The sequence below is a fragment of the Paenibacillus intestini genome (assembly GCF_030803945.1).
Taxonomy (GTDB): Bacteria; Bacillota; Bacilli; order Paenibacillales; family Paenibacillaceae; genus Paenibacillus; species Paenibacillus polysaccharolyticus.
The window spans coordinates 1,037,875-1,095,545 of sequence record NZ_JAURUN010000001.1; the positions used below are offsets into that span (position 1 = coordinate 1,037,875).

Annotated in this window: 45 protein-coding genes (2 of these 45 only partly in view); 8 read left to right on the forward strand and 37 right to left on the reverse strand. The window is 45.5% G+C overall.

Annotation, left to right across the window (positions count from 1 at the left end):
* From J2T16_RS04465 to J2T16_RS04570, 22 genes are all read right to left on the reverse strand, one after another.
* Positions 1-52 carry the 5' end (the start) of a TetR/AcrR family transcriptional regulator gene (locus J2T16_RS04465; protein WP_090915751.1) on the reverse strand. Its footprint begins 515 nt before the window's first position, so the window shows 52 of its 567 coding nt (coding positions 1-52); the start codon lies at positions 50-52; its stop codon lies beyond the left edge, outside the window.
* Positions 53-172: 120 nt separating this feature from the next.
* A complete protein-coding gene (locus tag J2T16_RS04470; RefSeq protein ID WP_090915749.1) occupies positions 173-778 on the reverse strand; it encodes a pentapeptide repeat-containing protein in 606 nt (201 codons plus the stop codon).
* Between the two features lie 86 nt (positions 779-864).
* The gene (locus tag J2T16_RS04475; RefSeq protein ID WP_154889316.1) at positions 865-1,473 is read right to left on the reverse strand and encodes a GNAT family N-acetyltransferase; all 609 of its coding nucleotides are present in this window, start codon (positions 1,471-1,473) and stop codon (positions 865-867) included.
* A 47-nt stretch (positions 1,474-1,520) separates the two neighbouring features.
* A complete protein-coding gene (locus J2T16_RS04480) occupies positions 1,521-1,883 on the reverse strand; it encodes an Asp23/Gls24 family envelope stress response protein (RefSeq protein ID WP_186809671.1) in 363 nt (120 codons plus the stop codon).
* A gap of 203 nt (positions 1,884-2,086) precedes the next feature.
* Positions 2,087-4,198 carry a S9 family peptidase gene (locus J2T16_RS04485; RefSeq protein WP_336122622.1) on the reverse strand — a complete coding sequence of 704 codons (2,112 nt, stop codon included), beginning with the start codon at positions 4,196-4,198 and terminating at the stop codon, positions 2,087-2,089.
* An 18-nt stretch (positions 4,199-4,216) separates the two neighbouring features.
* Entirely contained in the window at positions 4,217-5,149 is a 933-nt protein-coding gene (locus tag J2T16_RS04490) for an ABC transporter permease (RefSeq protein WP_090915740.1), read from the reverse strand.
* Positions 5,150-5,164: 15 nt separating this feature from the next.
* Entirely contained in the window at positions 5,165-6,082 is a 918-nt protein-coding gene (locus tag J2T16_RS04495; protein WP_145412920.1) for an ABC transporter permease, read from the reverse strand.
* Positions 6,083-6,186: 104 nt separating this feature from the next.
* Positions 6,187-7,758 (reverse strand): ABC transporter substrate-binding protein, encoded by a 1,572-nt coding sequence (locus J2T16_RS04500; protein ID WP_221788642.1) that lies wholly within the window; start codon positions 7,756-7,758, stop codon positions 6,187-6,189.
* On the reverse strand, positions 7,755-8,966 hold the full coding sequence (locus J2T16_RS04505) for a M20 metallopeptidase family protein (protein WP_336122621.1): 1,212 nt from the start codon (positions 8,964-8,966) through the stop codon (positions 7,755-7,757). The genes J2T16_RS04500 and J2T16_RS04505 overlap by 4 nt, the downstream gene beginning before the upstream one ends.
* Positions 8,963-9,715, reverse strand: coding sequence for a FadR/GntR family transcriptional regulator (locus tag J2T16_RS04510; RefSeq protein ID WP_221788638.1), 753 nt, complete (start codon positions 9,713-9,715; stop codon positions 8,963-8,965). Before J2T16_RS04510 ends, J2T16_RS04505 begins: the two co-directional genes overlap by 4 nt.
* Before the next feature lie 267 nt (positions 9,716-9,982).
* Positions 9,983-10,696, reverse strand: coding sequence for a glycosyltransferase family 2 protein (locus J2T16_RS04515; RefSeq protein WP_339838763.1), 714 nt, complete (start codon positions 10,694-10,696; stop codon positions 9,983-9,985).
* A 169-nt stretch (positions 10,697-10,865) separates the two neighbouring features.
* Complete coding sequence (locus J2T16_RS04520) at positions 10,866-11,951, reverse strand: Gfo/Idh/MocA family protein (RefSeq protein WP_336122829.1); 1,086 nt, start codon at positions 11,949-11,951, stop codon at positions 10,866-10,868.
* Positions 11,952-11,963: 12 nt separating this feature from the next.
* A complete protein-coding gene (locus J2T16_RS04525) occupies positions 11,964-12,887 on the reverse strand; it encodes an AraC family transcriptional regulator (RefSeq protein WP_336122620.1) in 924 nt (307 codons plus the stop codon).
* Between the two features lie 135 nt (positions 12,888-13,022).
* Positions 13,023-14,027: a Gfo/Idh/MocA family protein gene (locus J2T16_RS04530; RefSeq protein WP_499017838.1), complete on the reverse strand. Its 1,005-nt coding sequence runs from the start codon at positions 14,025-14,027 to the stop codon at positions 13,023-13,025.
* A 258-nt stretch (positions 14,028-14,285) separates the two neighbouring features.
* A complete protein-coding gene (locus J2T16_RS04535) occupies positions 14,286-17,090 on the reverse strand; it encodes an alpha-mannosidase (protein WP_336122618.1) in 2,805 nt (934 codons plus the stop codon).
* A 12-nt stretch (positions 17,091-17,102) separates the two neighbouring features.
* Positions 17,103-17,927 carry a carbohydrate ABC transporter permease gene (locus J2T16_RS04540; protein ID WP_123063799.1) on the reverse strand — a complete coding sequence of 275 codons (825 nt, stop codon included), beginning with the start codon at positions 17,925-17,927 and terminating at the stop codon, positions 17,103-17,105.
* Between the two features lie 27 nt (positions 17,928-17,954).
* The gene (locus tag J2T16_RS04545; protein WP_090924060.1) at positions 17,955-18,821 is read right to left on the reverse strand and encodes a carbohydrate ABC transporter permease; all 867 of its coding nucleotides are present in this window, start codon (positions 18,819-18,821) and stop codon (positions 17,955-17,957) included.
* Between the two features lie 180 nt (positions 18,822-19,001).
* Positions 19,002-20,381 (reverse strand): extracellular solute-binding protein, encoded by a 1,380-nt coding sequence (locus J2T16_RS04550; RefSeq protein WP_336122617.1) that lies wholly within the window; start codon positions 20,379-20,381, stop codon positions 19,002-19,004.
* A 20-nt stretch (positions 20,382-20,401) separates the two neighbouring features.
* Positions 20,402-21,703, reverse strand: coding sequence for a glycoside hydrolase family 125 protein (locus J2T16_RS04555; protein ID WP_221788632.1), 1,302 nt, complete (start codon positions 21,701-21,703; stop codon positions 20,402-20,404).
* 248 nt (positions 21,704-21,951) lie between these two features.
* A complete protein-coding gene (locus J2T16_RS04560; protein WP_312027616.1) occupies positions 21,952-23,139 on the reverse strand; it encodes a GntR family transcriptional regulator in 1,188 nt (395 codons plus the stop codon).
* 248 nt (positions 23,140-23,387) lie between these two features.
* Positions 23,388-28,667 carry a S8 family serine peptidase gene (locus J2T16_RS04565; RefSeq protein WP_336122616.1) on the reverse strand — a complete coding sequence of 1,760 codons (5,280 nt, stop codon included), beginning with the start codon at positions 28,665-28,667 and terminating at the stop codon, positions 23,388-23,390.
* 650 nt (positions 28,668-29,317) lie between these two features.
* A complete protein-coding gene (locus J2T16_RS04570; RefSeq protein ID WP_221788628.1) occupies positions 29,318-30,778 on the reverse strand; it encodes an alpha-L-fucosidase in 1,461 nt (486 codons plus the stop codon).
* Positions 30,779-30,897: 119 nt separating this feature from the next.
* Between J2T16_RS04570 and J2T16_RS04575 the strand changes: the two genes are divergently transcribed.
* Together J2T16_RS04575 and J2T16_RS04580 are read left to right on the forward strand one after the other, a co-directional pair.
* The gene (locus J2T16_RS04575) at positions 30,898-31,728 is read left to right on the forward strand and encodes an AraC family transcriptional regulator (RefSeq protein ID WP_154889345.1); all 831 of its coding nucleotides are present in this window, start codon (positions 30,898-30,900) and stop codon (positions 31,726-31,728) included.
* Positions 31,729-31,827: 99 nt separating this feature from the next.
* Complete coding sequence (locus tag J2T16_RS04580; RefSeq protein ID WP_167375824.1) at positions 31,828-31,965, forward strand: hypothetical protein; 138 nt, start codon at positions 31,828-31,830, stop codon at positions 31,963-31,965.
* Between the two features lie 168 nt (positions 31,966-32,133).
* On the opposite strand, the gene J2T16_RS04585 is transcribed toward J2T16_RS04580, so the two are convergent.
* Both J2T16_RS04585 and J2T16_RS04590 read right to left on the reverse strand, forming a co-directional pair.
* The gene (locus J2T16_RS04585) at positions 32,134-32,427 is read right to left on the reverse strand and encodes a DUF3817 domain-containing protein (protein WP_154889347.1); all 294 of its coding nucleotides are present in this window, start codon (positions 32,425-32,427) and stop codon (positions 32,134-32,136) included.
* Positions 32,428-32,628: 201 nt separating this feature from the next.
* Positions 32,629-33,597 (reverse strand): LacI family DNA-binding transcriptional regulator, encoded by a 969-nt coding sequence (locus J2T16_RS04590; protein WP_154889350.1) that lies wholly within the window; start codon positions 33,595-33,597, stop codon positions 32,629-32,631.
* A gap of 168 nt (positions 33,598-33,765) precedes the next feature.
* Here J2T16_RS04590 and J2T16_RS04595 point away from each other — a divergent pair, with 168 nt between their 5' ends.
* Positions 33,766-35,199, forward strand: coding sequence for a glycoside hydrolase family 1 protein (locus tag J2T16_RS04595; RefSeq protein WP_336122615.1), 1,434 nt, complete (start codon positions 33,766-33,768; stop codon positions 35,197-35,199).
* Between the two features lie 145 nt (positions 35,200-35,344).
* Here J2T16_RS04595 and J2T16_RS04600 read toward each other — a convergent pair whose 3' ends face one another.
* From J2T16_RS04600 to J2T16_RS04610, 3 genes are all read right to left on the reverse strand, one after another.
* Positions 35,345-35,914 (reverse strand): sugar O-acetyltransferase, encoded by a 570-nt coding sequence (locus J2T16_RS04600; RefSeq protein WP_336122614.1) that lies wholly within the window; start codon positions 35,912-35,914, stop codon positions 35,345-35,347.
* Between the two features lie 349 nt (positions 35,915-36,263).
* Complete coding sequence (locus J2T16_RS04605; protein WP_336122613.1) at positions 36,264-37,427, reverse strand: MFS transporter; 1,164 nt, start codon at positions 37,425-37,427, stop codon at positions 36,264-36,266.
* A gap of 155 nt (positions 37,428-37,582) precedes the next feature.
* The gene (locus J2T16_RS04610) at positions 37,583-38,335 is read right to left on the reverse strand and encodes a TrmB family transcriptional regulator (protein ID WP_336122612.1); all 753 of its coding nucleotides are present in this window, start codon (positions 38,333-38,335) and stop codon (positions 37,583-37,585) included.
* Positions 38,336-38,515: 180 nt separating this feature from the next.
* Here J2T16_RS04610 and J2T16_RS04615 point away from each other — a divergent pair, with 180 nt between their 5' ends.
* Positions 38,516-38,644: a DUF4023 family protein gene (locus tag J2T16_RS04615; RefSeq protein ID WP_090924048.1), complete on the forward strand. Its 129-nt coding sequence runs from the start codon at positions 38,516-38,518 to the stop codon at positions 38,642-38,644.
* A gap of 142 nt (positions 38,645-38,786) precedes the next feature.
* Here J2T16_RS04615 and J2T16_RS04620 read toward each other — a convergent pair whose 3' ends face one another.
* Positions 38,787-39,347: a helix-turn-helix domain-containing protein gene (locus J2T16_RS04620; protein WP_336122611.1), complete on the reverse strand. Its 561-nt coding sequence runs from the start codon at positions 39,345-39,347 to the stop codon at positions 38,787-38,789.
* Between the two features lie 160 nt (positions 39,348-39,507).
* Between J2T16_RS04620 and J2T16_RS04625 the strand changes: the two genes are divergently transcribed.
* A complete protein-coding gene (locus tag J2T16_RS04625) occupies positions 39,508-40,068 on the forward strand; it encodes a LysE family transporter (RefSeq protein ID WP_445667200.1) in 561 nt (186 codons plus the stop codon).
* Between the two features lie 58 nt (positions 40,069-40,126).
* Here J2T16_RS04625 and J2T16_RS04630 read toward each other — a convergent pair whose 3' ends face one another.
* Positions 40,127-41,104, reverse strand: a complete 978-nt coding sequence (locus J2T16_RS04630; RefSeq protein WP_154984134.1) for an MBL fold metallo-hydrolase — start codon at positions 41,102-41,104, stop codon at positions 40,127-40,129.
* 208 nt (positions 41,105-41,312) lie between these two features.
* On the opposite strand from J2T16_RS04630, the gene J2T16_RS04635 reads away from it, so the two are divergent.
* Positions 41,313-42,293: an alpha/beta hydrolase gene (locus J2T16_RS04635; protein WP_499017847.1), complete on the forward strand. Its 981-nt coding sequence runs from the start codon at positions 41,313-41,315 to the stop codon at positions 42,291-42,293.
* A gap of 108 nt (positions 42,294-42,401) precedes the next feature.
* Here J2T16_RS04635 and J2T16_RS04640 read toward each other — a convergent pair whose 3' ends face one another.
* From J2T16_RS04640 to J2T16_RS04650, 3 genes are all read right to left on the reverse strand, one after another.
* The gene (locus J2T16_RS04640; protein ID WP_336122828.1) at positions 42,402-43,883 is read right to left on the reverse strand and encodes a DHA2 family efflux MFS transporter permease subunit; all 1,482 of its coding nucleotides are present in this window, start codon (positions 43,881-43,883) and stop codon (positions 42,402-42,404) included.
* Between the two features lie 70 nt (positions 43,884-43,953).
* The gene (locus J2T16_RS04645) at positions 43,954-44,541 is read right to left on the reverse strand and encodes a TetR/AcrR family transcriptional regulator (RefSeq protein WP_154889367.1); all 588 of its coding nucleotides are present in this window, start codon (positions 44,539-44,541) and stop codon (positions 43,954-43,956) included.
* 199 nt (positions 44,542-44,740) lie between these two features.
* Positions 44,741-45,661, reverse strand: coding sequence for an NAD(P)/FAD-dependent oxidoreductase (locus J2T16_RS04650; protein ID WP_499017849.1), 921 nt, complete (start codon positions 45,659-45,661; stop codon positions 44,741-44,743).
* A 433-nt stretch (positions 45,662-46,094) separates the two neighbouring features.
* Here J2T16_RS04650 and cyoE point away from each other — a divergent pair, with 433 nt between their 5' ends.
* Positions 46,095-47,012 (forward strand): heme o synthase, encoded by a 918-nt coding sequence (gene cyoE, locus J2T16_RS04655; protein ID WP_244159429.1) that lies wholly within the window; start codon positions 46,095-46,097, stop codon positions 47,010-47,012.
* Between the two features lie 163 nt (positions 47,013-47,175).
* Here cyoE and J2T16_RS04660 read toward each other — a convergent pair whose 3' ends face one another.
* The 3 genes from J2T16_RS04660 to J2T16_RS04670 form a co-directional block, all read right to left on the reverse strand.
* Positions 47,176-48,945, reverse strand: coding sequence for an ABC transporter ATP-binding protein (locus J2T16_RS04660; RefSeq protein ID WP_499017851.1), 1,770 nt, complete (start codon positions 48,943-48,945; stop codon positions 47,176-47,178).
* Positions 48,942-50,717 carry an ABC transporter ATP-binding protein gene (locus J2T16_RS04665; RefSeq protein WP_499017853.1) on the reverse strand — a complete coding sequence of 592 codons (1,776 nt, stop codon included), beginning with the start codon at positions 50,715-50,717 and terminating at the stop codon, positions 48,942-48,944. Before J2T16_RS04665 ends, J2T16_RS04660 begins: the two co-directional genes overlap by 4 nt.
* Before the next feature lie 631 nt (positions 50,718-51,348).
* Positions 51,349-52,587, reverse strand: a complete 1,239-nt coding sequence (locus J2T16_RS04670) for an MDR family MFS transporter (protein WP_090924039.1) — start codon at positions 52,585-52,587, stop codon at positions 51,349-51,351.
* A 158-nt stretch (positions 52,588-52,745) separates the two neighbouring features.
* On the opposite strand from J2T16_RS04670, the gene J2T16_RS04675 reads away from it, so the two are divergent.
* Positions 52,746-54,515, forward strand: coding sequence for an ABC transporter substrate-binding protein (locus J2T16_RS04675; protein ID WP_336122603.1), 1,770 nt, complete (start codon positions 52,746-52,748; stop codon positions 54,513-54,515).
* Positions 54,516-54,693: 178 nt separating this feature from the next.
* Here the strand turns inward: J2T16_RS04675 and J2T16_RS04680 are convergent, their stop codons facing one another.
* Together J2T16_RS04680 and J2T16_RS04685 are read right to left on the reverse strand one after the other, a co-directional pair.
* Positions 54,694-57,090 (reverse strand): polyprenyl synthetase family protein, encoded by a 2,397-nt coding sequence (locus tag J2T16_RS04680; protein WP_418792752.1) that lies wholly within the window; start codon positions 57,088-57,090, stop codon positions 54,694-54,696.
* A 120-nt stretch (positions 57,091-57,210) separates the two neighbouring features.
* A protein-coding gene (locus J2T16_RS04685) for a sulfite exporter TauE/SafE family protein (protein WP_154984141.1) crosses the window boundary here: on the reverse strand, positions 57,211-57,671 show its 3' portion. The gene runs 337 nt beyond the window's last position; only the last 461 of its 798 coding nucleotides appear in the window; its start codon lies beyond the right edge, outside the window; it ends in the stop codon at positions 57,211-57,213.

Consider the following 57,671-nt stretch of genomic DNA (forward strand, 5'->3'; position numbering starts at 1 on the left):
CCAGAATGGCAAGCATTCGATTTTGCTTAAATGTTAACTTCTCATTTTTCATCTCTAACGGCACCTCGGAACGAATAGACTATTACTTTTTATTTTGGTCATAGGTACGTGACTTTGGTTCTTTTTCTGATTAGTCAAAAGTGATGATGGCCATTTCAAATCAGAGGTAAAACTAGTCCACTTTCGCTCCATAGGAGCGTGCAATCAGAACCGCCTGTTCGCGATCCATACGTACACCCTTTAAATCTAGTGATTTCAGATCAATGCCATCCAAGATTGCCCCCCGCAAATCCGCACCCTGTAGCTTCACCTTACTCATGGATACTCTCGTGAGGTCACAATCACGCAAATCCGCTTTGCTTAAATCGGATTCAGCCAGATCCGCTTCAAAAAAACGAATCCCTCGCAAATCCTGTCTCCCAAGTCGCGTATATCTCAGATTGGTATAAGACCAATCTCCTTTGACAAGTGTAATGCCGTCCATCTGGGCACCGGAAAAATCCGATCCCGTCATCTTGCAAGCTGTAAATTTGGAAGCAAACAGGTTGGCACCGCCAAACAGGCAATTCTCAAATGCAGACTCCGTATGTATGGAACCATTCATGGATGCCCCTTTGAAATCACATTCAATAAAACGGCAATGGCTTGTTTCGACTTCTTCCATGGAGGCATTCATGAACGTGCAATGCTTGAACACACAGCTAATTAGCTCGCCGTAACGCAAATCCCGTCCCTCAAAGTGAACGCCCTCATATTCCTGATCCTTATATTGATACATGGATTACACCTCATTTGGTATCGTGTTAACATCGTAGTCATTTTAAATGACAACTCATTCTACTATACCATATGAGATCACTTCATTCAGTGAAGTGCTTTCGACATTCGATACATGGATACAGCAGGTTTACTGATCACTCCCACTTTGTTGTACCCCAGACGTTCATAGAGCTTGATGGCACCTGCATTCTCCTGTTTGACGGTTAAGGAAGACTTTGCAAACCCTTGCAGAAGCGCCTGTTTCTCCGCATGACGGATCAATTCTGTCCCGATCCCAAGCCCCCTGCTTTCTGGTAGAGCAGCAATAATTCCGATGTGATATTCATCGTTCTCTGCCTCTTTTAACGTCACCATCGTATAAAACTCCTTCCAGTTACGCAGGTTGTATCCAATCAGCTTCCATTTGTGTATGTCAAACAGCTGTGAGAACGTCGGCCATGCCAGCTTATTCATCAGTGTCGTTGGATAACACATGATCATGCCGAGTGTTTTCCCCTCCCGAACCGCTTCGTAAGCGTACTCGTGACTAAACCGATTATTTCGGGACTTCCAAAGCTTCTGGAAGGTCTTATCTATAACTGCGGGCTCCCTGGAACCCGCCAATGAATATTTCATGTAATCAAGCGCCATCTCCGTTAGTTTTCCTCCGACGGCGGTTTGCGGATTTGCTTTTTGAATAGATATTTGGCTCATGGTGATCACTCCTCATGTATGCTTAGTAAGCTCTCGTCTCTTCGATCTTAAGATTTGGACGGATATGCTTCGGATGTCATGCCATCTACAAAAACGTTCACCGCTTGAATGGATATCCCAGTAAGATGTTCTACCTGGTCAATGACCTTTTGCTGTAACTCTCTGCAAACCTCGTGTACTTTACTACCGTAATGAACGATGATTTTCACGTTAATCTCCACGCTATTGTCTACTCTGCGAATGACAATGCCGTTATGCCCGCTACGACCGCTCCATATTTTGCTAATACTTTCAACCAATCCAGCCGACATGGAAGAAATTTCGCGGGTAGCACCTGTTATTTTACCGACCATTTTGGAGATGACTTCATCGGATATTTGGATCTGACCTAACGTTTGTTGATTCATCATATGAATCGCCTCCATTTTTTTGATAGCAAATACTATCATTTAATTAAAATATATATCATTCAACAACTGAATTCAACTATTTCTCCATAAAGCAAAAAAAACCGCATCAATTGCGGTTTTTTTTGCTTCTCTATATTAGGTGTTCATTCTATAAAAAGATTCGCCGAAAGGCTAACTCCCGAATTCATTCTGCATTTGATGAGCTACAGGTACTCGTTAAACCAGGCATTCACCTGTTCGAAGCTATCGACTCGAAGAGAAGGTTTGCCACTTTTGAGCAGTGAATGGTTGGAACCCGGGTAACGAATGAGCTTGGTTGTTTTTCCATAACGCTTCAATGTCGTGTACAATTCCTCCGCCTGAGCTACCGGTGTTCGGTAATCCTGTTCCCCGTGCATGATAAGCAACGGAGTTTCGATGTTGTGCGCATGGGCAAGCGGCGATCGAGACCAGAGGTATGCAGCATTCTCCGCAGGATTACCCCCAATAACACCCTCCACGTAAGAAATCCCGATGTCGCTAGTGCCGTACATGGATAACCAGTTGGAGATACAGCGTTGTGTCACAGCTGCTTTGAAACGGTTTGAGTGAGCGACAATCCAGTTGGTCATGACCCCGCCATAACTACCGCCAGCAACACCCAAACGAGATACATCCAGCATTGAATTCGTTGCCAGTGCGTCATCCACAGCTTCCATCAGATCCCGATAATCACCGCCGGCGAAGTCCCCACGACAAGCTCTGGCGAACTCCTGTCCATAACCTATGCTGCCTCGAGGATTAACCCATAATACAGCATAACCTTCTGCAAGAAGTGTCTGCATCTCATGACTGAATGCTCCGGTATACATCGCGTGAGGTCCACCATGAATCTGTAAAATCAAAGGTAACTTACGATCAGATTGCAGTTCATCTTCAATCTGAATTCCGGACGATGGAGCCGTTGCACCCGTAGTTTCAGTCCAATCTGCATCTTTCGTTAAATCAGGCATCGCTAGCCAGCCTTGAATCCGCAAACCGTCCGATGAGGTGAATTCCACTCTTGCCGGTACGTTAACCATTCGTTGCCCCATAAATTCATCATTACGATGAGTGAGTCTGACCATTTTACCGCTTTTCATGCCCACGGTGTACAACTCTCCTGGATGCTTATCCGTGAGCGCAGCTACAACCAAAGTCTCTTCATCTGCAGAGATCGTATACTGATAAACATCTTTTTCTCCTGCAGTTGTGATCATTTCGCAGTTGCCATCGGACTGAATTCGGTATACATCGACATTACCGTGATGTGTGCCTAGTACATATACTCCCGGTTGAAAAGATGAACGACTAATGAATGGCGAAGGAGAGGCGCTTGCCGACTTCATATCCCCCAGTGCAGCATTACCGATGTGCATATCTAGCTCAGGTGCGAATAGCCTGGGTATCCCCCGATTCACGGGAAGTGCAAACAGCTGATGATGGCTTCCACTTCCGTATTTACGATCGCTTGCAATCAGAATTAGTTGTTTTCCATCGGCTGTAAAAGAAAATTGGGTGATCTGGAGACTGGAATCCGTAACTTTGAAAGGTTCTTCAACTTTTCCTGAGTTTGCTTCAATGCTGGTCATATACACGTCCGTATGATGAAGCAAATCCGGATCTGATCCTGCTTCTTCTACTTGTTTGGAGATAAAGGCAAGTTTCAGGCTGTCCGGTGACCAGACGGGGGTAGTGATGTTCCATAACCCGGAGGTTATCTGCTTGATAAGTCCACTCTTGATCTCGTAAAGAAACAAATGGCTGTACTGACCATCCCACCAACCAGATCCTTCAGCTTTCGGCGTAGTGCGCTCGTAGACTTTTCCCCGCAATGTCGCTTCTGGTTGCCGGGTTGCTTCATCGTTAGCGTCTTTCGCCGACTCATCGGTTGATAATTGAGCTGAATTCATCTGAGCTTTACTCGTAAACGCAATATACTTCCCATCGGGAGACCAGACGTAACTCATGATTTTACGTTCAGGAGATATGAGCATGGACGGTTCTGTACATTCCGTATGAACAGACCAAAGTCCTTTTCCAGCCTGAGTCGATCGAATAAACGTCAACTTGTTGCCGTCTGGTGACCATGCAGGAGAGGAATCCTTCGTTCCATCCGTCAGCGCTACATCTTCTGTCCCATCCAGCGAAATTCCCCGAATTTGTGTGTTATATTCGTTCTTCGCCCGATCAATCGTTTGTTCAACGTAGGCTACTTGTCCATTTGCACTGATCACCGGCTGACTGATCCAGCGGTAGTGATAGAGATCCTCCGGCGTAATCTGGCTTTTTTTCATATCCATAACTCCCTTCCGTTATGATTTCTGAGCTGACTCTGTTCGAGGATCAAGCACATCCCGCAACCAATCGCCGAGGAAAATAACACCCAGCACAGTAAACGTAATAGCTAGTCCCGGAAATGTAGCAACCCACCAGCTCGTGGCTACATACTGCCGTCCGTCACTTAACATGCCGCCCCACGATACATCCGGTGGTTTTATTCCAAGTCCCAGAAAACTCAGCGAAGCTTCCATGATGATTGTTGTGCCTACATTCATGCCGCAGATGACAATAAACGACGACAATACGTTAGGCAAAATATGCTTGATAATCAGCCGTCCATTTTTGGCACCAATCGATCTGGCGGCAAATACAAAATCCCGCTCTTTCATACTAAGCACTTCACTACGAACTACACGGGTGAATGGCACCCAGTTGGTTACACCGATAACAAAGATCAACGTGGTCATACCTGGACCCACAATAGCCATCACTACTAACATGAACAGAATCGTTGGTATCGCCATGAATGCATCACCCACACGCATAATAATGGCATCCAGCCACTTTCCATAGAATCCGGATATCAGACCCAGAACGGCTCCGATTATTCCGGAGACAATGACGGCGCCCATACCTACAATTAAAGACACGCGTGCGCCATATACAATACGGCTCCACATATCTCTGCCCAGATTGTCGGTTCCCAGCCAGTATTCGGCCTTTCCGCCTTCGAGCCACGCAGGCGGTTTGAGACGGTTCAGCGGGTTGACCGCTGACGGATCATGACTCGTTAGCAGAGGTGCGGCTATTGCAATCAGGACAACAACCAATACAAGCACTGCACCGATGAATCCGGTCTTGCTGATGATTAGCTGTTGCCAGATGGATCGAATTCCGGCAATCGTACGCGAACTTCTGTTGTCCGGTTCGGTAACCAGAACATTTGTTTCATCGTTGTCTCTCATAGATCGCACCCCCTTCTAGTCATATTTGATACGTGGATCCAGCAGTCTGTAGGACACATCCGTGAGAATATTAACAACCACTACAATGAATGCAATCACAAACACGGCTGCTTGCACAATCGCCATATCATGTGTATTTACGGCCACAACTAACAGTTGACCCAAGCCTGGCCAGGAAAATACGGTTTCTGTAATCAAAGTACCTCCGATCAGACTGGTAAACTGCAGACTCATAATGGTCACAACCGGAATTAAACCGTTACGGAACGCATGCTTCGCGATCACTGTCATTCGTCCCAGTCCTTTACTGCGTGCCGTGCGAATGTAATCTTGATTCAGAATCTCCAGCATGCTGGATCGGATTAGCCGTGTCATCTGTGCAGCAAGTCCCACCCCCAGCGTAAAAGCGGGCAGAATCAGATGGGATAAACCTCCGCGACCCGAAACCGGTAAAACGCCCAGCACAACGGAGAATAACAGAATAAGCATAATGCCCATCCAGAAGTTTGGCATCGCTTTGCCAATCACCGAAATACCTGAAATGAGAAGATCGGTAAATGTATTTCTTTTCACTGCCGAGATCACTCCCAGCGGAACAGCCATCAATACTGCAAATAACATGGCAGCCGCGGCAAGTTCAAAGCTTGCAGGCAATCGCTCTAACACAAGCTCAAGTGCAGGCTGACCGTAACGGAAGGATTGACCAAAATCTCCCTGAATGGCATTACCGAGAAATTTCATATACTGCGCGTATAAAGGCTGGTCGAGTCCCAGTGCCTGCGTCAACACAGCCCTGTCCTCTGCTGTAGCGGTCTCAGGCAACATCAGAGCCACAGGATCACCCGTGACCCGAACCAGAATAAAAACAATTAATGAGACAATAAACAGCACCGGAATGACCTGCAGTAAAGATTTGAATACGTATTTTCCCACTCCCGGCTCACCTCCTCTTTCCAAAAAAGAACGGCAGGAACTTGTTCATCCAGTCCCTGCCGTTCACGGCTTACTCATGCAATGACAGGTGGTATTAGCCTCTGTTACTTTGCAACAGGTGTAATCTCATCCGCATAGAACATCTCATCACTGCGTGGTGCAAAGTTCACTTTGTCATTGGTTCCATAGACGCCTTCCATCTGATACAAATATACGGCAGGGCGCTCTTCTGAGAAAATCTGTTGCACTTGCTGATATTCTTTCTCACGAGACTCAGGATTCATGTTTACAAGTGCAGATTGCAGCAACTTCTCCACTTCCGGATTGTTGTAGTCTGATTCCCCTTTGGCTTCTTCCACCATATAGCGGTTATAGTTGTTGGACGCGTCAAACAGGGAGTTACCGATTCCGATCATGAAAATTTCTTTAAATGATTTGGAGCTATAACGCTCGCTGAATGCACTCGGCTCAAGCACGTCCAGATTGATTTTGAATCCGGCCTGATCCAGCATGGCTGCAACAACCTCAGCTTGTTCCTTGTACTGAGAAGATACGGAGATAGTCATCTCGGCCGTGCCTTCAGCGTAGCCTGCCTCTTTCAGCAACTGCTTTGCTTTTTCCAAATCATACAATGATGTCTTATACAGTGACGGGTCAGCTCCGAAGTTCCCAGGTGTTACAGATGTACGTGTAACGATCCCTGCTCCCCCGGCAATGCTGTCTACGATCCCTTGTTTATCAATCGCCAGATCAATGGCTTCACGAACTTTTGGATCAGCTGTAATGCTGCCTTCCGTTTGACGGAAGATCAGTTGCAGAACACGCTGAATAGGTGCTTTCACAATTTTTTTGTCTGCTTCGCCTTCAATACGTGCAATATCTGTTGATGGGATAGATGACGCAACGTCAACTCCGCCAGCAAGTAATTCAGATACACGTGTGGAAGCCTCAGGGATGACACGGAATACCACTTCATTCCACTTCGGCTCACCGCCGAAATAGTTTTCATTTTTCACAAGCTCAATCCGGTCGTCTTTGGTCCATTTGCTGAACTTGTATGCGCCAGTACCCACCGGCTCTTTCAGGAACGTGTCCATGCCCTTGTCTGCAATATATTTGGAAGGCAGGATGCCAGCGCCCATTTTGGACAAGCGATTGAGCAACAATGGGTCTGGACCATCGGTAATGATGTCTACCGTATGCTCATCCACCGCTTTGACTTCAACGATGTTTTTGAAATAACTATTTTGCTTCAGCGTATTATCTTTAGCGACTCTCTCCAGCGTGTACTTCACATCAGCGGAAGTGAACGGGTCGCCATTGTGGAACGTTACCCCTTCACGCAGCTTGAATCTCCACGTTGTATCGTTCACTTGCTCCCATGAAGTAGCGAGCGCAGGAACTTTTTTCTGCTGACTGTCGTTTTTGATCAAATAATCAAATACGTTCACAAGCACAGCTTCACTCGCGGTATTGTTATTGTTGTGTGGATCAAAGCTTTCGATATCCGTTGCCGCCGCAATTGTTAACGTGCTACCGGCAGCCGCACTTTCACTTCCGCTTCCTTCAGAGGTAGCATTGTTCGTCGTACCTTTACTGCCCCCACCACAAGCACTTAACACCATCACGATTGCCAGCAAAGTAATCCACAAGCCTGTCCATTGTCTCTTTTTCATTGTGATTCTTCCCCCTTGGAAGTTGTATTCCTTGCCAAAAATTCAAGTGCAATTGCTGACAACAAGCCTACGCCGTAAGGCATGACCGTTTCGTCAAGATCAAATCTCGGATGATGAAGCGGATACCGTGTACGCTCCTCTTCATTTCCCGATCCTAAGCGGAAAAACACACCAGGCACATGTTCGCAATAAAAAGCAAAGTCTTCCCCGCCTGTCGACGGTTTGATGTAACTCCACCCCTTCTGCGCATTCACCTCTTCACAGACATCTGTGAGCAGATCAACCATGCCAAGGTCATTCACAACAACCGGATAACCGTCACCATAGGTGACTTCACATGCCGCTCCGAATGAACTGCAGACACCGTTCACGACTTGTTTGATCAGAGATGGCATCCGTTCACGCACTGCAGGAGATAATGTGCGGACTGTGCCAATCATCTCGACTTCAGGTGCTATAGCGGTACCCATATAACCTCCGGTGATTTTACCAATCGTGACAACTACAGGTTCAAGCGGGTCCACCATACGGCTGGCGATGTTCTGTAGCGCAGTAATCACCTGAGCGGATACGGCGATCGCATCAATACCTTCATGCGGACGAGCCGCGTGACCTCCCTGACCCACAATCTTGATGACGAGCGGATCAGCCGAAGCAAAAGCAACTCCCTGGCTCACCCCAACTGTTCCCGTATCCTGACCGGGTGTCATATGCAAGCCAGCAATGGCATCCACCTTTGGATTCTCCAGCACTCCGTCCTGAATCATGGCTCTTGCACCGGCTAGTCCCTCTTCCGCAGGTTGAAAGATGAACTTAATGTTACCGGATTTGGGTCTGCCAAGTCCGGTGAGTAGTTCAGCAGCACCCATCAGAATCGATGTGTGTGCGTCATGCCCACAGAGGTGTGCCTTGCCTTTCACCGTTGAGCGATATTCCACCGATTTCTGATCTTCAATCGGCAATGCATCCATATCTGCTCGAAGTGCAAAGGTAGGGCCATCTGTTTCTCCGCGAAGCAGGCCAGTTACACCTGTCTTCCCAACATGACGAGTAACCTCAAGTCCAAGGCCTTCCAGATGTTCGGCCACAATAGCAGAGGTGCGATGCTCCTCATAACCAATCTCCGGATGGCGGTGCAGGTCTCTGCGCCAGGCACTTAACTTCGCTTGTAGCGGCTGAGCCAGTTGTATTAATTCAGCTTGCTTCATTGCATCTCATTCCTTTCCTGTTGCTCGGATTCCGACACCAAGCGCGCATAGATGGCATCAGCCGAGAATTCGATATGCCTTTTCATCGTATCCCGTGACCTTACGCTGTCTCTTGACTTCAGTGCTTCAAGAATCTCCATATGTACTTCGTAGTTTACGGAACGAATTCGATCATCGTAAGGCATCAGATCGAGCGCCGGGTTAATCTTCGTTCGAATTTGTCTGACGGCTGTTTCACAGTATGGATTTCGTGATGCTTTGGCTATGGTTAGATGGAATTTCACATCCAGTGCCCTGAACCATTCCCGTGTGCAATCCGGCTCGATACTTTGCTCCATATAGTTATACAGCTGTTCCAGTTCGCCTGCGGTGATCCGCTCAGCAGCCAGAAAAGCCGCCTCCGGCTCAATAATGGTCCGGTACTCAAACACCTTGAGCATCTGAGCCCAGCCTCGTTTGATCTCTTCTCTTGTCCGTTTATGCGAATTGGTCGTGAGTGGCAGGACAAAAGTTCCACCTTTTGCTCCAACTCTTTTTTCTATCAGTCCTTTATCTTCCAGTGCTGAGAGCGCTTCGCGAACCGTAATACGGCTTACATCAAACATCTCGGCTAAATCCCGTTCAGCGGGAAGCTGCTCCTCACTCATCAACTCTTTTAGAATAATGGCTTCTTCCAGTTGTTCCCGAATAAATTCACTAACCTTTTTAGTCGATACTTTTTCGAAATGAAAGGAGAATGGATTAGACATCTGATCACTCCGATCTGTATATGGTCTAGACCTTATACCATTAATATAAATCCGACTAAACTGATATGCAATACTTTTTTTGCTAAAATCCAACATTTATTTTAATCCCCCATATAGATCACTCTCTCCACATCGAAATTAAACTCTATCTATAAAGAAAAAAGACGCTCTGCACCGGTCAGAACCTCTCTGGATCAAATGGATGTTATACTTTTTTCTGAATGACGATATCCGACTCTTCGCTTAAAAATGCAGTGTCTCCCTTTTCTACAACTTTTTGTTTGCAAAAGGTTTAAAAGTCCTGGTTACAGCCAGTCGCTCGCTTCCTTCAAGGTAGAACTGATCCTCTGCTCTCCACGTATGACTTGCTTTGTTCTGCCTGCGCAGATACACATAGTTGTAAGGTGATGTTGCATACGTTTTGTACCCTCTCTTCCTGCATTGCCTTAGAAACGTAACATCTTCCCCCACCGAACGATCCGTAAATCGAACCCTTTTTAACACCTTTTTTCTGAATAACAGCGTGCCTCCCTGGATAAATTCCACAGGTTTATTGCTCTCGCCCGGTGACCTCATCAGCAATGTTCGGGAAGCTTCCAGATAAACCAGACAGGAGTGTTTACCCACAATATCACTGCCGGTTTGCCTGAGCGCACGTACCTGTTCTTCCAGATAATAAGGAGAGTAGTAATCATCATCATCCATTTTCGCAACGAGTGAAAAACGAGCTCTGGTGATGCCTGCATTTAGACACTGTCCTAGTGAGATACGTTCGGGTACTTGGTATACGTGGACATTCGCGTATTTCTGCACCTTTTTCCGAATCAAACGCATGTTCATGCTGTCGAGATTCAGAATGATAATCAATTCCTTGACCTTGTAACGCTGGCGAACATAATTCTGCAGGATGTTATCCAAAAATTGTGGACGGTTGGTGCAAACAACGATGGAAACTCCCATAGGTGTAAGATACCTAGACACAACATCCCCTCTTTCAGCTTATTTCCATTCATCCTATGTGTTTGATCCATATCAGGTATGGACGGCTCCCTCTATTATGGAAAAATAACAAAAAACCTCTGACCGGATAAACGGACAAAGGTTTAGGAATCTAATTATGTTAACAGAACAATCTATTGAAGCTTCTCCGTTAATTATTAAAGTATACTGCCTTGCCCGTGTGTGCCGACTCGTAAATAGCTTCCAAAATCTGTGATACCACCAGCGCCTGTTTTGGTGTAACTACGGGCTCCAAATCTTTATCGATCGCTTCAATCCATTTGCGCATCTCCACATCCGGTGCATTTTCGGACTGTCCTTCATAGAAGTCCACACCACCAGAGCTGAGTTCAATTTCATTGGTATACAGACGGCTGAACTTCTCGCCATTGATACGCAGTCCGTTTTTCATGTCAGCGCCTGCCTCGGTGCCACTCAGACTGCATTTAGCTTCGTCCACATCAAGCGAGTTCAGCGCCCAGCTGGATTCCAGCATGATCGTTGCCCCATTTTCCATGACAACCATACCAAAGGCGGAATCCTCCACCGAAAATTTCTGTGGGTCCCACGGACCCCAAGCATTCGCTGCATTTTCTCTCTGGGAGAGCTCATGATGCGTAGTGCCAAGTACTACTTTCGGCTGATAATTGTCCATCATCCATAAGGTCAGATCCAGTGCATGTGTTCCAATGTCAATCAGCGGTCCACCGCCTTGTTTCTCTTCATCCAGAAACACACCCCAAGTCGGCACGGCTCTTCTTCGAATCGCATGGGCTTTGGCAAAATAGATCGAACCTAGCTCGCCCGCTTCACACAGTTGCTTTAAGTACATGCTGTCCTGACGGAAACGGTTGTTATAACCGATCGTCAATTTTTTACCTGTACGTTCGGCCGCTTCCAACATAAGCTGAGCTTCAGCCGCAGTCTTGGCCATCGGTTTCTCACACATCACATGTTTGCCAGCCTCCAGCGCCGCAATTGAAATCTCTGCGTGGGAGATGTTCGGGGTAAGCACATGCACAATATCGAGTGTCTCATCCTTCAACAGTTCCTGGTAATCCGTGTATATCTCGGCATCGGCAGAACCGTACTGTTTCTTCGCCTCTGCGGCACGCTCTTCCACAATATCACAGAAAGCAACCAGTTCAACGTTCTCCAGCTTGCTCAGACTTGGCAGATGTTTGCCGTTTGCGATCCCGCCACAGCCAATAATTCCAATGCGATATAATTTACTCATCATAAGTCACCCTCACTTTAGTATTGGTTGTTTCATTTTGCGAAAAGCCGACGGGGTCATCCCAAGGCGTTTTCGAAACACAGCATGTAAATAGTTGGCGTTGTTAAAGCCTGAGCCAACCGCAATCTGTTCAATAGACACGTTGCTTTCCTGTAAATTACGGCACACCGCTCGCAGGCGAATGTCCTCCAGCACTCGGCTGAACGGCATATCAGGCTGTACCTGATAAAAAATGCGTTGCAACTGGCGGCTGCTGATGTGCAGCTTCTCGGCGACATGCTCCAGCGTCACTACAGAAGCGTGATTAGCTTCCATGTACTGTACAGCATAATCGTATCGATACACTGTCATATCCCTTACAGGAGCTTCAGCTCGAATTCCGCCCGTATCGTAAGCGCGAACTGTTTTTAACAAAATGCTAACAACCAGCTGCTTAATCGAAGTATAATATCCGACCATCTTGTGGTCACATGCTTCATACGCTTCGAGAAAACAGAGCATTGCACGGTGATAATCCTGAACCGGTTTATGCGGAAGTGTCTTTAGTTTTTCAATGGTCTCTTCTGATTCCGCAACTTCCCATGGATCGACATGCTCTCGTGGTTTATGCACGATATCTACATGAAGACACAACTCATCCATATCCTGCTCGGCATCGGCTTCCTGATAATGAACAACCCCAGGTCCGGTCAGATACAATAACCCTTCCGATAATGCATGGGACTGATCATCAATAATAACTCTGCCTTTCCCTCTAGGAATGAAATGGAACTCATACTCCGCATGGTTATGAAAATCGACAATCCGCCCCGCTGGAAATGTCGTCAGATGAAATCGCAGCACACGAATCTCGTAATGCCCCCATACCACGGTAATATCAAGCCGCTCCAGGAGATCCTGCCGATCCAGCATTTTCTCATACGGATACAGACTCAAGATGCCTTCCTCCTTAACGCCTTACAGGACGAATTTATATTGAGTAGAACTGAAGATTTTACACAGTCCACTCCGTTAAAGTGTAAGTAATTCATTCAACTTATATAATCCAATCTATCCTGTCTAGCTTGATATCTAACTTTGCAACTCAGTCAGTGCAATTCGTTTACCTTCCTTCGCTGAGCGATTCGCCGCTTCTATCAACCGGGTCAATTCCATCGCCATGTTGATGTTTGCGCTGTCCTCGGTATCATTTTGAATGTGTCCTACCCATTGATTGAATGCGCTTTCTACATTTTCAGCAACAGGAAGTTCGGTCCAATCCGTATACTGACCTTCCGCTACTTTCGTGCGAATCAACAATGTGGAATCCGGCGTTCCATATAACATTGTACCCTCTGTGCCATGTACTTCAATAGTAAAAGGCGAGTGACTGTTCACAAATCCCGCTTCCACTACCCCAATAGCTCCTGTTGATGTAGAGAGTGTTGCCACTGCATTATCCTCAACTTCTTTGCCTGTAATATAACCAAAGTGTGCGCTCACATCGGTAATTGGCTGATTTAGAAACAATCTCGTTAAATACATCGGGTGACAGCCCAGATCAATCAGAGCTCCGCCTTGACAGTCATGCAGATCATAGAAGTGCTGAGGCAGCCAATCTGTGATCGCTCCATCATGGGATAATCGTGCCCTCACGTATGTAACTTGACCGAGTAATCCGCGCTCAAGCACGTCTTGAATGGTCAGCGTATATCCAGCATATAGACGAGGAAGAGAAACGGTCATTTTGACTCCGTTTGCCTGAATCTCTCTCAGAATAACACTAGACTCCACTTGCGTAGCGGCAATGACTTTTTCGGTAAAAATATGTTTACCCGCCTTGGCTGCAGCCGTAATCACCTCTTCATGGAGACGTGTAGGCGCATCTACAATTACCGCATCAATGTCATCTTGTGCCAGCATATCCGCAAGCGATGCATAAAAGGGCACGTTCAAGCGGTCAGCGGCTTCCTGCCCACGCTTCGGGTCTTCGTCCCACACGGCGGCGATTACTGTATCCTCGTGTTCCTGGGCTTGCTTGATGTAATCCCATGCATGTACATGCCACAAACTGATTTTTCCAATTCGAATGGTCACGGATGTCTTCCCTCCATAGTATATAATATTCTGACAACGTATCTATAAGGTATCACATGATTTATTTATTTTTAATCGAAACTCACGACAATTCATATATAAAATTACGACATTTAATATTATTAAACTATCACAGTTGCACTTTCCCTCATTCTCCTAAAATATGAAAAAGCCGCTCACAGGCGGCTTCTCATCCAACAGTTAACGCTTTAAGCTCTAAAGCCTAAACTTCAGCTGACTCTGTTGATTCGTTCGGTATCACAATAGCTCGTAACCATGCGTAACAATTTTATATCCCGCTACCGTCCGATGATTATTTTCAAGCGCACCCTTCACCCGCTCCAGCACATCACTCTCATATGTGGAGACACACTCGAAGCCAGTCTGTACATGCAAATCAGCCGGATCAGCACTCAAATTGAACCAACGTGCAATCACATCTCCTGTTTCTTCTGCAATCTTCAAAGCGGAAAATGCCAGCGTCGAATTCTCGGCTTGCCAGTCCAGCCACTGTTTGCTCAGTGGTAATTTCCGTTGGCCATCTTTCATTCCATGTACAGGCTGCGCTTCTTTTTCATACGTATGAGCCAGTTCCCCAAGCTGCACCGTCGTCCACGGGATAGGATACGTGTATGCACTTGCACAAGCACCTGATTTCGCCGCATCGCCTGCAAATGGAATAATAGCATACTCCACCGCCTGAGGTCCCAGACATTGAGCCTCCGGTGTGTCGAATACACCCCAATCTCCCAATTCGGATGAAGCGCGGAGCAGCGTAACCGCAATCGTACTTCCTGCATTCTCCTGTAAAATCTCATATTCATTGAGCCCTTTGTTCGCAACCATCAGCCCGGTGCTCCCATCCGTCACATGAACAAATGCTTGCTGATGCTGTGCATTGCTCGGATTCACCCACTCCTTCGCCGGAATGTTTGGCCGTTTGGCGACTTCAAAGATGGAATCAGCATAATGATGGTCCGTGACCAGACCGGACGGGAAAAGCGCGCGTAGACGATGATCTTTGGCCTGATTGTTAAATTCGGTCTTTACCTTGACCATATTACTGCCTGCTTCCAGTGTATATGTTGTTGTGATGTTAAGAGGAACGGTATCCTGAACACGCTGAGCCTTACGCTCCGTGAACGGAACCATGTAACGTTTCTCCTGCTCAAACAGCTCATCTGCCCCAGCCGGAATGTTCCAACGCAGCACACTTTCCATTACGGCATGATAAGGGGAATGCTCCACAAGACGTAGCTCCGCCTTGAGTTGTTTAGTGGATAACGCTTGTTCACCTTCAGGCTGACGGTACACATATTCGTTGCCGATATCCCCGGTATTTTCGTAGACGTTCAGTCCGTGATATTCTGTTCCAGAGCGTTTATCGAGCAAAGTGATCGCGCCATTCTGCTCCACACGCACTCGCAGATATTCGTTTTCCATCATGTTCGCTTCAATCTCAACTTTAAATTCAACGCCAGCCGCCTGTCTTTCTTCCTTTTCCCCGACTGGAACCAGACCATACGTCTGATAACCCAGTGCAGGAACATTGTTCGCCTGGAAAATCACCTTAACCTTACGTGCCATATATGGCTGACGGAAGCGATCTTTCGGAAGCTCGTAACCGAAATGAACACCTAGATCAAGAATTTCGGCTACGTATATATTGCCTTCAGCATCGATCACTTGATATGTTGGTAGTACGACTTCTTCCAATTTGCGCGCAAGAGCCTGTGGATTCGGACCTTCCGGGAAAAAGGATTTATCTACGATCAGTTCTTTCTCTATGATACCGCTTCGCATCCACCCAGCCGTATTAAACACGGTGAACAACACGGCATCCTCGGCCCAAGCTTCGATATTCTGTACGTCAATGCATTCCGCAATGGCTTGCGACGTCTGGGATACCAGCTTCTCGGCGAGTTGCCGACTCTTGGCAAACCGGGTCACCATCTCCCGATGCACCTCATCTACACTACAGCCACAGATGCTGTCATGTGGATGATTCTGCATAAGCATCTTCCAGGCATGGGTAAGCAGATGATGCGGGTATTCCTTAACCCCGGCTACATGGGCCATGGTTGCCAGGGGTTCTGCTACTTTTTCCAATAACGTCTGACCTTGCTGGTTTAACTGTTTCAGATAGACACGTGCAGAGGCTGTATTCACCAGCGTTCCCCATCCATCCGTATGCTGACTGCGAAGCTCCCCTTCAATCGTTGCCAGATGATCAGGAACCTGCTGCGAGACTGCTGCGATATAGTCATCAAAATTGGAGTGTACAAATTTCACTTCAGGGTACAACTCGGAAGCGGTACGAAGTGCCTCAGGTAGATCCGTCTGAATAGGCTGATGATCACAACCGTTCATGAAGAGTAGATGTGATGTTGATGCAAATTTCTCGGCTTCCTGCAGATTTTTGTCCCAGTACACTCGTGCTTTCTCCGGGTCTACAGGTACTTCCATCCCGTTACAATACCAATTGGCAAACAGAATACCGAGCACTTCCGAACCGTCCGGGGAACGCCAGATCATCTCTGAATAGGGAGATTCATACGCTTCTGCATCCACAACAGCGTTGTTGAATCCGGTAGGTTTTACCCCGCGCCCAAAAATCGCATTCTGGATATCCGCCTGCTCTAAAATCTGCGGGGCTTGTCCCATATTGCCGAACGAATCCGGGAAATACCCGGTTTTAGAGATGATTCCAAAAGGTTTGGCGTCCCGATGCCCTATGAGCAGATTGCGCAGGTTAGCCTCGCTACTCGTCAGAAACTCGTCCTGAAGCACATACCACGGACCAAATTGAATGCGTCCCTCACGAATGTACCGATCCAACCGCTCTTGCTGGTCTGGACGAACTTGTAAATAATCTTCCCGAATGATGGTCTGTCCGTCGAGATGAAAGTACCGATATTCCGGGTCCCGGTCGAGTGTGTCCAGCAACTTGTCCATCAGTTCAACCAGTAACACATGATGATGCTCGTATGGCATATACCATTCCCGATCCCAATGCGTGTGTGAGATCAGATGCGCTGTTTTTTGATTCGTCGTATTCGTCATATGTGTCTCCTCCTATCCCTTTGTCGCTCCACCCATACTAAATCCTTTGGACATATAACGTTGGGAGAAAATATAGAGTACTACCGAAGGCATCGTGTATAACATCGAAAATGCGGCCAATCTGCCGTATTCCACCATGCCATGACTGCCGAAGAATTGATAAATCGTGACCGATGCCGGCAGTTTTTCCGGGGTTTGAAGCAAAATGTAAGGTACAAAAAAGTTGCCCCAGCTGCCTGAAAAAGTAAAGATCGCAATGGTTGCAATGCCTGGCAGCATCAGCGGAGCAACAATGCTTCGCAAGCCTCTCCAGACCGACGCACCATCAATCCAGGCCGATTCTTCCAGATCAATTGGAACAGAATCCATGAAGTTCTTCATCATCCAGATGCCGTATGGAAGAGATGAAGCCGTCAGGAACAGCATCGTAGCAATGATGGAGTTCTGCATTTTGAAGAACAGAAACATCTGGAACACTGGCACCATCACAGCCGTAATCGGCAAAGCCGTCATAAACAGAATGGATAATAAAAAGCTTTTCTTAAACCGCATCTCGTAGCGTGACAACGGATAGGCCGCCAGCACAGATACTGCGACAACAAGTGCCGCCTGTCCTCCTGACAGAATCAGACCTACCCCGAACGAGCGCAGGTTACTTTCATCCCCAAGTACATCCTTGAAATTTTGCAGTGTCCACGTTGCAGGCATCTTGATGCCTTGCTGCGCGTTCGGATCAAAGGATGCCAGAATAATCCAAAGTAGCGGCAATAAGAAACATAGACCGAGGAAAACCAGAATACCGTACTGGATTTTGCGTTGAATACCGTGTTTGACCATCATAAGAACATGACACCTCCTTAATCCTTACACTTTTACTTTCATCGAACGGATGTAGAACAGGCTGGCGATAATACCAATGAACAGTAACACAAGAGAAATGGCTGTTCCGTATCCGAACTGGTAATTCACAAAAGCCTGGTTATACATAAATATAGGCAAGGTTTGCGTAGAGGTACCCGGGCCACCGCCCGTCATCGTATAAATCAGGGTAAACACACCCAGTGTCTGCAAAGTAACCAGCATCATATTGGTAACGATTGAGCCTTTCACCATCGGAATCGTAATATGGCGAATGATCTGGAATCCGGTGGAGCCGTCAATAATAGCGGCCTCTTCTACTTCCTTCGGAATATCATCCAGTGCAGACTGATAAACCATCATGGAAAAAGCCGTTCCATGCCAGATGTTAGCGATAATGACACTCACCATGGGAAAACTGAACAGCCATGAGATCGGACTTACGCCAAACCAGCCCAGAATCTGATTCAATGAACCATTGTCACTGAAAAAGGCTACCATACAGAATGCCACGACAATTTCGGGCGTGACCCAGCCAGCAATTACGATTATGCCGATGATCCGGCGGAACGTTACATTTTTTTCTTTCATGAGTAAGGCAAGAATAAATCCGAGCACGACCTGACCGATCACTGCTGAGAAAATCAGAAATACAAGTGTACGCCATACACTGATCCGAAAGTCAGGGTCCTGGAACATGTTAATAAAGTTTTGGAACCCTACAAATTCCAGGCTTTTGGCTGCGGCACCGGTTAATGCCATATTCGTGAACGCAAAGCAGATTGTGAGCACAATCGGCACGATAAAAAACACGAGTAACAGCGTTACGGAAGGCATCAGAAACAGAAATGAGCCCGGGGCTTTTCTTTTCATACGTCACTCTCCATTCGAACCGGAAAAAGGGGAGTTTTTCGCTCCCCCTCCGAATATATCGATGTTGTTATCCTCCCTATATAAGTTGAACCAAAGATATATTTACACGTTCACTTCGTTTTTGTGTAAATGACAAGTTCAACTTCTATAGATATCTAATTCACATCTCTTGCAAGTAAACTATTTTTCTTCGATATGCTCCGCTCCAACTGCTCGGGAGACATTATCCTTGAACTGTTTGATGGCATCTTCCGGCGTAAGTTTTCCGGAGGCAATGCTCTCCACGATGCTTTGCAATTGTGCGGATACCGATGCATATTGATCATTGGCCGGACGGAAGTGAGCCACATTCAACAGCTCTTGTGCTTCCTTCGTATAAGGGCGATTCGTGTACCCTTCAACTTCTGTCGAATCGTTGCGTGGACTGAGACTGCCCTCGGCAACGACACGTGCTGTTGCGTTTTCTTTGTTCATCAGAAACTCAATAAACGTCCAGGCTGCTTCTTTGTTTTTCGCCTGAGCAGGAACGGACCACGCCCAGCCTCCAGACATTGTGGTCGCACCTGGCTCCTGTCCATTCTGTGTCGGGAACGGTGCGAAACCGATTTTTTCTTCTACATTCGGAATCGGAGCAGCTCCATTTTCCGCCCATGTAGAACCTGCCCAGCTTCCATCGACCGCCATTGCCAGCTTGCCTTGCGGAAATTGCTGCTGGAACGCAATGCTTCCTGCCTGTCCGTTAAGCGCTACTTGCATGGTTGGTCCGGTTTTGTCCTTGTTGAAGACCTGATCAATAAACTTGAAGGAATCCAGCAATCCCGGACTGTCCACAACCCATTTCTTCGTTGCATCGTCGTAGAGCGTATCCGTTGTACCATATAACAGCATCTCCAGCGTCTGCATCGTTACGCCTTCACCGTTCGCTTTACCGACAATGAGATTCAGCGGCGTTACGCCAGGCAGCTTCTGCTTGATCGTGCGGGCCGCTTCCAGAACTTCATCCCAGCTTGCCGGTTTGAACGGTACAGGTAGTCCAGCTTGCTGGAATAGCTGTTTGTTATACCAGATGCCGCGTGTATCCGAAGTCGCTGGTATACCATAGATTTTGCCGTCCTCTCCAGTTACTCCGGCTTTCAGGTTCTCGATAATTTTGCCGTTCCAATCTGCCCAGCCTTTCACTTGCTCGTCCAGAGGCTCCAAGTAACCTGCAGCTGCGTCCGATTTAATAATAGAGGTATCCTCGGCAATGACGTCAGGTGCAGTATCCGGTGATTTCATCTGTAACACCATTTTGGAAGTGTAATCGCCTTCACTAGCAAGCACAGGTGCTATATTAATCTTGATATCGGGATGATCTTTCTCAAACTGCTCGACCAGTCCGGATTTGAAAAACTTCGTAAGGGTGTCCTCCGAACCAGAGGAACGGAACGATACGGTTACTTCTTTTTTCCCATCACTAGTCGTGCCTGTGGAAGAACTTCCACTTGAGCAGGCAGTCGTCAGAATAAGCAAAGAAGTCATCGCAGCTGCCACCGGCAGTTTCATCGAAAATTTTCTCATGTCTCGATCTCCTTTTTGTCCTATTTCTGTATGCGGAATCCGCAATAATCCATGACTAACTCGCTATATAACATGTTGGACCAGGAAAACCATGGACGGGTATACTCATGTGGATCATTCGCCGAGAAACCTTCATGCGTCAGACCTGTATCCGCATCCGTCCGCTGGATCAACTGAAGCATGTTCATTTTTTCATTCCGATCTACAGAAGTTAGTCCCTGCATAGATAAGGCGATGTGCCATATATATCCTTCGGGTGTGTGCGGACTACCAATTCCGGAAGCCGAAGAACCTTCATAAAAATAAGGGTTCTGTGCGGATAATATGAACCGGCGTGTGTTCTGATAGATCTCGTCATCTTCCGTAACATATCCGAGATAGGGTAAAGATAAGAGACTTGGTACGTTGGCATCATCCATCAGGTTGTGGTTGCCTTTCCCGTCCGTTTCATACGCGTAGATCGTCCCGTATTCAGGATGCTCCACCATTCCATATTTCCGAATTCCTTCGTCAATCTGTTCCGCCAGCTTTCGAGCTGTCTCGGCCAGCACAGGTTCATCCAGTAACGCAAGTGCAATCTCCTCTACATATCGGAGAGCTACTACCGCGAACATGTTGGATGGAATCAGATATCCATATTCACATCTGTCATCACTTGGGCGGAAACCCGACCAGGTCATACCCGTATAAACGGTCTCTGTGCCTCGCCCTTCTCTTCCGAGCGTATCCGTCTCGGGGGCGTCCAGTCGCTGGAATGTATATGGAGAACGGGTCTCATGATGTTGCTCTACTTGCCATAAAGAGATGATCTCGTTGACGGCGTTACGAAACGTGGCATTAAACTGATCCGTTCTGCCTGTATTTTTCCATAGCAGATAACTGAGCTGAATTGGATACGCCAGTGAATCAATCTCGTATTTCCGCTCCCAGATCCAGTCATTCATTTCTGTAAGATCCGATTGATGTCCATTGCCACTCTCTGTTTCGTTAAAAGCGTTTGCATAAGGGTCTAACAGAATGTATCTAAGTTGCCTTTCAACCAGCCCGGCGATCATATCCGACAGTTCCTGATCTTCTGAAGCAAGCATCAGATACGGTCTGACCTGAGCCGCAGAATCCCTGAGCCACATGGCGGGAATATCCCCGGTGATGACGAATGTTGTCCCGTCTTCCTTACGCTGAATCGTCGTTGTTAATGTATTGGTAAAGCAGTTTTCAAACATCTCCACAAGCTTGGGATGGTCTGGCAAACTAGCCTTCACTTTGCCGATCATCTCCTGAATGGAAGGAGAAATGTTCTGATCTTTTCTCGTTATGTGCATGAGTCCTCCTTAAACATCAAAAGTTTAACCGCTTTCATCATCCTAAAACGAATTAAATGTTATGTCAATATATTTAATTATATAACATCATGTTATTTACATAAAATAAATCAAATGGTATGTTAACTTTTGTCATTAAAGCCAATAAGAACATATGCACAACAAAAAGAGACTTCGTCACCAAAGCCTCCGTTATATTCATCTGATCTTATCCATCTGGTGCATCGAATTCCACAAATTCAATACCCTTATTTCGGTTGAAAAACAGCACGCTCTCTTACCTGACTTGTCGAGGTTCCCTTTACGATGGACGCAGGAAGGACAACTCGCTTAACCCCGCCTAGTTCTTGACCTTGCATATGTTGCAAGACCATTTCAAACGCCTTTTCTCCCATATCAAACTGGTTCTGCTTGAGGTGGGTAATTCGCGAATACCTTTCGGTATGCGGACTGTCAAAACACAGGATGGACAGTTCTTCGGGTACACGCATATCCAACTGTTCTGCGGCCTCTAAAGCAAGTAATGCAATGTCATATTCAGCTGCAAAAACCGCTGTAATCTGCGGGTATTTTTTAAAATGCGCAACAAGCTTCTCCACGTCACGATGCTTGGCTTCAGGATCGAATTCATTCGGCAAGGACGAAAGGATAGACTCCACCCACATTTCTCGATTCACAAGTATACCCTGATCGTTGTGCGCCTCAATAAAACCTTCAATTCGTTCCTCAATGGTCGTTGTGTTCACTGGAGGCTGCGTAAGAAAAGCAATATGCTGATGCCCCAGATCGAACAAATACTTTGTACCTTCTCTTGCTGCTCTGACATTGTCCGTGCTAACCGAGGAAGCGGGAATCCCTTTAAGATATCGGTCTATCATTACAAACGGGAACTTGCCAACCACCAGTTTTAAAATCTCGTCACTAAAATATTCCCCCTGTGCAGGGAAAATAATTAAACCGTCTACCCCAAGCTCCAGCAACTCACGGATACACTGTTCCTCCTGCTCGGGAATACCGAAAGAACGTCTAAGCACAAGAAAGCTGTCATGTTTTCGTGAAGCTTCCTCCATACCATATAAAAGCTCTGTTCCATACATATCGCTGAAATTGGTAATGACCAGACCGATGAGCAGTTTACGTTCCTGCTTCTGTCCTTTGTTGGCTACAGACGTAACATCTCGTCCTAACTCATCCAAAGCGGTATCGGCCACAAATGAACCACGTCCCGGCTGTCGAACAATCAGCTGTTCATTGGCCAGCATTTCCAGCGCCTTCTTCGTTGTAATCCGGCTCACGCCGAATTCGTCACATAGTTCTTTTTCCGATGGAACACGATCACCAATTTTATATTGATGTTGCTGTATTCGTTCTCTCAACGACTCAAAGATCTGTTCATACATCGGCTTGGAAGCCGAGTCTTTCGCCAATACAAGCACCTCCATAAACACTTTACTTCATAATTCTTATACCCTAATATATCATGTTATATCATTAAAGTGAAGGAGAGATGAAAATTATTGTATGTGTGCATAGTTAAACCCCAAAAAACGGCAAGCCCTGATTCCAGGCTTACCGTTTTTTAGCAGATACTGAATTTAGCTGACAAAGCCTATATATAGCTTACAAAACTTCCATTCAGATGATGTCAAAGCATGGACAGGTTATGCCCCCTGACCGGATCAGACTATGGTTCAAGACTTTCAGCGGGATTAGAGCCTGTATCGGTTGGGACCGATTTCAGGTCACTCCCTGCCTCAGCTTCCTTCTCTGGAGCAGGTTGCCCTTCTGCTTTGTTTTCTCCTTGCTCTGCATGGACAAACAATTTTCCAGCGGCTTGAGCTTCAGCCTTGTTGCCTGCGGCATCCTGTGCCCGGATCACAATGACTCCACCTTCAAGCACAAGATTAGCAGGTGTTGTGTAAGAGCCTGTGTATACACCCGGTTCTGTTTCCACCAGAGGCACCTCTCCCGCACCGTCCGCGTTTAGATTCAAAGGCAACTGAACTCGGAAAGAGGCTTGCAATCCCGGTTTGCTTTTGAACGAAACGTTGAGACTTTCCCCTGATGTAATTCGTACATCTTGGGCTGGCGTGATATCGGTAAGTTCAGGCGCTTCCGTTTCCACATAAACCTTACGTGTTACTGTCGTTTTATTTCCGGCAAGATCGGTTGCCACAATTGTGATGATGTTTTCACCTTTATTCACCAGTACGCGATGACTGAACTTTCTGTCTCTGTCAACCTGCACGGTTTGACCATTCACGGTGACTTTGTCGAGGAATTGTTCCACCACACTGCCTGTCACATGAACGACCTCGGTATTAATCCGGCTTCCTTCCGCCGGACTGACACCATTCACTTGCGGATTGGTCTGGTCAAGAATGATAATGACTGGAAGTGAACGATCTGTCGTTTTACCATTAATGACAGCTTCTGCGGTAATCACATTAACGCCCGCCCGCAGCTTTACTCCATAAGAGAATTTTCCGTTATTTACGGTTGTTGTTCCTGCAGCATCCTTGCCATTGTAAAACTTGATCTGTGCTCCAGAAGCAGGAGATGTTCCAGCGATCGTAAAGGTAGACTGATTGGTATACGTATTCGCTGGTGGTGTAAGCACCGGAGCATTCACCGGATATTGTACCACTGCGCGGATCATGTAGTTCCCCTCTTCAGCAGGGGAAGCACTCCATGCCCCGCTTACACGCTGCCAGCTACGGGTCGCATAAGTTCCATCCTCGTCCGTAGCCAGACCAGGAGCAGCTGTACCCGCTAAACTCTGGATATAAACGATGTAGAAATCACCTGTCACAATAATTGGCTCAGGGAATTCTACGGAAGTCCACTGATCGTTCCGCAGTGCCGTACCATTGAACGGTCCAGCAAGCTTTTTGCCTGGTGCTCCACCAGCACCTGATGCATCATAAACCGCGTATTGGAAAGCAGTCCCACCAGGTACAGGCCACTCCGTATTCCAGAATCGGAACGAAGCTCCCGTGACTTGAGCTGTTTCGAGCTCTGGAGTCATTCGAACGGCCCATGCATTATCAGCAGCATTAAAAGCTCTTGCATTCTCGGCTGTACCGTCGTCATAAGCAATTTCACCTGGGAAACCGATAAATGGTTTCAAAGCGATATTACTATCTACTGTGCCGTTGCCCGGAACAGTCACCGTAACTTTTTTGCTGTAATAGTCCGCCGCGCGAACCGACAATGTGTAACTTCCCTCTAACACTTGAAGCGTAAAACTTCCGTCTGCTCCTGTACGAACTTCTGCTACTTTAGCATCCTCCACAACGAGCACCGAGGCATCCGCTACCGGTTGACCTGAGCGTTCATCCTTAACCACCCCTTTGATCTGTCCATAAGGGATCGTTTCCAGGTTGAAGTTGGCTTTGGCTCCGCCACCATCTGTGATCGTCACCGTTTTCGTTTGCGGATAATAACCGTATGCCTCCGCTTTTAACGTATACTCTCCTGCAACATGTGTGAAGTTGTACTTCCCTGTTGACGAGTCTGTTTTCACAGAACGCCCGGTCTCAAGCACGGTAACCGTTGCACTAGCCGGCAGACTTTGCGGCTGAACTGAACCCGTGCCCGGTTTTTCGATAGCAGGCTCTTGTTGTTTCGTCTTATTGAATTCTGCTTTGTCTGTACGCGTAACTTTGTACCATGGATTATCATAGTCCGGTTTAGGTTTGTCACTCGAAAGCACAACGGCTTCATCCTTTGTTACCGTTGGTGTAGCAACACCCAGTACACGGAAATCATCGATAAACCAACCTGTTCTCACCACACTGTTATCCGAGGTTAATCGGAAACGGAATTGAACTTCATTCCCCGTTAGTGCATCCAGTCCATAGAAGACAGGTGTCCACTGTTTTCCGTTGGTGTTATGCGAGAATTTGCCGAGTTCTGTCCAGGTTGTTCCTCCATCTTTGGTAGCTTCGACATAACCGAAGTCATATCCACCTTCAATCTCATACCAGTGATTAAACGTAAGTGTCGCATCAGAGACATCCGTCAAATCAATCACCGGGGATACCAGCGAGTAGTTGGAACCATTCTCATACGTGTTGTCGAGATCGGTTGCCCACACATTAGGCGGGGATACCGCACTTAAAGGACCCGTTAACGGGATACCTCGCTCCCACTCATCCTTGGTTCCGGCGTGAGTCCAGCCATTATCATCGTTTCCATCAAACGAATCGATATAAATATCTTCCGGCACCTCTACGGTGATGGAAACTTCATTTGATTTCTCACTTTCGTTACCACTATAGTCACGTGCCGCCACGGTGTAATAATACGTAGTATTTGACTCCGTAGCCGTATCTGTAAATGTGGTTTTCTTCACCGTGCCGACAGCCTCATAACCGGCACTAGCCGTTTCGGAACGGTAAACCACATAAGATTCAAGATCCTCATCATTCGAACCCGTCCAGTTCAACGTTACGTTCCCCAGAATATCCGCTGTTGCAGACAAAGCTGAAGGCGTTCCTGGAGCAATATCGTCTAGTTCCTGAACGGCAAAGTCATCGATATACCAACCAGCTTTCTGAACTGAAGCATCACTGGTCAGATTAAACTGGATGAACACCTGCTGTCCGGCATAATCACGCAGATCAATGTACTGTGTTTTCCATCCACCACTCGTTCCTGTGTAACTAAGCAGTTCTTCAAATACATAGTCGTTATCTTCAGAAGCAATGTATACCTTGCCAAAATCGAGATTATTCTCAATATCATACCAATGTTTGAATGTTAACAATGCCCCTTCAGGGCTTTCTGTCAAGTCGATCGGAGGAGCAAGCAAGTACGCATTACTATTAGGCAGATACGTGCCTTGCAGATTGGTAGCAATCACTTTCTCACCTGAGTAAGCAGCCTTCGGCCCGCTTACAGGTGCCCCCCAAACCCACGTACTGCCTGTGCCGCCCGTAGTAAAGCCAAGCTGATCGGCCTCAAAGTCCTGCAAATATCCAGGTTTGACACCATTAGACACCGCAATGTTATATACCTTACTCTCAAATCCATTGTTGCCATAATCATTCACTCGAATGTAATACTCCACACCTTCTGGCTCAATCAGGAAAGCCGGAATCGTCGCAGTATACGTACCTGCTTTACTGTCTCCTTCAATCCGATTCATTGGAAGATAGACGTACTGCTTCGTGCCTTTGGTTCTGGCAAAAGCTTCGACGGAAACTACCGCTACATTATCTGTCACATGTGCCGTTAAAGGAATGTCCAGACCCCTAAACGCCGTATTTACAGGCGTGTGCTCCAGCACCGGCTCTTCCAGATCATCTCCAGCCGTAACCACTCTTCCGGAGACAGTACCGATGCCTTCGAGAACCGAACCAACCGCATCCAGTGCGTTAATGATTCCGTGACCATAGCCGTTATTCGGGGTAACCGGAAATTTGCTATCGGTTCGCGGTGTCGCCGTATCCATGATGATCTGTTCCAGCTGATCCACGTTAAGAGAGTGGTTCGCTTGAAGCAACAATGCTGCGAGCGCCGTCGTATGCGGACCTGCCATGGATGTGCCGTCCCATCCACCTTCATATGTACCTCCAGGCACGGCTGAACGAATGTTCACGCCAGGGGCGGATACTTCTGGTTTGATCTCACCATACGGGGATGGTCCCAGCAATGAGAATGAACCTAAATTGCCGTTAATATCGGTTGCTCCTGTAGCAAAACTCTCAGGATAGTTGGCCGGGTTCGCAACGGAACCAGGACCGCCCGGATTCCCCAATCGTACATTCCCTGCAGAGAATTCAGGGAAAATCTGAGCATCACGCCAAGCCTGAACCATCGGTCTAAACCATTCGTCGAGCCCTGCGCCTCCGCCCCATGAATTATTTACAACGTCCGGTGCGAGTTCAGGATGCAGATTGCCTTCGGCATCCACTGGGGCAATGAGCCATTGTCCGCCATCCAGAATAATGGCATCTGTTGTTTCCGGATTAAAAATACGCACTCCGATCCACTTTGCACCAGGTGCAACGCCGATCTTATTCGTGCCGTTCGCTTCGGAACCAACCATCGTTCCCATGGTGTGGGTACCGTGTCCGTCTGCATCAGCAGGAAGAGTCGCGCCGCTATGCGGATCGTACCAGCTTAGCTCTGGATCAACGACATTGCCTGAAGCGTCCAGACCACGCCATTTACTGCGAAGCGCAGGATGCGTGTAATCCACGCCACTGTCCAGATTGGCAACCACGATGCCTGTTCCATCAATGCCTCTCTCCCAGATCGCAGGTGCATTGATGTAATCTATATTCCATTCGACATTTTCAGTCTGTTTCTTCACCTTGGAATCCGCTTCTTTGGTTGCAGTTCCTTGTGAAGCTGACTCTTTAGCCGGTGATTGGACGGAATCCTTCGCTGGCGACACACTCGCTGGCTGCTTACTTACTTCCGCCTTATCGAGATATCGCGTTTCGTTCGGCAGAATTTTCTCTACCTCTGGCAGCAACGCAATCTGTTCCATGACTTCTTTGGTACTGGTGACCGCGAGTGAATTCACGATAAAGTAACTTTTATATTCTTTGACCTTCCCCAGGTCAATTTCCTTTTCCAGATAATTTTCAATTGAATATTGTGTCCGCGAAGCCGTTTCACGAAGGGAACTCACCACAGAGTTCCGCACAGACAGCTTGGTTGCCGAAGGTGTTTCCTTGGCAATCGTTGCCTTTTCCATCGCTTGTTTGGAGACAGCCTTGGTATCCACCTGTTCCTTCATTTTGACAAGATAGGTGACATATTCGCTACCTTCAAAGGCTTTGGTCAGTTTGGCATTCACTTTAGACGTTGAAACCTCAGCCAAGCTGGACTTCATATCGATTTTAGATGAGGATGAGTTCTGTGCAGAAACCGGAAGTGCCATTGATAATGCAAGGAGAAGCGAGAGCCCCATGGAAACGGGCTTGCGTAACGGTTTTAATTTTATCAAACTTTTCCACTCCCTTTACCCGGCTTTATTATTTGGTCTAGTACAAGTACCCTTCTCTGTGAATGAATGCAATTGTTGATTTCGTAGCGGTGTAGTGACCATCATCGGACATCTTTTACGTCACCTTACTTACTTTCTTTTCACTTCACATACGGCCTCACCTCCTTTACAGGTTTGGTTAGGGGAACATAGGGAACTGAAACATTTGGAAATTGTCCATAGGTTAAATAAATGTGAGAAAATGGCACTTTAGATAAAGGTTTTTATGTTGACTGAGGTCATCAATAATTAGTGTGGGTGTCATAAGAGAGTAACTGGGATGTCGTAAGCATTCGTGTGGAGGATATTCGGAAGTGTTCGTATAACGCTCGCCATGAAGTGGTAAGTGAATCAGTGTGATTCGTACGGGTTGATTAACAGAATACATCTTGAATTACATATAAAAGTTAAATTTAGGCTTAAATTGGATTTTATTGGTATAGTATAGTTTCAAAGTGGGAACTGCACAAGTCCTTATTTGAAAAAAATAGAAAATAAGTCTATATCATGCTTTTTAACTTCTAATGTCTACACCTTTGACCTATACACCTTTCGCATTTGCGCATAATCCACAAAAAGAGAACCAGCTCTTACGCCGGTTCTCTTCACACTTAGTCCAGATCAATTTTAAATACGACAGGTACATTGCTCTGCACACCCATAGTGGTAAGCGTTAAAGCATTTTCATCTCGCTCCCAATTTGGCTGCTCCTCATATCCCAGAATCTGAACCTGCTCAACTATTCCATGAAAATGCGGAGATCCTTCTTTCAACGATTGGATGTGCACGATCCCGTTATCCGGGTACACCATTACCGTCGCATACAGACTACTGCCTTTTACCGTAAATCGTATATCTTCACTTGTAAAAACCTTCGTATCTCCGTCAGTGAACTGACCTTCCTTCACCTCTGTAGGCCCTTCACCATACGTACGCCAGTACGTGGTCTCGTAGATCGCCTCTCCGTTCACTTCCAGCCACTTCCCGATACGTAGCAGAATATTGCGATCCTCGTCTGGAATCGTTCCGTCTGCACGTGGCCCGATGTTGAGCAGTAGACTTCCATTTTTACTGACGATATCCACAAGATCCCGAATAATCTCTTCTGCCGTTTTGTACTGATTATTTTCCGTATAACACCAGGAATTTCTCGCAACTGCGGTATCCGTCTGCCAAAAATAAGGCTTAAGCTCAGCGAATTGTCCACGCTCTACATCAGGAACCGCTGCACCAAACATAAACGCATCATGCTTGTAATTGATGGCAACGGGAATGCCCCATTCCTCGCCTTTGTTATAATAATACGCTGCGAACTTTTTCAGATAGGGCTTGAACGCCACCGTGTGAATCCACCAGTCAAAATAGAACACCCTCGGTTGATACTCATCTACCAGTTCACAGCATCGAATGAGCCAATCTTCCAGAAATTCGTCCGAAGGCGGTGAACCGTACAGGTCTTGAAAATCGGGCGGCTCCGGCATGGCGGGCCAGTAGAAATCCCCGCACTGCAACGGTTCCTTGATATCGGAATCGAATTCTTTGCCATGAGACATGAAGAACCAGTGCTCGGCATGGTGGGACGACACACAGAAGGTTAACCCTTGCTTCTCATAGGCGACTTTCATCTCACCTAACACATCACGTTTAGGGCCCATTTCATATGTGTTATAGTGAGAGATAGAACTTTTATACATCTGAAAACCGTCATGATGCTCGGCAACCGGCATAACATATTTTGCACCTGCTTGTTTAAATAGAGTCGCCCATTCGTCTGCATCAAAGTTCTCTGCCTTAAACATCGGGATGAAATCCTTATATCCAAACTCCTTATGGTCTCCATATACCTTAAGGTGGTGTTCATAAGCCTTGGACCCTTGAATGTACATATTACGGGAGTACCATTCACTATCATAAGCCGGAACCGAATACACGCCCCAATGGATGAAAATGCCGAATTTTGCTTTTGGATACCACTCGGGAACGACGATTTCACGAAGCGAAGTCCAGTTGTCCTTGAATTTTCCGTTAGCAATACTGGTATCGATATGTCGCAAATATTCATGTTTGTTCATGTGTTATCCCCATCCTTTCCTGGTTGACTACATTTGTATTGTAGTGTGGCAGGATTCCGATGCACATGCAGAACATTAACGTTTAGATGGACGATAATAACCTTCAGGGAGATATGCTCATGGATCATCAAACACTGCTGACCAACTATTTGTCGAATCTGGAAGTGGATCTGTTTATGGTGAATTACAACCGTTGCGGCCCGGATTGGAGAGATCTGGACTACACACCGGACTATAGCAAATTGTATTGGATTTGCGAGGGAGAAGGCTGGCTGCGAATCGGGGATCAGGAATATTACCCCAAACCAGGACAGCTTTTTTTGATGCCGGAAGGAATAAAACAATCCTATTCAGTAATCAGTGACAAACCTTTTCTCAAATACTGGTGTCATTTTTCCGCCAAAGTCGGGGGAATCAATCTATTTCAGATTCTCAAATTCCCACACGTTGTTGACGTGAATCAGCCCGAACGATTTCAGGACATCTTTGGCAGTGTGTTAACCTATGCGAATTCCAATGAAATTTACGCCCGCATGATGGCCAAGAGTAAACTGACAGAATTGCTTTCCTATTACATCATGAACTTGGATGTGAACCAGATTACCTACTTGAACGTGCCCGTGGTTGAAAAATTATCCACCTTGCTCACCTATATTGATACTCATATCGAAGAGAACATGTCCGTTCAAGATTTGGCTAAGATGCTGCATATGCATCCGAATTATTTCATTCGTTTTTTCAAACAGCAAGTAGGAATGCCCCCCATTCATTATCTCACCAGCCGAAAAATAGATAAAGCCAAAGAGATGCTTCACTGCACCTCTCTAACGATGACTCAAATCGCGGACAATCTCGGATTCAGCGATTCGTATTACTTTTCCAGACAGTTCAAGAAACACACCGGATTGAATCCCACTGAATATCGCAAGCAAACGACGGTGGTCAACTGAATTGCAAAAGATAGTTCAGCTCCGAAAAAAATTCCCACAAGTTTCATTTTTGGATTAAAATGGATGTGTGGCTCATTCTTGCAGAAGGGAGGTTTGTATATGACGAAGAAAACGCTCCTGCTCCTTGCTGCCCTGTTTGTTGTCTCCTCATTCGCTGCTTTTGCTTCGGCGGCACCGACAGACAACGGATATAGCGTGTTATCTGATCGACAAACGGGAACCGTTAAACCAAGATAACGATTGATCGTTCCATGCTGGACATCTGGACATACATAACTGATGCAATTCCTAATGTGCAAAAGATTATACAAAAACAACCTCCTGATTTCTGTTCAGGAGGTTGTTCGTTCGCGTTACGTTGCAATGTGTACCATACGCTATGTGTTATGAGCTATGCGTTATTCGTTACTGCCAATCTCTTTTTCTGAGATAAGACTCAAATACAAATGTTCCAAAAGGAAGCAGTCCCGCCAATAGCCCCATAATCCACAGTGATATCTTCCACTTTTTGACCAAGCCTACATGTACCAGTGCAATGAGATATAGAGGAAATAAAATACCATGAATCATCCCCAGTATGGCTACAGCTGAAGAGATATCCGCAAAATATTTGAGTGGCATTGCAATAAATACGAGTAGTAGAAGGGATATCCCCTCCCAGATTCCTGCAATTCTGAAGCGACCTGTGACCGTGTTCATTCCGTATGCTCTCACCTTTCCGTTAAATTGTTTGTGAAATATGTAACTTATAACATGATGCTTTACAACGCTGTATTCGATTCTCACACAACGTATGTAAGCTCCTTCCCCGTATTATAAAACATGCATCCGAGTCAGATTTACTTTAAATTTGAATAATTATTGAATTGAATAGAATCAATATCATCCGTCTTGCTTCGCTCAAGTCGTTGCTCGTTCAATCAAACGGTATGCCAGTGATGTCGCCTTATGTTCCTCGTTCCCCAGCACTCTCCACAAATGATAAAAAGCCTGTTTCGCTTGCTCCGCAATTGGATTATGAATGGTTGTCAGCTCAAGCACACGTGACAATTCAATATCATCAAATCCAACAATAGCCAGCTGATCTGGAACCTGTATGTTCTGTCTGCGCGCTTCACTCATGATGCCTATTGCAGCATAGTCGTTGGAACACAGCACCGCTTGCGGTAGCTCTCCTCCGTTGGCCATACGTCGTAAGGCCGTTTCTCCGTCTGATGAAGTAAATACGGAATACTGATATGCTTCACGCCACACGGGAAGTCCTTGGCTCGTCATGAATGTCTCATATGCTTCGCGGCGGCTTTTCGTATTCAGACTATTACTGCGGCCAAACACATTCGCAATACGTGTGTAGCCTTTCGATACCACATGCTCCAGCGCCAGTCTATACCCTTGTGCCTGATCCATTGCAATCGAAGGAATCTCGTCGTTCCCCATGCGTTGCCAGGACACCATCGGTCCATATTGCAGATATGTTTTCAATTCCCCCGGATCATTCACACAAGTCACGATTAACAAACCATCCACACGTTTACTCCGCAAATCCTCGAATGCCTGTAGCTCAATTTGTTTATCACTGCGCGACATATATACAATCGTCTGGAATCCGTAGTCCATCGCGGTATCCATAAATTGGTTAATGAAGGTCAAACTCAGTTCATCAATCATCGCAGTGACAATCCCGATCTGCTTCGTCTGCCCTGTAGACAGAGAAACTGCATTCCGGTTAGGTATGTAGTCCAGCTCATTCATAATTTCTGTAATAATGCGTCTTGCTTCATCACTGACGTGTGGTGAACGGTTAATGACCCGGGATACCGTAGCCCTCGAATAACCGGAACGTTTCATAATTTCATCAAATTTGGACATCCCGATGCTCCTTTCCTGCGAATAAACGCCAAATATAGTATGCCTCATCTGCTCTGTAAAAGTAAAACTTGACGTGTAACCCGTTACAACGTGTAAGCTTTTTTCGAGAGAAAATACTAATGTGAACGCAGCACGTTCACCATGAATTCAATGAATGGAGCGATCTATATGAGTAAATCTTCGAATCATACGTATTCATTTCCTGAAAACTTTCTGTGGGGCGGTGCCATTGCGGCGAACCAGGCTGAAGGTGCATACAATCTAGGCGGCAAAGGTTTGTCCACTCAAGACGTTGCTCCCCGGGGTGTCATGGGTTCGATTACGGAGGAGCCAACGGACGACAATATGAAACTGATCGGTATCGACATGTACCACCGTTATAAGGAAGACGTGAAGCTGTTTGCCGAGATGGGTTTCAAAGTGTTCCGTACTTCTATCGCATGGTCTCGCATTTTCCCTAAAGGGGACGAGCTTGAGCCGAATGAAGAAGGCCTGCAATTTTATGATAATCTGTTTGATGAATGCCGCAAGTACGGTATTGAACCGTTGGTCACGTTATCCCACTATGAGACACCTCTGCACCTTGCCAAAGAATATGATGGCTGGGTTAACCGGAAAATGATCGGCTTCTATGAGCGCTATGCAACAACTGTTTTCAATCGATATAAAAATAAAGTCAAGTACTGGCTTACCTTCAACGAGATCAACTCTATTCTTGAATTCCCGTTCATGAGTGGCGGGATCTACACACCCAAAGAAAAGCTAAGCAAGCAAGATCTGTATCAAGCGATCCACCACGAACTGGTGGCAAGTGCATCTGCTGTGAAGCTGTGCCATGAGATCATCCCTGATGCTCAGATCGGATGTATGATTTTAAGTATGCCGACGTATCCACTAACTCCGAACCCCGATGATGTCATCAAGGTGATGGAGTACGAACATAGCAACTATTTCTTCGGAGATATGCATGTGCGTGGACGTTACCCTGGATACATGAAACGTTACTTCCGTGAAAAGGGCATTGAGATTCATATGGAAGACGGCGATCAGGAGATGTTGCTTAACACCGTTGATTTCATCTCTTTCAGCTATTACATGAGCACATGTCAGACAGCCGATCCTGCCAAACAAGTGGCTGGTGAAGGAAATCTGATCGGAGGAATCCCTAACCCGTATTTGCCTGCAAGTGAGTGGGGCTGGCAGATCGATCCGCAAGGACTGCGCTATGTGCTGAATATGTTCTATGATCGTTACCAGAAACCCCTGTTTATCGTGGAAAATGGTCTTGGCGCGGTAGACGAGTTAATCACGGGTCCGAATGGCGAGAAAACCGTTGAAGATGATTACCGCATCCAGTATTTGAATGACCATCTCGTGCAAGTCGGTGAAGCGCTGGAAGATGGAGTAGACATTATGGGATACACCTCTTGGGGTTGTATTGATGTCGTGAGTGCCTCCACTGCGCAGTTGAAAAAACGTTATGGCTTCATCTATGTAGACCGGCACGATGACGGTTCAGGTACGCTCGAGCGTTACCGCAAGAAATCCTTCCACTGGTACAAAGATGTTATTGCCAGCAACGGAAATAGCCTGAAGCGTTAAGCTTCAAGATTTAAACTTTAGGGCATAAACTTCAAGGCGTAAACTACTTTAACCCCTCTTTCGGCAGCATGATGTCAGGCAAGCCATAGCATCCAAGCTTGGCATTCTGACTGTTCTGCCGAGGAGGGTCTTTTTTCATATCGCGCTACTCCATATTAATCTCCTTGATGACTCTTGCGGGATTCCCACCTACAATCATATTACCCGGCACATCTTTCGTAACTACCGCTCCCGATGCAATAACCACGTTATCTCCGATGGTAACTCCTGGATTGATAATTGCTCTACCGCCAATCCATACGTTGTTACCGATGGTTACAGGTTTACCGTATTCCGCTCCGGTGCTGCGCTCATGTGGGTTAAGCGGATGAGTTGCTGTATAGATATGTACATCTGGTCCCAACAAACAGTTCTCTCCGATTCGGACTTCGCATATATCCAGAATCGTACAGTTAAAATTGGCATAAAAATGATTGCCTACGTGGATGTTATACCCATAATCAACATGGATATTTGGTTCCATGCTTAGATTCTCACCTGTCGATCCGAATAGTTCCTTTAACAGCTTTTGACGTGTATCCTGTTCTGTCTCCGTCGTTTGATTAAATAGGCGTGTCATCTTCCGTGCAATTTCTCTGTCTCGGGATAACTCGGCATCATTAGCCATATACAGTTCTCCGCCCAGCATCTTCTGTTTCTCTGATTTGATCGTCATGTAAATCTCCTTTGTGCAGATCATATATGTGTATTCTTTGTAAGTAAGTAGCGACGCTAATACAAGTTATAAAGCTTAACAACTTATACTTATACTTTTTAAAACTATTTTAATTATAGGGGTCCATGATCAAAAATCAAGCCTCTTTTGTATTTTCGGCCTACGGACTCCGTCCATTAAATGACGAAAAAACCTCTGTACTTCCGCAAAAAAGCAGGAAACACAAAGGTTTTATTTGAATGCAATAAGGAAATATTTTTTTAGTTCAAAACGTACCTTGAATGAATCATCATGTTTGTTTTAAATATCGTTTTAAATCATGTCAATAACAATAAGAATCATTGTATCCTCATGCGATCGCATGAGCATGTTTTTCTTTCATACTAATTGCGAGAACGGCAGTACCAAGTCCAACACATACAAGGATAGAGCCAACCCATCCGGTGTTCATAATGGAAGAGTGATCAATAACCAGACCGCCGATATAAGTTCCTAGTGCGATCCCCGCATGGGCTATACCTGAGTTCGTGCTAATTAGAATTTCAGATGTCTCAGGCGAAGTCTTAATAATCAGACTATTTTGTACGGGTGTAACCGTCCAGCTTAGAGCACCCCAGATACTTAACAGTAGCAGAAAAGCAATCAAAGGCAGTCCCGTGCTGAGAGGGATCATAGCCATACTGATCATGAATGGAACTAACACGATGATAATGGCTTTAGCAGGATGAAGCCGATCGGATAACATCCCCCCCATGCCTCCGCCTGCTACAGCAGCGAGTCCAAACATCATATAGATTAACGTGATTGCCGTTGAACTGGCACCGATGGTTTCCTGTAGAAACGGGGTGAAATAAGCATATAACGTTAAATGCCCAGCCAGTACGAGCAGTGTAGTTGTATGAATTGCCAGCATTTTCGGATTCCATAGTGCTTTTAACTGATTTTTCAAACTCACGGCAGGAGCAGGTTGTACACGATCCATCGCAAGGCCAATCGCCACCATGACTAGCACGGTAAGAACCGCAATCAGCATAAATACTTCACGCCATCCAAGCGCATTACCGATAAAGATGCCAATCGGTACGCCGAGAATCAGAGATGCACTTCCTCCCATCGTTATCGTACCCACCGCACGTCCTCTATACTCCGGTTTTACGATACGTGAGGCTAGTGTCAATGATAATACAAAAATAAGCGAACCTGTTGCGGCTCCAAGCATGCGCCCTGCCATTAACATATAGAAGTTCACACTAAACGCTGAGATCAGATTACTGATGAGAAATACAAATAACGTAACCATATATACCTTTTTACGCTCGAATCGGGCTGTCATATTGAGTAGTATGGGTGCGGATACCGCATAGACCAATGAAAAGATTGAAATTAAATAACCAGCTTTCGCCAGAGACAGATGGAGATCCGTTGCAATCAGATCCAATATGCCTCCCAATATCAGTTCAACCGTTCCGACCACAAAGGCTGCAATGGCTAAAACATATACCTTTTTGTTCATCTTTTAAAATCCCCCTAACAAGTTACAACTACGATAGTAACCTAATAAAATGAAAAGTTCAATGGATATTTTTAATTTGTTTTCAGATTGTTCCTCATCTTATTTACAAAAAGATAAAAAAACAAAAAAAGACTATTCCTCGAAAGAATAGTCTTCTAATAGATCAATCTCGTAAGCAAACGTTCAATTTCTTCGTCCTGCAATAGTTGCTCCCCGTATTTTTTGGTGATCTGTGTCAGAGCCACATCGTGATAGAAATAATCCGTCATCGCTTTAACAATCGGTTTGGACATGGTCTTGATCGCTTTCCACGATTCATTTTCCAGTCCGGCGAACAGCAGATAGGCATGATCTACAATAAGCAATTGTGATGGCTCTGGCGCATCAAGTAGCGGAATAAGTGAATATTTGCGGGTTAGAGTGCTCTCCAGACCACCAACCGCAAGCACTTCTACATACACACCCTGTCTCTCCTTCTGCTCCAGCAAACCACGGTATCTCTCCAACCGCTCATTCCAGGCCAGAAAAAGAATCGATGAATCTGCCTCTTCAATCAGCTGTTCTATGTTTGAAGCAATGGATGACTCATCCTTTAACGTCCAAATATGCTCATCCGTGAACGTACGCTTGATTTTATATTGTTTCAAGGTTTCTATATCTTTGTCGAAATCAAGCTTGATTTTGTGAATCACCGTTTGCAGATCCACCGCCATATATAGTTTTTTCTTGCCATCCATCGTTGTGAGCACAATGCCTTTATCAATCAATCGATTGAGCACTTCATAAATTTTAGCCTTCGGTACATTCGAGGCGCTTACGATCGTTGTCGCATCCAGCGGTTCATCCTGCGCAAGTATAGCTTCATAGACCTGACTTTCATATTGAGTAAAACCGAATTTTTGCAACATGATTTTTTTCAGAACGTCCCTTCGTTCTTAAGTGTGTGTAAAAAAGTTCGCCTTGTATCTAGTTTAGAGACAAGTTCAGCACCTGTCCAGTTTCCCTTTGTGCTAAATAAAAAAATCGGGTGCTGGTTATATTAAGCTTGAATTACCCATTCCCTGTTTTGGAAAGGAGCATGAACCCGAATGGAAAGTACACAAGAATTTGTGAAAAAGGTCAATGAAAATGCTGAGAAAGCACGTCACAACAAAAACAATGGTAAAGGTACGCCCGGTGATAAATTGCCGAACAAACAACACTCCACGAACAAATAAACACAAGCTTTTATGACTTCACCTAACTATGAACTAGCATAATCAGTAGCATCCATGCAAAAAAATATGGTGCCTCACAACAGTGAGTGCATCATATTTCCTGTCACTAATGTCTACTTATTTCTTATTACTTGTTTCTTGTTTACTTCGAATTGGCATAATGTATCACCATGCTCAGCTTGTTACTACTTGCCCCAGGATTATCGTAACCATGCGGCTGATCCGCTTTGAAACGAATCGAATCTCCCTGTCTTAACTTGTATTCTTCCTTGCCTACTCTGATTGTAAGCTCTCCTTCATACAACGTGATGAACTCCTCAGCCCCGTCAATATGCGGTTCGGCAGTCAACGATGCCTGTTCATCCATCTCCAGCATGTACATTTCAAACCGGCGCCCCGCTTCCAAAGAAAAATGAGGATAGATTCGGATTCTTCCCTCATCTTCTCGCATGACTTTGATGTCTTCCCTCATGAGAACGGTTGTATCCGACTTCGCTTCATGAATTAATTCACTGAATGAAATTTTTAACCCGTTTGCAATTTTCCAAACCGTTGCAATCGAAGGATTAGACTCCCCGCGTTCAATCTGACCCAGCATCGTCTTGCTAATGCCCGACAGATCTGCGACCTTGTCCAGACTAAGTTTTCTTTGCTCTCTGATTTGCTTCAAGTTGTGAGCCAAAACCAAATTAATATTTTCCATCCAAAATACACCTCTCTCCTCGCGCCCTCTTGTGCACTATATAGCACATATTGTACAATTAAAACATACATACGTTATAACGACCATATAGTTCATTATAACATACAATATATACCCATAAGGAGAGCATATGGATATTTTATCTTTAGTAACGTACGCAATGATTTCTTCTTTTACACCCGGTCCCAACAATATCATCTCCATGACCCGTGCGAGGGAGCATGGATTCAAGAGCACGTTTCCTTTTATTCGTGGAGTCGCTGCCGGATGCCTTCTAATCATGATGTTATCCAGTTATTTCAACCTTGCTCTATATCAATACATTCCGGCCATCACCCCGGTCCTCAATGTACTCGGCTGTATTTACTTGCTCTATCTGGCTTTCAAAATCATGAGGAGCACATCTTCCAAGAGTGAGTCTGAGCACCATTCGAAAAAGACCCGTTATTCATTTTGGTTCGGATTCAGCCTTCAACTGATTAATCCGAAGGTTATTCTATACGCGCTTACAGCTTTATCCGTGTTTGTCCTGCCCCACGCGCAGTCACATCATCAACTCTTAGGGTATTCGTTACTGCTCACCCTGATTGGAATAATTGCGAATCTGACATGGGCATTGGGTGGACGTTTATTTCAACGGTTCCTGTTAAAATATGAACGCCCTTTTTATATCGTTATGGGTCTTTTATTGATCTGGACCGCGGTTTCGTTGATCACATAAAACTAAAACAAAAGCGTCCACTCATCTAATGAGCGAACGCTAGCTTTGTTTAAAAACGTTACTCCTGATTCCTTCTCCACCATGACCGAGTAGCATGAGCTACATTACTCAACGCAACCGTCTCGCCTATGACCGGTGTAATGACAGATACATTCAAGGCTCGTGCGGCACGAGTTACCCGTTCAGCTGGTTCGTTCCAGGCATGATAGGCGAGGGTGAATGCCCCCCAATGAATCGGAATCAATACATTTCCGCCCACATCCAGATGGGCTTGTACCGTTTCTTCAGGCATCATATGAATGTTGGACCAGCGTTCGTCATATTGGCCGCATTCCATCAAGGTCAGATCAAACGGTCCATACTTGCTTCCAATCTCCTTGAAGTGTGGACCGTAACCGCTGTCTCCACTGAAAAACACTTTCGTTTCCTGCCCAACAATAACCCATGAGCACCATAACGTCGAATCCCGATCAAATAATCCTCTGCCTGAGAAGTGACGAGCAGATGCACAAGCGAATGTTAAACCCTTGAAGGAGAATTCATCACCCCATTGATGCTCCGTAATCTGGCCAGCTGGCACTCCCCATTTGATTAAGCGTTTGCGTACACCAAGAGGAACGATAAAACGATTGGTCTTGCTTTTTAATTTTCGAATAGAAGAAGCATCAAGGTGATCATAATGATCATGAGAGATCACAATCGCATCCAAAGTAGGAAAGTTTTCAGGCTGCATAGGCAGATCCTTGCGGAAACGTTTCGTTCCAACCCACGACACGGGTGACGGCCTGTCACCCAACATGGGGTCAAAGAGTAGTCTGTGACCTTCGATTTCGAGCAGAAAAGCCGAATGTCCAAACCACGTCACCTGTGAATGTTCAGACACCCCCTCTGTTGTAGCAGGTTGATAGTGTTCCATAGGTATATTCCCTGACGGCCTCCGTTCTACATGTCTGCGCATGGAATCTCTCAATATACTTGTGAGTGACTTGATGCTCATTCCGGCGGTCGTTGGAATCTGATTTTCGTATTTCGTCATATTTCACCCTTCTGTTCTCCATACTCCATGGCTAGTCTTGTGGAGAAATGCTAATCTTACTTCATCTTAATTCAACGCTTGCCGATATTCAATTTTGTATGAACCAGAGGAACTACGATGCCGTTAAGCTAGAATTAAGATACTGTTTCCACTCGTATAAGACTGGGCTTATATGATATAGAAAAAACAAGAGAGAGTGTGAGCTATCATGAGCAAAAAATGGCGTAAAAGACTTGTTAAATTTCTGATATTCGACCTGTCACTGATTATTATTCTATTAAGTACCGGATTGATCTATCAGCAGATCAGTTCTTCACAAGATGAAAAAACATTTACACCTCCGGGAAAACTGTATGAAGTACATGGAGATAAAATGCACCTGTATACAGGGGGAAAAGGTGATGTGACCGTCGTTCTTGCCTCAGGTTGGGGAACAGCCGATCCTTATGTAGACTATTATCCTTTGTATGAAAAGCTTGCCCCTAACACGAAATTCGCTGTATACGACCGCTTCGGTTATGGATACAGTGACAGAACCGATAAGAAACGGGATGTAGACACGGTAGCGGACGAATTGCATGAACTGCTACAGGTTTCTGGCCAAAAACCTCCTTACGTGCTCGTTGCTCACTCCCTTGGCTCGTTAGAGACTCTTCGATTCGCGCAAAAGTATCCTGACTTGGTTAAAGGTATTGTGATGATTGACGGCGGAAGTCCTGAATTCTACGAAACGGACCAGGATAACCCGGCTGACACACTTGCTGGTTTTGCGAATCAATTCCGTATCAAATCCGGACTTTTCCGGCTAAGTATGCAAGTCCCGGCAGTCGTTGATGCTTCTAATGCCAATCGCAATGAGCTAAAGCTGGTACCAGAGGATTTGAGAGAAGTAGATAAAACGGCGCTACTTCTAAACTATGGCAATGCTAACACGATTGATGAATTACGTGAAATGCAAGCCAATGCCAAAGTAGTTGTTGAACATAAACAGCCTTTACCATTCCCTCTTACCATTCTGACCGCAGATTACTTTGGTAAACCGGAACCGGATTGGGTGAAAACACAGAGTGAATTCAAATCCTGGTCAACGTTATCCAAACAAGTTACTGTTAAAGATACGGAGCATTACATTCATCAATACCACCCGGACATTGTAGCTGATGAAATCCTTGAAATTGTTAAGAAATAATTAATCCGGCGGAATAACAGTAATCATCCGAAAAGGTAGTTCAGGAAAGTAAACAAAAGAGCGATGTCCCCTTACATTAGGGAACATCGCTCTTTTCAATCATTCATTTTAGTGCATCGGACTCTGTTGCTTGTCAGCCGAGCCAACCTTCACTCTTCTTACAAATAGAGCAATGACAAACCCAACAAGAGCCAAAATCAACGCAAAGACAAATGCATTCTGTACACCTGAGGTGAATCCTGCAAGAATATTTTCCGGACTTTGCGGATTCTCTACACTGCTCAGGAACCGAGTCTGTCCAGCACTCAAAATACTTACGGCAACAGCTGTACCAATCGCACCGGATACCTGTTGAAGTGTGTTCATAATCGCAGTACCGTGAGGGTAAAACTCACGCGGCAACTGATTCAATCCGTTCGTCTGTGCAGGCATCATCACCATTGAAATACCAATCATCATGAACACATGCAGCATAATAATCTGGATCAGAGGTGTTGTTGCTTCGATACCTGTGTACAGGAACAAGACAACCGCAACGACCGCCATCCCGATAATAACGAGCCATCTCGGACCAAACTTATCAAACAACCGTCCCATCACCGGAGACAAAAATCCATTCAGCAAACTACCCGGCAATAAAACCAATCCGGCAGTAAGTGGTGTAACAGCCATTCCCTGCTGTAAATACATCGGCAAGATCAGCATGGATGACAGAATCATCATCATACAGATGAAAACCAGAAGCAGTCCTGTCGTAAACATCGGATATCTGAACGCTCTTAGATTCATTACCGGCTCTTTCATACTCAATTGACGGATACTGAACAAGAGCAATGCGACGATACCAATGGCCAGCGTGGCAACAACAACTGGGCTCGTCCATCCTCCGCCAGATTCACCATGCCCACCTGCGCTACTGAAGCCATAAACGATGCCGCCAAAGCCAAGAGTGGACAGAATAATCGACAACACATCAATCTTAGGCTTGGTCAACTTGGAAATATTCGGCAGGAACAACAATCCACATACCAAGGAGATCAGGAAGAACGGCAAGGAAATCCAGAAAATCCAGTGCCAGCTCAAGTTAGCAAGAATCAGACCTGAAATACTCGGGCCGCTTGCTGGTGCAAACATAATAACGAGACCAATCAAGCCCATCGCTGCTCCCCGTTTTTCGATAGGGAAGATTACCAGTATGGTATTAAACATTAACGGTAGCAACAGTGCCGTTCCCACCGCTTGTAACACACGGGCTACGAGCAAAATTTCAAAGCTAGGTGCTAACGCAGCAACCAACGTTCCTGCAATAGAAAAAATAAGCGACGTTGTGAACAGCTGTCTAGTCGTAAACCATTGCAATAACAATCCAGAAACAGGTACCAGAACACCCAGGACGAGCAGATATCCTGTAGTTAACCATTGAATAGTAGTTGGTCCAACCTCAAGCAGACCCATTAGTGGTGTCAAAGCGACATTCAAAGCCGTTTCACCAAACAAACCGATAAACCCGCTCAGTAGCATGGCAAACAAAATCGGAAATACCTTATATTGCTGTGTTTCTTGCTGGTCTTTTGCTGTACCAGCCTTCATGGAAGCCTCCACGATCCCATCCTCCTCAAACATATCCTGCGATTTCTTTTTTCTCTTTCTCTTGGTACAACTATTGATGCTGCTGGACATTCTTCGCTACAACTGACAAATAATCGGCAGCCGTCAGCATCGGCTGTTTATCCTGATTGGTCAGCGTAATGATCAAAGCGCCTTCCATCAGAGAAATGACGAGCATTGCCGTCTCACGAGCCTTCTCTTCACTAATACCATCCAACATGAGATGCCTTGCGATAATATCCTGCCACCCCGCAAATACGTTCTGTGAAGCCGTACGCAGCTGTTGACTGATACAGGAAGTCTCTACAGCAGCCCAGAAGCTGAATGGCAGAAAACCCGTATAACCACAGGCTTCGGCTTCATTCGCTGTTTCATAAATGAATTGCCGAATACCTTCCGCAGTTGTCTCATGAGCTGCAAAAATTTCCTCAAACCTTTGCAAGATATGGGCATTGGCTGATTGAATGCATTCGAGAGCCAGCTCTTCTTTCCCCTTAGGAAAATAATGATATAACGAACCTTTCGGTGTGTTACTCTCCTTAATGATCTGATTCAGACCGGTCGCATGATACCCTTGTGAAAAAAAAAGTCTCGCTGCTGTGCCAACAATAAGATCTCTGGCATTCGACTTTTCACTCAAAGAAAGCCACTTCCTTCAATAAATTATAACAATCGGTCTATATAATTAAAGTCGCTCACAGGCGACATGTCAATGCTTTTATTTTAAATTTTACGAAAAAATAACACTTCCCTACTATATATAGACATAAGTAAAACCGTCAGCTTTATCGATATGTGATCGAGAATCAGCTGGCGGTTTCACTTCGTATTGTTACGCTTTATTTACACTCCCAAGCTTCAACATTTAACTCATTGTTAATGCTAACTGCGGTTAACGCTCCTAACGATGCTGCCGTGATCGCCTGATACAGTTCAGATGCGGCATCTCCGGCACTAAACACACCAGAGACAGATGTTCTTCCTTGTGCATCAACGACGATGGTTCCTGTCTCCGTCAGCTCACAACCTATGACTTTGGGCAAATCGGAACCCGTCTGAAGCTTGGGCTGGAAGAAGATGCCCGTACAAGGAAGCCATGTTCCATCACTCAGTTCAACTGCGCTTACCATTCCATCCTCCGATCTGATCGATTGAATGGGAGTTTCATAAACCTTCACGCCATGACGTGAAAGTTCTTGCTTCTGTTCTGCTTCCAAAGGATTGGCATCCTGGATGCACAGCGTAAATTGACTTGTCCAGCCAGAGATTAATTTAGCCATATGTAACGCGTGGTTGGCGCTGGTAATGATGACAAGCTCCCGATTCCTAAGTTCCCATCCATCACAGTACGGGCAGACAAATGCGCTTTTTCCGTAGACTTCAGATAAACCTGTAATCTCCAAAGGTAAATCTCTTTTACCAACAGCAAATAAAACCTTTTTCGCATTATACTGCTTTCCTTCGGCTGTTTTCACAACAAACTCACTATTATGTCCGGTAATCTCCATCACAGTATCGGAGGCAAATTGCACTGAAGGATACGCAGCGATCTCTTCTTTTGCAATTCTACGGAATTCCTGCGGACTTACGCCATCTCTGGTTAAAAAGCCGTGTGTCTCTCGGGTAACCCAATTACGAGGTTTTTGATCATCAATCACAAGTACCTGTTTCCGGGCTCTCCCAAGTACCAGCGAAGCGTTAAGTCCAGCAGGCCCTCCCCCCACGATCACGACATCAAATGCATTACGATCTTCATTCATATATAACACCCTTTCCAGACATTTAATATCTCTAATAGTAACAAAAAAAATATTCTCTCTCTTCTGCACACTTGGTACTTAAGAAGCAAAGACATGTGAGATATATAATAGCGTCCCTTCTAACAGATAGTGGAATCCAGACTTTATGTCTCTTGAACAAGACCATTAGAGATATCTTATATCTACAATACAGTTATTATTTCGTATTTGCAATATCTTTGTTTCATTTCTACAATTAAACGATGACAATCTTTTGAAAATACGCGCGTAGCACAGAACGGTTGTTTTAACAATTAAAAAAGTTCTTGTTTTTAAATTGTTCACAATCAAATGACATTATTATAAATACTAGAATGTAATTTAAATCACAACGCGAATTGAATGATATAATGGACACATATTATATTAAGTACAAACAATAGGAAGTGAGTATTTGAAAACATTAAATAATGAATCACAAGCCAATATCAGCCTGGAGTACAGCTCGATTCCAAAAGTATTTTTAGATACGATCAAAATTGGAATCATCAAGTCCAACTTGATCGCCATGTTTGCAGGTTTAAGTTTAGCTTTATATGTATTTGATGCATCTATCGTTGCTAATATTGTTCCGATTTTACTATCATTTCTCGGTTCTTCATTAATCATCGGAGCAGCTGGAGTGTTCAACAATCTGTATGACCGGGACATTGATGCGATTATGGAGCGTACGAAGAAACGTCCTACCGTTACAGGGCGGGTCGATACCAAGTCTGGTCTGATTCTAGGGTTTTCGATTACGTTGATTGGTGCGATTATGCTGTACATCGCATCTCCATCGGCTGCTTTTTTTGGCCTTCTTGGTTTGTTCCTTTACGTCATTCCATATACGATGTGGACCAAACGTACAACGATTTACAACACTGAGGTAGGTAGTCTGTCAGGTGCTGTTCCTCCGCTGATTGGATGGGCAGCCATCTCTCCGGAACTTGGACACTTTGAAATCTGGGCACTGGTCGTAACGATGTTACTATGGCAAATGCCCCACTTCTACGGTATCGCTATACGTCGCTTCGATGAATACAAGGCGGCAGGCGTTCCGATGTTACCTGTGGTAAAAGGGATTGGACGTACTTATGTACAAACAAACGTTTATCTGGTATTGTTGTTGCTTTCCAGCTTCCTGTTCTGGCCAATGAGCCCGTTTGTTGCCATTGTTGCTTTTCTGGTAAGTCTGGCTTGGCTTATTCTTAGTGTGGCTACGTTTGACAAGAAAGAAACCAAAAAATGGTCACAGCGTATGTTTATTTTCTCCATTAACCATATCACAATCATTTTCTTGGTTATCATTGCGTATTCCTTGATTGCTTAAAGAAATTAAGATAATAGCCATTTTTACCAGGCTTTATTAAAAGTGAAGAAACCGTACAGATCTTACGCCTGCATTCAGGCATGATCTGTACGGTTTTTTGTCATTATTTTATAACATCTGAATTATCATAGTGTTGCTCTATCCGTTTCCGTTAAAACCTATACTACCCTGCCTTCACTGGCACCTGCTCTCCCTGCCATAGCAACTGCATCTCTTCATTGCTTTCAAGTAAATCGGCCAGGTTTCCTTCGGCTTCAATACGACCATCTTTCATAACGATAATGTGATCTGCCTTGGTAAGAGCGGCCTTGCGGTGAGATACGGCAATACATGTGACCTCTCTCTCTTTGAAGAGTCCGTCCCATACCAGCTGCTCTGTTTCCACGTCAAGCGCACTGGACAGATCATCAAAGATAAACAGATCTGCCTCGGTCATCAGCATTCGCGCTGTTGCTGATCGCTGAATCTGACCTCCGGATAACATGACACCTCTTGGTCCTACAGGTGTTTCCAATCCTTGATCCAATTGTCTGATGTCTTTATCCAAAACAGCCAGTCGAATGGCTTTTTCCAGCGCTTGATCTACATTCCCCTGTTTACCTTGAACGATATTTTCTCTGAGCGTGTCACTGAACAGCCTTGGAACTTGAGGCGTATATGCAGCTCTAGGTGGCATAAGAAATGTTGCCGGATCTACGTGCTCTCCATTCCAGAGAATTTCACCCTGTTGCTTGGGCAGAAGTCCAAGCAGTGTACGAACCAGTGTTGATTTACCAGAACCGATGCGTCCAGTAATGACAAGAAATTGTCCCTGTTTCAGCTTGAAGTTGATGTCTTGTATACCGTTTGAGGATTGCTCATAGCGATAACTAAGACCATTCACTTCAAGTTCACGCAATTTCTCCTTCGGATTTCTTGCTTCGTTTACTGGCTCTGGCGGCTCTTCATTAAGATAGATTTCCCGTTTCTCCATAATCCGATCCTCTTCACCTGGACGAAAAAGTGTTCGCATCCGATCATAAGATACTTTGAGTCTTTTATGCTGGAATACCATGTATCCGAAAAGTGAAATGCTGAACCCGATATTAACGAGATAACTCGTAAATAAGGCAAAATCACCTACCGTAAAGTTACCTGCCTTCATTTCCGCAGCACACATCAACAAAATAAGCCCGGTACATATACTTAGTACATGCTGATTAAGTGACTTCATCCATTGCTTGAACAGATTGTCTCTTAAGGCAGCCTGACGTCGTTCTTCATTCAGCCGATTGAACCGTGTGGAGACATGCTCTTCTGCCTGACCCAGCTTCAGTGCCTGCACAGCCCCAAACGTCTCGGCAATAAAACTGGTAATACGACCTGTGGCTTCACGATTAACCTGTGCATACTTTCTTGCACGATTACCTGAGAGGTTATTCAGAAGCGTTACCACCAAAAGCGGTAAAACAGCAACAAGTGTAATCTTCCAGTTAATGTTGGCCATGATCGCAATGGATACCACTGCAAAAACCAATCGACCCCAAAAATCCACCCAGGATTCGATATATTCAACCACTTCATCGACATCATCCCGGAAACGACTCATCGCTTCACCCGGAGATGCAGGAAGATTCCGTCCCGGCCAGCGCATAATGCCAGCCAGCATATTCGTCCGCAAAATGGCCTGAATATGATACATATAGGTCACCCAAGCATGGAATGCGACAAAGAACGTGCCTACACGGGTCAAGCGGAACAACGCGATAACAATGAGCGGTACAGCAAGCCACATATAGTCCGCCCTTCCTGTTGATGTCCGGTCAAAGAACCACTGCATCCCAAGCCCCATTGCTAGGGGAAGCGAATGAAAGATACACCATAACAAACCGTTAATAAGAAACAAATAAGGCTTAAAGCGAAACAAGCGCCCTATAAATCCTGTTACATTCATGCCAGTTCCTCCTCTTGGCCCGTGACCAGAAGTCGTGCATAATGGGAGGACGGATTATTCGCAAGCTCCACTCTTGATCCGAATTCCAGCAGCTTGCCTCCACCAAGAACCATAATCTTATCCACCTTCTCCAGCGTGGCTAATCTATGCGCAATAATGATACCTGTTGATCGTTTCATTAATTCATCAATAGCAGATTGAAGTAAATTCTCGGTCGCTGCATCAAGGCGTGAAGAAGGCTCATCCAGTATGACCAGACTCGGCTCCGTTAGAAATACACGGGTCAAAGCAAAGAGCTGCGCTTCCCCTGCGGATAATGAAGCACCTCCTGCAGTTAGATGTGTATCCAAGCCTTCCGGCTGTGTATCAATCCAGTGATGTAACCCCAGTCGCTCTGTTGTTTGCTTAATCATGGCATCCGATACTTCTGAATTAAACAAAGTCAGATTGTCACGTAGCGTACCATCAAACAACTGCACATCCTGTGTCACCATCCCCACTCTGCGATACAGAGCCTGCATGGATAACTTCGTAATATCAGTTCCACCGATACGAATCGTGCCCTGATCCAGATTGTACAGACGTAGAAGAACACGGCTCAGACTTGATTTTCCACTTCCCGTTCGACCGATGATGCCTAGCCGTTCTCCCGGTTTCACCGCAAAGGTGATATCCTGAAGCACAGGTTTTTCCTCATTGTAACTGAAATACACCTGATTAAACTCCAGTCCAAGCGGGCCATCAGGTAACCTCTCTTCGCTTCCGTCCTCAATCTCGCTTCGTAAAGACAATAATTCGCGTGAACGAAGCATACCTGATTTTGCCTTTTGAAACTCCTGTACCTGATCGCCAAGCAACTCGATAGGTTCATTCAACATCTGGCTGTATTGATAGATCAAAAACAAGGTTCCAATGCTGATTGCACCTTCGATATAGTAGTGCACACCCAGAAGCAAAACGACCGTAACGGATACAATAAACATGACCACCGTGGTGTTCCAAGGGATAACCCTAAGCATCCATGCCTTCCGGCCTTTGAGGAAAACGGTGCGCATCGTACGAAAGAATCGGTTCATCACATATGGTACGTGTCCATTCGCCTGCACGTCCTCAATACCGGCAATTCGTTCCTCAATCAAGCTGAACAAGGAAGCACTGGCGGCGCGCTCATTTTTGGAAGACTCCACTCCAAGATTGCGAATAATGACCATGAACAGAATAGATAATAACGTAAATACGGTCATAACCAGTGCGATTGGCACATTAATCGTAAACATGAATCCCAGAATACCTGCGAGCAGAACAAAACTGCCGATGACCTGTACGATAAACATAGCGAAGAAGTTCGAAATGCTCGTTACATCGCCATCCACGCGTTCAATCATCTCTCCAGGTGTTTTGACGTTATGAAAACGCATATCCAGCCTCAGGCAATGTTTCAGTAAATCTCCACGCATCCGGTTGGTTGCCCGCCAGGCTACATCGTTTCCTAAATAACTGACCGCGATCGTGATCAATTGATTGCTCACGGCAATGAGCAGAAAAAGCCCAGCAAGCTGTACCAGATCACCCAGAATCCCGCCGCTTGCAGCCGTATCAATGAAACGTTGAATAATCTGTGGATTGAGAAGCTGCAGCCCTGTTGACGTTAACAACATGATCAGCAACACGGCCAGCTTGCCTTTCACCGGCTTTAAATATCGTAGCAGCCATGACATGGAGCGTTTTTCTGTTTTGGGCACCAGCCCCACCCCTTTAATTAAAAATTTCACTCGGATTTATACTTTGTCGCGCGCATAATTATCATTTGAATGTTGAATCTTCCAACTACACTTTTGATTACCTTCGCTATGACGAATCATGTATGAGCGTATTGTAATCTGCAAGGCCTCCCGAAGAAACACATTGTTTGCATGCATTAACCATAGTTTATTCTTCCTTTCTTATGGATATAGATCGAACTTAAGTAACAACTTGGAATCGATTTCAATTCTTGCTTTTTTCCTTTCACTTTTACTTTTACTTTTACTCTTACTCATGCTCCTTTCCATGTGAACCGTCTGGTGGAATGAAAAAAAAGCCATAGATGAACGAAGTTCATCTACAGCTTGATTGGATCGAAAAGCCAGCCAGAAAATGTGACATTTCAGCTTCTTCTCTAACATCGCAGTATGAATGAGCGTCCAGACAGGATTGCAGTAAGCTGGACTGTCCAAACATGGTCAATACTCTACCTGGATAATGTCACTATGCTCATGCATATTCAATTATTGGTTGAAGTACCTGCGCTGGCTGATCCATCATTGTTTATCCCACCCGTTCCACATATTTTTTGTTTATTGTATTCGCTCATTCTTTATACGTCAACATAATTATTAACTTAATTGTTATTTACTTCATCTGTTAGAGTCCAATTTGTACAGATTCAGGTGTTTGCTTTTCTCTGCTGACAAGTCGCTTATGTGCTATCAGTAGAAAAGGAACCCCGAGTGCAGTCGTTATAGCAATGGGAATAAAGACGGCTAGTCCATTTCCCGCACCAAACTGGCTTAACAGCAACCCACCAATGACTGGAGCCGCAACATTTCCAATATTGTTGAAACCGATTGTACCAAAATACGTTCCTTTCCATTCAGGCTTTGCAATTCGGTCGATAAGCATATCCATCATGGTAAAGAGCAGTACTTCCCCTACAGTAAACAAGATGACACTGATCATCATCAGTACAATCCCTTCGGCTAAGCCAAATAACAGCAGACTCGCGGCAACGAGCAGATTACCTAGAATTAGTGGCACAAGCGGCGGTGCATTCCGAAAAGTACGAACGAGTGGATACTGAATGATGAGCACGGTGATCGCGTTGAGTGAGAGCATATACGAGAACATCTGGCTTCCATTTTCAAAGATTGGACTTCTCGCCAAATACTGCGCTAACGTAGAGCTGAAGTGGCCATAACCTAACACACAAAACGTCGTCCCAATTAGCACAGGCAAGAATACCCTATCCCGTCCGGTGGTCATGAGGGCTTCGCGCAGACGAGGTGCAATAACCTCTAGACGTCCGGGCAAATTGGCGTGATGCAGTTTAAATTGAAGTCCCAGAATCAGACCATACGCAATATAAACGAGCCCCGAGATGACAAAAGGAAACGTCGATTCCGATGATCCCAGCTGAAATCCGATAATTGGCCCGAACACGACCCCCAAGTTAATCGCTGCATATCTCAGATTAAACACTAGTAGTTTGTTCTGCGGTGAAGTTATGTCGGATAACAACGCTCTTGAGGTTGGCTCAAACACAGCCCGGCACAAACCGTTTAACGTGTTTGCAACAAAGAACACCCATAGATGTTCAGCTGCCGCAAAAATGAAAAATACAGCGGCCCAACTAAATACCGAGACGAGCATAACGATTTTGCGACCGATTCGATCAGAGATATATCCCCCGTAAAAGCTGACGAGCACTCCCGCCAGCGAGCTTACCGCAACCGTGATTCCCGTCTGGGTCGGCGTGGCTTCAAGCACACGTGTCAGATAGATGGACAGAAACGGAATACTCATCGACGTCACGAGACGCCCGAACATCGTTCCAATAATAATGGTCCAGGCCAGCGGGTGAATTTGCTTCAAAATATGCTTCATCTTTCATTCTCCTATCTTGCTGCGTTCTCTATCTATCCTGTTGCTACGAAAATGGATGAATTCTGTCATCCTCATAGGTATAATTGTAAAGATAAAAGGGGGAAGTAAAAGTGTAATGTTTCATTCTCACTTTTCACCTTTATGGAGGATCTATACACATGGATACGATATACACTCACTTTTTAAGACTTGCTGGCTCTGATATGCTCTCGATTAAGATCAATGAACCTGTACTTGTAACGATTGAGAATCTGTCCTCCATTCTCTGTTGCACTCCACGCAATGTAAAATTCATTCTACGAAAGCTGGAAGATCAGAATTTTATCCATTGGAAACCTGGACGTGGACGAGGCCATCATTCCGAGCTTACACTACTGCGAAGTCTGAATGATGCTTTAGAATCCAACTTTACTGAACTGTTATTCAAAGGCAAACTGAAAGAAGCCATCGAGTTGATTGGAAGTGTGCAAATCGATGACTTGATGCGGGAAAAACTAATGCTTACTCTTCATGAGCAGATGGGATTTCGCAGTTACACCGAAACCGCCTCTGGACAGGATACACTTCGCATGTTGAGATCACGTCAACTGGGTGATCTGGACCCGGCTTCGGTTTATACGGCTTTTGAAACCTATCTTCTTGGCCAAATATGCAACACACTGATTACTTATAACGCCCACACCGATACCTTCTTACCCGCACTTGCACATACATGGGAATCTAACAAAGACCATAAAGAATGGGTATTTTATTTGCGAAAAGGGGTTCGTTTCCATGACGGACGTGTGATGACATCTCATGATGTTCAGGCTTCATTGATGCGTTTGTTTGATACAAATTGTTCGTCTTTGTGGCTGTACCGTGATATTAAGCGAACAGAAGTGAACGGCGATTATTGCATCAAGTTTATATTGCATCGGGCGAACCGTTTTTTTCTGCATCTGTTCAGTTGTATTCGGATGACGGTACTGCCCGCGGATTATGACTCGAACCAGACTTTGGTCGGCACAGGCCCGTTTCAGATCACCGAGATGAATGAAGATGTGATTAAATTGAAGGCATTTGATGCTTATTTTGGTTTCCGTCCTCATCTCGATCAGATCCACATCTGGTTTCTCCCTGAGCCGGCTTCAAGCGACGGTTATTATGATATGTCTGGTACTGACCGGCTTAGTCTGCCTGGAAGCAGTCATGAGCGACCTCATTATATCGACTATCCTGCACTGGGATGTCAGTATATGCTTTTCAACTTCAATGTCCCGGGTTGCCATCATACACTCCCTTTCCGTCAGGCCATGCGCATCGTCTATGATCCGGTCAACCTGGTGAACGATTTGGGTGAAAATCGAATTACACCCGCCAGCAGTTTTCTCCCCTGGAAAAGCGCTGCACAGAGCTGGGAAGCCACATCACTCGTCGATGCTCAAGCATTGCTTGAACAATCGGGTTATCAAGGGGAATCCTTCTTGTTATCTTATAAGAAGAACAAAGATTCCGATGTGGCGGAGTGGATACAACAACGCGCACGCCAAATTGGATTACGGATTGACCTGGAGCCTTTTGACGATTATCTGGATGTCGTGAAGACCTCAGATGCACCTTTGATTCTCAGAGAAGAAATACTGGAGGACGACTGGCAGTATGGCATGATTCACTTTTTCAAAAACCAAAGCAATACGCTCCATGAGTACATGACTCCCGAGCTTCAATCCATATTGGATTCCCTGCTGGATCCCTTTCCACAGCTTCCTCACTCCGAGCGTAGCGATCTTCTGGAGCAGGCTGAAGAATTACTGCGGGAAAATAGCTGGATGTTGTACGGATGTCATATGAACAAAAAAGCGGAATTGCACCAGAGTTTCTACGGCATGCAAACTTCAGAGTTTGGATTCCTGGATATCTCGAAGCTATGGATCAAAAATCCATAATTTTCACACGCTGAGAGATTGACATCCAGCAATACAAAATAACCCTCAGCCCTGTTAAAATACGGGTGAGGGTTTCCTTTAATATACATCGAATAGCAGTTATAAGTACGGTAATTCGTTGTAATTTCCATTAAGAAGATCATGCAAGTCATCTACATCTGTTGCGTCCATATTAGCCTTACCGTTCACGGCCGACGAGATAATCCAGCAGATGTTTTAAAAATGGAATCGGTTTAGGCATTTGACGTAATGCATCCGTAGCAAGACAGTAATGCTCCCACATCGCTTTTTGAGCACCTGTCTCTCCCAGAATGGATACAAAGGTTGAATTGTTATTTCGCTCATCCTGACCAGCAGGTTTGCCAAGGGTTTGTTGATCTCCTCCATAGTCCAGCAAGTCGTCCCTGATCTGAAAAGCAATGCCTGCATGATACGCAAACGCTTTTAGCGCGTCAATCTCCTCATCTTTTACTTCTGCCAAAATCGCTGGCATAACCAGCGCCGCCTCAAAGGCAATGCCTGTTTTGTAAAAACAAATCGTGTTTAGCTCCTCCAGCGAGAGCAGCTTCCCTTTCGAATCAAGATCCATCGCCTGACCCATACACATATCTTCTGCTTTTATAGCCGAATATTGAATCAGCTTCAGCACCGTTTGCGCATCAAATCGGTTCAATGAAGACTGCTCACGAATCGCTCGCTGAATCAGGAATAGTCCTGTGAGTTCTGCCGTCGCGCTATTATGCAACTGATGAAGCGTAGAACGTCCACGTCTTATCTCGGCATTATCCTGTGTGGGCAGATCATCAAAGATGAGTGAAGCGGTATGCATATATTCCATGGAGCGTAACAACGGCATGATTGCCGACTCGCTAAGCCCGTACTCCTGAACACCCATGACCCAAGTCAGGATCGGACGCAGACGTTTGCCATCCCCTTGCAGACTGTAGTTAGCCGCGTCCATCAGCTTCCCCTTCATTTCGAGCTCTTCAGTAGCTTTGTTAATCTGCAGTTCTACATTGATCTGCTCACGTACCGTTCGGATCGTCTGCTGGAACGACTCTTTCTCTTGTTTATCATTACTGAGCTGCGAAACAACCTGATCCCGTAACAATTTATCCAGAAAGTCCACGTCATCTGCTTTTCGCACCATTTGTTGTACTACTTGATTAAGTCCCGGTTGGGCTGAAGCAAAGATCGTCATGACCTCGTCATACTTCGCCTGACCGAGCCGCTCTCTGCAACGCTTCAGCCCGTTAATCGCACGATCCAGTATAACTTCCCTCGCCTTGGCATTGGAATGGTAGACATCATGGATTAAAAACGAGATGACTGCCCAGTACAGCTCATACGGGTTAATCAAATCCGGACGCAGGTCACGATATTTCAAATAATACGTGTAAGGTGTCACGGCCTCGTCCTGCATATCATCGAACATATCCGCAAAATCATCCGCAAGTTGATTATAAATCCCGTAATGGAAGGTGCGCAGATCAAACCCTTCATCTTCCGGTGCGCTCAGAACAGAACGAACAATCAATCGCGACGACGCCGACTTGATAATGATCGGAATGTACAGCTCTTCATTCGTATAATGCGCATTGGATAACTTCTTGCCACGATCGATCTCCTGCGATTGAAAGAACACATAAGACTGTTCAAAAAAAGTGTGTCGCATCTCTTCATGTTGATAGTTCCGAATATATTCAAAGGCCTCTCGAAGCTCGGAGTGTACATACCGAATCACTTCAAGCTGAGGTCCCTTCCATTCTCCAAGATCAGGCACAATGCCGGTAAGCAGAGCTTGTTGTATCATCGCCGAATACTGTTCCTTTTCCTGTGTAGTCAGCGCCTGAGAATCGAGAAGATCATCCACAAAAGGGTATGTTAAACCGTAGGAATAACCCAGCCTGATGGCTGCATCAAGCTTTGCGATCCGTTCCTCCCGCGGCGTGTCCTCTGTAAGCTCATCATCGACGTGAAGCACGACACCCAGAATAATCTTGATCAGTTTACGTTGAGCCTGTGCCGCATCGAGTTCTGGTGGGATGTTTGCTGCAACATGTTTTAATTTGTCCATCACCCAGATGACTGCCTCTTCAATCTGTTCTCGCTGTCCCCACCGATATAATGCTGCCGGGCTTATGTAGTCAGCCTGACGTTGTTGTTCACTTGCGACACGCATAAAATATGCTTGGGTATCCTTAGCGATACGCTGAATCTTGTCTTTTGTTTTCGGGTTATCCAGCGCCTGCCCCAGATCGCGCATGTAGATATATGAGATGCTGCGATCCAGATAATCATCGATCTTGCCTGTCGCATTGAGCCAATGCATATATTTCTGAATATCAGTGGCATCCGGTTTTCTTTTGCCAGCGAACCAGGATAACCAGCTCCAACGATGGATATGTTTTTTTTGCCAAATTCTAAAATCTTTCGTAAGTGTATCTATATGAGTATTATTCAGCAGTTGCTGAGAGAGTGTCACAAAATACTGAGATGCTTTCTGCTCTGCGTGACGATAAGCTTCATCCGCATTAGCCTCGGCTTTCGTCTGATTCATAAGTACGTTGTTCATCGGTCGATCCCTCAACTTCAGTTAAAGTTAAACATGGTCCGCTCATGTTCATATCCTATATACGGCACTTCGGCCGTTTGGTTACGAAATCGCTAATGTCTGAGAGATAAGAGCGTTAAATTAGAATATCGAAGACCATACTTTAACCGCAGTAATCGCGATCAGAAGAAGCAACGCATATCGAAGTAGCCGCACATTAACCATTGAACTTACTCTCGAGCCAATCGAAGCACCAATCAAACTTCCCAGCACCGTGTAAATAATCGGCTCCACCGGAATGTCTCCCGCAGATAACTTCCCTATAACCCCTCCTATTGCAGAGATGAAAACAATCGCAAGGGATGAGGCAATCGTTGTCCGAACCGGAATCTTCAGAACAGTCAACATAACAGGGATGAGTACGAATGCACCTCCAGCCCCGACAATTCCTGAAACGATCCCCACAGCAAGCGAAGTACTTGAAGCAATCATTTTATTAAACGTTAACGGTTGGTCCAGATCCAGCCGCCCCTTGCTCGGGATGAGCATTAAAACAATCGCTATGATCGCCAGAATGCCATAAACCAGATGAATCATACGTT

Bases quoted from the DNA above. Each gene is read 5' to 3' on its own strand.
- J2T16_RS04675 (WP_336122603.1), top strand. From the start codon at position 52,746: ATGGATACGATATACACTCACTTTTTAAGACTTGCTGGCTCTGATATG.
- J2T16_RS04570 (WP_221788628.1), bottom strand. From the start codon at position 30,778: ATGAACAAACATGAATATTTGCGACATATCGATACCAGTATTGCTAAC.
- J2T16_RS04485 (WP_336122622.1), bottom strand. From the start codon at position 4,198: ATGAAAAAAAGCCAGATTACGCCGGAGGATCTCTATCACTACCGCTGG.
- J2T16_RS04550 (WP_336122617.1), bottom strand. From the start codon at position 20,381: ATGAGAAAATTTTCGATGAAACTGCCGGTGGCAGCTGCGATGACTTCT.
- J2T16_RS04580 (WP_167375824.1), top strand. From the start codon at position 31,828: ATGACGAAGAAAACGCTCCTGCTCCTTGCTGCCCTGTTTGTTGTCTCC.
- J2T16_RS04575 (WP_154889345.1), top strand. From the start codon at position 30,898: ATGGATCATCAAACACTGCTGACCAACTATTTGTCGAATCTGGAAGTG.
- J2T16_RS04625 (WP_445667200.1), top strand. From the start codon at position 39,508: ATGATTTCTTCTTTTACACCCGGTCCCAACAATATCATCTCCATGACC.
- J2T16_RS04650 (WP_499017849.1), bottom strand. From the start codon at position 45,661: ATGAATGAAGATCGTAATGCATTTGATGTCGTGATCGTGGGGGGAGGG.
- J2T16_RS04620 (WP_336122611.1), bottom strand. From the start codon at position 39,347: ATGGAAAATATTAATTTGGTTTTGGCTCACAACTTGAAGCAAATCAGA.
- J2T16_RS04470 (WP_090915749.1), bottom strand. From the start codon at position 778: ATGTATCAATATAAGGATCAGGAATATGAGGGCGTTCACTTTGAGGGA.
- J2T16_RS04475 (WP_154889316.1), bottom strand. From the start codon at position 1,473: ATGAGCCAAATATCTATTCAAAAAGCAAATCCGCAAACCGCCGTCGGA.
- J2T16_RS04520 (WP_336122829.1), bottom strand. From the start codon at position 11,951: ATGAGTAAATTATATCGCATTGGAATTATTGGCTGTGGCGGGATCGCA.
- J2T16_RS04510 (WP_221788638.1), bottom strand. From the start codon at position 9,715: ATGTCTAATCCATTCTCCTTTCATTTCGAAAAAGTATCGACTAAAAAG.
- J2T16_RS04585 (WP_154889347.1), bottom strand. From the start codon at position 32,427: ATGAACACGGTCACAGGTCGCTTCAGAATTGCAGGAATCTGGGAGGGG.
- J2T16_RS04595 (WP_336122615.1), top strand. From the start codon at position 33,766: ATGAGTAAATCTTCGAATCATACGTATTCATTTCCTGAAAACTTTCTG.
- J2T16_RS04680 (WP_418792752.1), bottom strand. From the start codon at position 57,090: ATGAACAACGTACTTATGAATCAGACGAAAGCCGAGGCTAATGCGGAT.
- J2T16_RS04610 (WP_336122612.1), bottom strand. From the start codon at position 38,335: ATGTTGCAAAAATTCGGTTTTACTCAATATGAAAGTCAGGTCTATGAA.
- J2T16_RS04660 (WP_499017851.1), bottom strand. From the start codon at position 48,945: ATGAATGTAACAGGATTTATAGGGCGCTTGTTTCGCTTTAAGCCTTAT.
- J2T16_RS04545 (WP_090924060.1), bottom strand. From the start codon at position 18,821: ATGAAAAGAAAAGCCCCGGGCTCATTTCTGTTTCTGATGCCTTCCGTA.
- J2T16_RS04630 (WP_154984134.1), bottom strand. From the start codon at position 41,104: ATGACGAAATACGAAAATCAGATTCCAACGACCGCCGGAATGAGCATC.
- J2T16_RS04590 (WP_154889350.1), bottom strand. From the start codon at position 33,597: ATGTCCAAATTTGATGAAATTATGAAACGTTCCGGTTATTCGAGGGCT.
- J2T16_RS04505 (WP_336122621.1), bottom strand. From the start codon at position 8,966: ATGAAGCAAGCTGAATTAATACAACTGGCTCAGCCGCTACAAGCGAAG.
- J2T16_RS04540 (WP_123063799.1), bottom strand. From the start codon at position 17,927: ATGGTCAAACACGGTATTCAACGCAAAATCCAGTACGGTATTCTGGTT.
- J2T16_RS04600 (WP_336122614.1), bottom strand. From the start codon at position 35,914: ATGACGATCAAATCAGAGAAACAGAAGATGCTGGGCGGAGAACTGTAT.
- J2T16_RS04640 (WP_336122828.1), bottom strand. From the start codon at position 43,883: ATGAAGGCTGGTACAGCAAAAGACCAGCAAGAAACACAGCAATATAAG.
- J2T16_RS04555 (WP_221788632.1), bottom strand. From the start codon at position 21,703: ATGCACATAACGAGAAAAGATCAGAACATTTCTCCTTCCATTCAGGAG.
- J2T16_RS04480 (WP_186809671.1), bottom strand. From the start codon at position 1,883: ATGATGAATCAACAAACGTTAGGTCAGATCCAAATATCCGATGAAGTC.
- J2T16_RS04615 (WP_090924048.1), top strand. From the start codon at position 38,516: ATGGAAAGTACACAAGAATTTGTGAAAAAGGTCAATGAAAATGCTGAG.
- J2T16_RS04490 (WP_090915740.1), bottom strand. From the start codon at position 5,149: ATGAGAGACAACGATGAAACAAATGTTCTGGTTACCGAACCGGACAAC.
- J2T16_RS04635 (WP_499017847.1), top strand. From the start codon at position 41,313: ATGAGCAAAAAATGGCGTAAAAGACTTGTTAAATTTCTGATATTCGAC.
- J2T16_RS04500 (WP_221788642.1), bottom strand. From the start codon at position 7,758: ATGAAAAAGAGACAATGGACAGGCTTGTGGATTACTTTGCTGGCAATC.
- J2T16_RS04535 (WP_336122618.1), bottom strand. From the start codon at position 17,090: ATGACGAATACGACGAATCAAAAAACAGCGCATCTGATCTCACACACG.
- J2T16_RS04670 (WP_090924039.1), bottom strand. From the start codon at position 52,587: ATGAAGCATATTTTGAAGCAAATTCACCCGCTGGCCTGGACCATTATT.
- J2T16_RS04605 (WP_336122613.1), bottom strand. From the start codon at position 37,427: ATGAACAAAAAGGTATATGTTTTAGCCATTGCAGCCTTTGTGGTCGGA.